Genomic DNA, 55,517 nt, shown 5'->3' with positions numbered 1-55,517 from the left:
ACGATCAGGAGCTGCCAGATGCTGATTCCGCCTAAACCCATGGTGGTGCTCTCCGTAAACGTCAGGATTGGGAACGCGCGGCTTTTTCCGCGTGTCCGGACAGGCCGAAGCGCCGTTCCAGTTCGTCCAGCACCGCCTGGGGATGCTGGCCGAGCGCGGCGAGCATGACCAGGCTGTGGAACCAGAGGTCGGCGGTTTCGTAGATCAGGTCGTCGCACTGGCCACTGGTGGCGGCGTCCTTGGCGGCGAGGATGGTTTCCACCGACTCCTCGCCGACCTTTTCCAGAATCTTGTTCAGGCCCTTGTGGTACAGGCTGGCCACGTAGGACGAGTCCGGCGCGGCGCCCTTGCGTGCCTCCAGCACCTCGGCCAGACGGGCTAGGGTGTCACTCATGGCTGTGCTCCGCATAGATGGCCTTGGGGTCCTTCAGGACCGGCTCGACGGTCTTCCAGCCGCCATTCTCGTAGACGCGGTAGAAGCAGCTCTCGCGCCCGGTGTGGCAGGCGATGCCGCCGATCTGCTCGACCAGCAGGACGACCACGTCGGCGTCGCAGTCGAGCCGCAGCTCGTGCAGCCGCTGCACGTGGCCGGACTCCTCGCCCTTGCGCCACAGCTTGCCACGCGAGCGTGACCAGTAGATGGCACGCTGCTGCTCGACCGTCAACGCCAGGGCCTCGCGGTTCATCCAGGCCATCATCAGGATGCGCCCGGTGCGGTGGTCCTGGGCGATCGCCGGGACCAGGCCGTCGGCGTTCCAGTTGATTTCGTCCAGCCAGCTCATCGTTCTCTCTCCAGTGGCTGCCAAGTGTGCCAGCAGCGTCGGTCGCTGGCTATCGGCGCACGACGATGAACAGGCCGGCCAGCAGCATCACCCAGGCCGGCCAGGCGGTCAGGTCGTGGATCGCCTCGGCGGTGGCGGCCAGGGTCGCGCCGCTGCCGAGCAGCGCCGCGCCGACCAGACGCAGGGTCCAGCCGTCGTGCCGCTCGCGCCAGGGCGGCGGCGGGTTGTCGGCGTGCGGGCGGGCCATGCGCTCGAGCAGCTCGCGGGTCATGTTGGCCAGGTGCGGCAGTTGCTCGACCTGGGCGTGCACGTTCTTGATCAGCTGCCTGGGGCTCATGCGCTCGCGCATCCAGCGCTCCAGGTAGGGCTGGCCGGTGGCCCAGAGGTCCAGCTCCGGGTACAGCTCGCGGCCCAGCCCTTCGATGTTGAGCAGGGTCTTCTGCAGCAGCACCAGCTGCGGCTGGACTTCCATGTTGAAGCGCCGCGCCACCTGGAACAGGCGGATCAGCAGCTGGCCGAAGGAAATGTCCTTCAGCGGCTTCTCGAAGATCGGCTCGCAGACGGTGCGAATCGCCGCCTCGAACTCGTTGACCTTGGTTTCCGCCGGCACCCAGCCGGAGTCGATGTGCAGCTGCGCGACCTTGCGATAGTCGCGCTTGAAGAAGGCCATGAGGTTGCGCGCCAGGTAGTCCTGGTCCTCGGGCGTCAGGCTGCCGATGATCCCGCAATCGACCGCGATGTACTGCGGGTTCCACGGCTGTGCGGTGCTGACGAAGATGTTCCCCGGGTGCATGTCGGCGTGGAAGAAGCTGTCGCGGAACACCTGGGTGAAGAAAATCTCCACGCCGCGCTCGGCGAGCAGCTTCATGTCGGTGCGCTGGGCGGCGAGCGCCGCCATGTCGGTCACCGGGATGCCGTAGATGCGCTCCATCACCAGCACCTTGGGCCGGCAGTAGTCCCAGTACACCTGCGGCACGTAGAGCAGCGTGGAGTCCTGGAAGTTGCGCTTGAGCTGACTGGAGTTGGCCGCCTCGCGCAGCAGGTCGAGTTCGTCGTAGATGGTCCGCGCGTAGTCGTCGACCACCTCGACCAGGTGCAGGCGGCGGGCCTCGGCGGAGGCGCGCTCGGCGGTCTTGGCGAGCAGGAACAGCCAGGCGATGTCCTGGGCGATGATCGGCTTGAGGCCCGGGCGGATCACCTTGACCACCACTTCCTCACCGGTCTTCAGGCGGGCCGCGTGGACCTGGGCGACCGAGGCCGAGGCCAGCGGCTTCTCGTCGAAGCGGGCGAAGATCGCCTCGACGCGGGCGCCGAGCTGCGCCTCGATCAGCGCCTTGGCCTTGTCCGAGCCGAACGGCGGCACGCGATCCTGCAGCAGCGCCAGTTCGTCGGCTATGTCCGGCGGCATCAGGTCGCGGCGGGTGGACAGTAACTGGCCGAACTTGATGAAGATCGGCCCCAGGCCCTCCAGCGCCAGGCGCACGCGCGCGCCGCGGCTCAGCCGCGGGCGTGGCCGGGGAATCCAGCGCCAGGGCAGCAGCAGCCCGCTGGCGCGCAGCCACCAGGGCATCGGCAATTCGTAGACGATGTCATCCAGGCGATAGCGGATCACCACCAGGAGGATGCGGAACAGGCGGCGAGTGGCGGCGAACAGCTTCATTCTGGGTCACGCGGCTCCGGCGCCGCGGCCAGGCGCGCGAGGCGCGCTTCGAGGCGATCGAGGCGGATCTTCAGGTCGTCCAGTTCTTCGAACCGGGCTTCGGCTTCTTCGCGCCCGACCAGCGCGCGGCTTTCCTCGCTGAGGTAGTCGGCCAGGTCCTGGCGCAGGCTGTCGGCGCTCTGTCTGGCCCAGCGCGTCGAGCCGCGCAGGCCGCTGCCGAGCAGCTGGGTGGCGACCGGGCCGAGCCAGCGAGACAGCTCGTATTCCCAATCGAGCTCCAGGTCCTGCAGCACCTCGGCGAGCGTCATCAGCGGCGCGGTGTCGCCCTCGAGCTGCACCTGCGGCTCGTGCAGCACCTCGGTCTTGTTCGCCGCCAGCGCCAGGCGCAACAGGCTCGACGCCGGTGCCCGCAGACGGCAGTCCGGCGCCCCTTCCCAGTGCGCGGCCAGGCGCAGGCCCTGCTCGTCGGCCATGACGAACAGACGCCAGTCCGGCGCGCTGCACTGCACCTCGATGAGCTGGCCGCCGAGGCGGCCGAGCCGCGCCAGGGCGGTAGGGTCGAGCTGCAGCACGCGGTTGATGCCGCGCTCGACAGCGGCGAGCAGCGCGGTGATCAGCATCAGGGCTTGATTCCCCGATGCAGCGCCACCACGCCGCCGGTCATGTTGTGGTAGGTGACGCGATCGAAGCCGGCCTCGACCATCATCCCCTTGAGGGTTTCCTGGTCCGGGTGCATGCGGATCGACTCGGCGAGGTAGCGGTAGCTGTCGGCGTCGTTGGTGATCAGCTTGCCCATCAGCGGCAGCAGGCTGAACGAGTAGGTATCGTAGGCCCTGGAGAACAGCGGGTTGGTCGGCTTGGAGAATTCCAGCACCAGCAGCCGGCCGCCGGGCTTGAGCACCCGCAGCATCGAGCGGATGGCGTCTTCCTTGTGGGTGACGTTGCGCAGGCCGAAGGCGATGGTCACCACGTCGAAGTGGTTGTCCGGAAACGGCAGCTTCTCGGCGTCGGCCTGGACGAACTTGACGTTGCCGGCCACGCCCTTGTCGAGCAGGCGGTCGCGGCCCACCTTGAGCATCGAGGCGTTGATGTCGGCCAGCACCACCTCGCCGGTGGCGCCGACGATGCGCGAGAACTGGCGGGTCAGGTCGCCCGTGCCGCCGGCGATGTCGAGCACCCGGTTGCCCGGGCGGGCGCCGGACAGCTCGATGGTGAAACGCTTCCACAGCCGGTGCACGCCGCCGGACATCAGATCGTTCATCAGGTCGTAGCGGGCGGCCACCGAGTGGAACACCTCGGCCACCTTCTGCGCCTTCTGGCTTTCCGGCACGCTCTGGTAGCCGAAATGGGTGGTCGGTTCTGCGTCACGCTCTTTGCGGGGATCGGTCATGTCACTTTCGCCGGAAGAATGTGGCCGGCATTCTAAACCCAAACGCGCCCGGCAAGCGCCATGCGCAAGGTTGTCGCAGGCCCGGGCGCGGCGCCGCCGGCGGTCGCACGGTGCTATCATCGCACCCCTCTTTTTTCGACTGCAGGATTGCCGATGGCACGTATCGTCGTTGAACGCTCCCATTCGCTCGGTCGCGAGGTCGCACGGCAGCGGGCGGAAAAGCTCGCCGAGAAGCTCGAGCGCGACTTCGCCGTGAGTCATGCCTGGCAGGGCGACGTGCTGGCGATTAGTCGCAGCGGCGCGGATGGCCGCATCGAGGTGGGCGAGGACCGGGTGCGGGTCGAGCTGACCCTCGGCCTGCTGCTGTCGGCGATGAGCGCCGGCATCCAGGCGCAGATCGAGCGCTCGCTGGACAAGGCACTGCAGGCCTAGCTCTCCCTCATCCGGCCCTGCGGGCCACCTTCTCCCGGAGGGAGAAGGGAAAGGCGCGGCGCTGCCTGCGACCATGAGCAGCATGGCCGTGGGCGTTCCGCCCTGAGGCGAATGCGTACGGCATGCTCTTTTCCCGCCCCGACATATTGCATCCCATTGGCTTTGCAGGCCCACTCCGCCACGTCGCAATAGGCCGCCTTGCCAATGGGGGCAGTGCACCGAGGAAGAGCATTCTTGTCATGCGGGCGATCTTTACCGCCGTTTCCTGAGTGCACGCAGTGCTTCGACGTTCCTTGCAATCCTCTTTCCAAGCATGAGTCCTGGCGGCTCATCTTGCGAGATTTTGAAGCTGCGCCAAGGGGCGGTACGTAAATTGCTTAGGCAGCTTTCCGCATCGATCCCTTTAAGGATATGAAATGAAGCATTTGGCAAGAGCGCTGCTTGTCACCGCAGTCATGGCCACCGCCTCGGGCGCGATGGCCCAGGCGCGGGAATCGGTCCCGACGGCTGTCGAGCACTTGACGATTCCCGGCGGCATCACGGCAACAGGCCCCTGGGGCCTGGCCACGAAGGCGGGAGATTTCCTCTACGTCGCCGGTATGCGAGGCATCGATGCACAGACCAACAAGCTGGTCGAGGGTGATGAAGCCCGCATCCGACAGGCTTACATGAACATGAAGCATGTCGTGGAGAGTCAGGGCACGTCACTGCAGAATGCCGTTCGTATCACCGTCTACGTGACAGACATGTTCCGTTTCCGTCCTATCGCGAACAAGATCCAAGAGGAGCTGTGGGGAAAAGGGCCCTATCCTCCGCGATCCATTATTGAGGTCCAGCGGCTGAACCAGGACGACATTCTCGAGGTCGAGGGCACGTTCTACATCCCACCCGAGAAACCCTGACGACAAAGCTCTGCTTGCAAAAAAAAGCCCGCTCAAGCCGAGCGGGCTTCTTCTTGGCAACTGCCCGTTCACACAGATGCCACGGTTTGCCGGCCGAGCGAGCGACCCTGCGGGAACGGTCTCGGCTGCGAGCAGGCTGCCGGGCGCCGGCCCCGCAGCGGTACACCCTCAGAGCATCAGCTTGACCGCCGAAACCTCCGGGTCGCGCGACTTGCCGGCGGCCGCCAGCTCGTCGAGGTAGCGCTGCCACATCGCCTCCTGGTTGCGTGCCAGCTGCTCGAGGTAGTCCCAGGTATAGAGCCCGGTGTCGTGGCCATCACTGAAGGTCAGCTTCAGCGCGTACTGCCCGGCCGGCTCGATGCGCTCCAGCGCCACGTTCAGCTTGCCGGTCTGCAGCACCGGCCGGCCGTGGCCCTGGACCTCGGCGGACGGCGAATGCACGCGGAGGAATTCGGCATCCAGCCGGTAGCGTTCGTCGGGGCCGTATTCCAGCTCCAGGACGCGCGAGGCCTTGTGCAGTTTGACGGCGGTGGGAAGGCGCATGTTAAAAAACCGAAAAGAGGCTGGAAGGCTGGAAGGCTGAACGAGGGACGCTTTTTCGTCCAGCCTTCCAGCCTTCCAGCCGATTTATAGGATATACCGCGACAGGTCTTCGTCCTGCGCCAGTTCGCCGAGGTGGTCGTTGACGTAGCCGGCGTCGATGCGGATCGGCTCGCCGTTGCGTTCCCCGGCCAGGTCGCCGGCACTGAACGAGACCTCTTCCAGCAGGCGCTCGAGCAGCGTATGCAGGCGGCGGGCGCCGATGTTCTCGGTCTTCTCGTTCACTTGCCAGGCGATCTCGGCGATGCGCTTGATGCCGTCCTCGGCGAACTCGATGTGCAGGCCCTCGGTCTTCAGCAGCTCGCGGTACTGTTCGGTCAGCGAGGCGTGCGGCTCGGTGAGGATGCGCTCGAAGTCCTGCGGTGACAGCGCCTTGAGTTCGACGCGGATCGGCAGGCGGCCCTGCAGCTCGGGCACCAGGTCGCTGGGCTTGGACAGGTGGAAGGCGCCGGAGGCGATGAACAGGATGTGGTCGGTCTTGACCATGCCAAGCTTGGTGTTGACCGTGCTGCCCTCGATCAGCGGCAGCAGGTCGCGCTGCACGCCTTCGCGGGAGACGTCGGCGCCGCCGGTGTTGCCGCGCTTTGCGACCTTGTCGATCTCGTCGATGAAGACGATGCCGTTCTGCTCGACCGCCTCCAGCGCCCGCGCCTTGAGCTCTTCCTCGTTGACCAGGCGTGCGGCCTCTTCGTCGCGTACTAGCTTGAGGGCGTCCTTGATCTTCAGCTTGCGGGTCTTCTTCTTGCCCTTGCCCATGTTGGCGAAGAGGTTCTGCAGCTGGCTGGTCATCTCTTCCATGCCGGGCGGCGCCATGATCTCGACCCCGGCCGGATGGTCGGCGACCTCGATATCGATCTCCTTGTCGTCGAGCTGCCCCTCGCGCAGGCGCTTGCGGAACAGCTGGCGGGTGTTGGAGTCGCTGGCCTGCACCGGCTCGTCGGAGAAACCGACCGGCCGCGCGGTTGGCAGCAGGGCGTCGAGGATGCGCTCCTCGGCGGCGTCCTCGGCGCGGTGGCGCACGCGCACCATCTCCTGCTCGCGCAGCATCTTCACTGCGGCATCGGCCAGGTCGCGGATGATCGATTCGACGTCGCGGCCGACGTAGCCGACCTCGGTGAACTTGGTCGCCTCGACCTTGATGAAGGGCGCGTTGGCCAGCTTGGCCAGGCGCCGGGCGATCTCGGTCTTGCCGACCCCGGTCGGGCCGATCATCAGGATGTTCTTCGGCGTCACTTCGGGACGCAGTTCGGCCGGCAGCTGCATGCGCCGCCAGCGGTTGCGCAGGGCGATGGCGACGGCGCGCTTGGCATCGTCCTGGCCGATGATGTGACGGTTGAGTTCGTGGACGATTTCGCGGGGCGTCATGGACATGTAGTAATGCTCCAGGGCTGGACGGCGGCTCAGAGCCTGCTCACGGTCTGCTGCGCGTCGGCGCTGCTGCGTTAAAACAAGTTCGGAAAGCTCATTTACCACTCGTAAACTGCGCTTCCTCACCTGTTTTTGCCTTGCATCGCGCTAGCTCGCGAGATCGTGAGCGGGCTCTCAGACCGCGCTGTCCAGCTCCTCGATGGTCAGGTTCTGATTGGTGAAGACACAGATCGAGCCGGCGATGTTCAACGCGGTCTCGGTCACTTCGCGTGCCGACATCGCCTCGTTGTGCTTGAGCAGCGCCATGGCCGCGGCCTGGGCGAAGCCACCGCCGGAGCCCATGGCGATCAGGCCGTGTTCGGGTTCGACCACGTCGCCGGTGCCGGTGATGATCAGCGAGGCGTCCTTGTTGGCGACCGCCAGCATGGCCTCCAGGCGGCTCAGGGTGCGGTCGGTGCGCCAGTCCTTGGCCAGTTCGACGGCGGCGCGCACCAGGTGTCCCTGGTGCTTCTCCAGCTGGCCTTCGAAGCGTTCGAACAGGGTGAAGGCATCGGCGGTGGCGCCGGCGAAGCCGGCCAGCACCTGGCCGTGGTACAGGCGTCGGACCTTCTTGGCGTTGCCCTTCATGACGGTGTTGCCCAGGGAAACCTGGCCATCGCCGCCCATGACGACCTTGCCGTGGCGGCGAATCGAGACGATGGTGGTCAAGGGGAAATCTCCACGCTACGGGGCCGAGCGGCCCGGGTTTCGGGAGATATGGGGGAGGGGCGGAGGGATTTCAACCGGGGGCGGTCGGAGGCTAGAGGCTAGAGGCTAGAGGCTAGAGGCTAGAGGCTAGAGGCTAGAGGCTAGAGGCTAGAGGCTAGAGGCTAGAGGCTAGAGGCTAGAGGCGGGATGCTCTTGCCTGCCGCCTGCCGCCTGCCACCCGGGGACGGCCTATCCGCCCCTGCGCTGTTGCAGCAGCAGATTCGTATAGCCACCGGCAGCGAGCTTCTTCTGCGCCTGTGCCAGTTGCTCGCGGTCCGCGTAGGGGCCGACCAGCACGCGGTACCAGGTCTCCTCGCGCACCGTGCCGGCCTCGACGCGCACGTCGTGGCCCTGCAGCAGGATCTGCGCGCGCACCCGGTCGGCGTCCTCGCGCTTGCGGAACGAGCCGGCCTGGAGGAAGAACTGGGTGACTGCCGGCGCCTTAGCGATGGTCGGCGGTGGCGGCGGGGTCTCGCCGTTGAGCGCGGCCTGGGCGCGGGCGGCGTCGATCTTCGCCGCTTCCTCCGGCGTCACCGGCTTGCTCGGCGGCGGCGGCAGGGCATCCGGCGGCACGATGACTTCCGATTCCGGCAGCAGGGTATAGAAGTCGTATTTCGGCCGCGGCTGCTCGGCCGGTTTGGCCGGCTGCGGCTTGCTCGCCGGCCTGGCGGCCTGCTCGCTGGGGCGCTTGATCTCTTCGCCGCTGGGGCCGAGATTGAGCAGGAACACGGCAAAGGCGCCGACCACCAGGCCGCAGGCCAGCCAGATCCAGCCCGGCACCGGCTTCTTGCTCGGCACCTGGTAGCGGCTCGCGCCGCGCTTGGGTGTCGCTTTCCTCTTCGCCATGGTGCGTCCGTTACATGCGCTCGAGGGTTTCCAGGCCGAGCAGTTCCAGGCCCTGTTTCAGGGTGCGTCCGGTCAGCGCGGCCAGGCGCAGGCGGCTGTTCTTCTGCGCTTGCTGCTCGGCCGCGAGGATCGGGCAATGCTCGTAGAAGCTGGAGAACAGCCCGGCGAGATCGTACAGGTAGCCGCACAGCAGGTGCGGGACGCCCTTCTCGCCGACGGCATTGAGCACCTCGCCGAACTGCGCCAGCCTGGCGGCCAGCGCCTGCTCCTGCTCGGCCTCCAGCTGGATGTGGCCTTCCACATCGTCCATGCCCCGGCCCAGCTTGCGGAACACGCTGGCCACGCGGGTGTAGGCGTAGAGCAGGTAGGGCGCGGTGTTGCCCTCGAAGCTCAGCATCTGCTCGAAGTTGAAGCTGTAGTCGCTGGTGCGGTGCTTGGACAGGTCGGCGTACTTCACCGCGCCGATGCCGACGGCACGGGCGATCTGGCGCAGCTCGGTCTCGTCCAGTTCGGGGTTCTTGCTCCTGACTAGCGCATAGGCGCGCTGCTCGGCTTCGTCGAGCAGGTCGATGAGCTTCACCGTGCCGCCGTCGCGGGTCTTGAACGGGCGGCCGTCCGGGCCGTTCATGGTGCCGAAGCCCATGTGCTCGAGGCGCATGCCCAGGTGCACGAAGCCGGCGCGGCGGGCGACCTCGAAAGCCATCTGGAAGTGCAGGGCCTGGCGCTGGTCGACGAAGTAGAGCGCGCGGTCGGCGTGCAGCGCCTCGCTGCGATGGCGCATGGCGGCCAGGTCGGTGGTGGCGTAGAGGTAGCCGCCGCCGGCCTTCTGCACGATCACCGGCAGCGGGTTGCCTTCGGCATTGCGGAATTCGTCGAGGAACACGCACTGGGCGCCCTCGCTTTCGCTTAGCAGGCCCTGGTCGCGCAGCGCCGAGACGATGCCGGGGAGCTCGTCGTTGTAGGCGCTCTCGCCCTTGACGTCGGCCGGGGTGAGGCGGACGTTCAGGCGGTCGTAAACCTTCTGGCAGTGCGACAGCGAGATGTCGTTGAAGCGGTGCCACAGGCGCAGGCAGTCGGGGTCGCCGGCCTGCAGCCTGACCACCAGCTGGCGCGCGCGGTCGGCGAACTCGGGCGACTCGTCGAAGCGCTTCTTGGCCGCGCGGTAGAACTGTTCGAGGTCGCTCAGCTCGCTTTCCGCGGCGGCCGGCTGCTCCTCGAGATAGGCCAGCAGCATGCCGAACTGGGTGCCCCAGTCGCCGACGTGGTTCTGCCGGATCACCTCGTCGCCGAGGAACTCCAGCACCCGCGCCACGGCATCGCCGATGATGGTCGAGCGCAGGTGGCCGACGTGCATCTCCTTGGCCAGGTTCGGCGACGACAGGTCGACCACCACGCGCTCGGCGGCGCCCGCCTTGCGCACGCCGAGCCGGTCGTCGGCCAGCGCCGCCTCGAGGCGCTCGGCCAGCGCCTGGCTGTTCTGGAAGAAATTGAGAAAGCCCGGGCCGGCGATCTCCACCTTGCTCACCTGTTCGTCCTGCGGCAGCGCCTCGATGAGCTTCTGCGCCAGGTCGCGCGGCTTCAGGCCGGCCGGCTTGGCGAGCATCAGCGCGATGTTGCTGGCGAAGTCGCCGTGCGCCTTGTCCTTGGTGTTCTCGACCTGGATCGCCGGCGTCAGCCCGGCGGGCAGCACGCCCTCGTCGGTCAGGCGGGTCAGAGCGTGCTGGATCAGCTGGCGAATGGTGTCTTTCATGGTCTGCTCATCGGGCCGCGGCCGGCGCCGCGTGAGGTGAAAACCGGGCATTATCCGCACCGGCCGCAACCTTGCCAACCGCTGCCGGGCCCTGGCAGCTAGAACAGGTCGATCGGGTCGACGTCGATCGACCAGCGTACCGCGCGCGCGCCGGGCAGTTGCTCGACCTCCGGCAGCCAGCGCGTCAGCAGGCGCTGCAGCGGCGGTCGCGCGGAGCCCTGCAACAGCAGTTGCGCGCGGTAGCGCCCGGCGCGCCGTTCCATAGGCGCCGGCACCGGGCCGAGCAGCTCGATGCCGGGCAACCCCAGCTCGGCGGTCAGGCGTTCGGCCTGGCTGCAGGCCTCGTCGAGGAAGGCCTCGGCCTGGCCGGGACGGTGCGCCTCGGCACGTAGCAGGGCGAGATGGGAGAACGGCGGCAGGCCGGCGGCGCGGCGTTCGGACAGCGCCTGCTCGGCGAAGGCGAAGTAGCCGTCCTCGGTCAGCTGGACCAGCAACGGATGGTCGGCCAGGTGCGTCTGGATGATCACCTTGCCCGGCTCCTCGGCGCGCCCGGCACGCCCGGCGACCTGCACGATCAGCTGGGCCATGCGTTCGCTGGCGCGGAAGTCGGCGGAGAACAGCCCGCCGTCGGCGTCGAGTACGGCGACCAGGGTCACGCGCGGGAAGTGGTGGCCCTTGGCGAGCATCTGGGTGCCGACCAGCAGGCAGGGCTCGCCGCGGTTGATGGTGGCGAACAGCTGCTCCATCGCCCCCTTGCGCGAGGTGCTGTCGCGGTCGATGCGCAGCACCGGGTAGTCCGGGAAGAGCAGCGCCAGACGCTCCTCGGCGCGCTCGGTGCCGGCGCCGACCGGGCGCAGATCGACGTGCCGGCACTTCGGGCAGTTGCTCGGCGGTCGCTCGACGTGGCCGCAGTGGTGGCAGCGCAGTTCGTTGGCGCGCTGGTGCAGGGTCATGCGCGCGTCGCAGCGCGAGCACTGGGCGAGCCAGCCGCAGTCGTGGCAGAGCAGGGTGGGGGCGAAGCCGCGCCGGTTGAGGAACACCAGCACCTGCTGGCCGGCGGCGAGCGTCTGGCCGATCGCCTGCTGCAACGGCATGGACAGGCCGGCATCCAGCGGCCGGCTCTTGACGTCCAGGCGCAGGAAGCGCGGCGCGCTGGCGCCGCCGGCGCGCCGGTTCAGCCGCAGCAACGCATAGCGGCCGGCGTGGGCATTGTGCAGGCTCTCCAGCGAGGGCGTGGCCGAGCCGAGCAGTACCGGCACCTTGTCCTGGCGTGCGCGGACCACGGCGAGGTCGCGGGCGTGATAGCGCAATCCTTCCTGCTGTTTATAGGCAGCGTCGTGCTCCTCGTCGACGATGATCAGGCCGGGGTTCTTCAGTGGGGTGAACAGCGCCGAGCGGGTGCCGATGACGATGTCCGCCTCGCCGTCGCGCGCGGCCAGCCAGGCATCCAGCCGTTCGCGGTCGTTGAGCCCCGAGTGCAGCAGGGCGATGCGCGCGTTGAAGCGCCGGGCGAAGCGCTCCAGCGTCTGTGGCCCGAGGTTGATCTCCGGGATCAGCACCAGCGCCTGGCGCCCGGCCTCGAGCGCCTGGTGGATCAGCTGCAGGTAAACCTCGGTCTTGCCGCTGCCGGTGACCCCGGCGAGCAGGAACGCCTGGAAGCCACCGAAGCCGGCGCGCACCGACTCCACCGCCAGGCGCTGCTCGTCGTTCAGCACCAGCTCCGGCTGCAGCAGCCAGCTGCCCTGATGGCGCACGGGCTGGCTGCGGCGCACCTCGATGGTCACCAGGCCCTTGGCCAGCAGCAGGTCGAGGCTGTCCTTGCTCAGCTGCAGCTTGGACAGCAGGGCATGGTGCACGCCGTGCGGATGCTGCGCCAGGGCCCGCAGGGCCTCGCGCTGGCGGGGCGCGCGCGCCAGCCGGGGATCGTCGAGGCGGGCGTCGGGCGCGGCGTGCCAGTAGCGCTCCTGCCGGGCTTCGGCCGGTTCGCCCTGGCGCAGCAGGGTCGGCAGCGCCCAGCTCAGGGTGTCGCCGAGGCTGTGCTGGTAGTACTGCGCGGTCCACTGGCAGAGCGCGAGCACCTCGCCGGGCAGCACCGGCTCGACGTCGAGCAGTTCCAGCGCCGGCTTGAGCTTGTTCTCCGGCACATCGGTGGTCTCGGCCAGCTCGACCAGCACCCCGACCAGTTCGCGCCGGCCGAAGGGGACGCGCAGGCGCACCCCGGGGCGCAGGGCCGACGGCGGCACGCCCATGGGCGCGCGGTAGTCGAACAGCCGGCGCAGCGGCGAGGGCAGGGCGAGACGGAGAATCGGAGAGGGCACGCGGTCGATCCTGATGGGCGAGCGGCGATGTTAGCAGCCGTGCCGGCTGCGGTCGCCCTGGCCGGTCGTCGCCGTTGCCGTCGCCGACTTGCATCGGGACCACGCTTTGGTATAGTTCGCGCCCTTGACCGTGCGGTGCTCGACATAGGGTCGTGTGGCGGCACGCCAGACATGAGGATTCATCATGAAAGCCGATACGCATCCGACGTACGAACAAATCGAAGCCACCTGCAGCTGCGGCAACGTCATCAAGACGCGCTCCACACTGGCCAAGAACATCTCCCTGGACGTGTGCTCCGAATGCCACCCGTTCTACACCGGCAAGCAGAAGGTGCTCGACACCGGCGGCCGTATCGACCGCTTCAAGCAGCGCTTCGGCGTGTTCGGTGGCAAGCAGTAAGCGGCCACCCGGCAGGAAACCCGAGAGGTTGTCCGGCTACCTGAAGAAGGCGTCCCTGGTGGGCGCCTTTTTTATTGCGCTGCTGAGCGGCGCCCAGGCCTTCGCCTTCTGCCCGGTCGTCAAGCCGCCGCGCCAGCTGCCGGTCGCGTCGGTGGTCGACGGCGATACGCTGCGGCTGGCCGACGGGCGCAGCGTCCGGCTGATCGGCGTGAACACGCCCGAGCTCGGGCGCAAGGGCAAGCCCACCGAGCCCTTCGCCGAAGCCGCTCGGCGGCGTCTCGATGCGCTGGTGCAGGCCAACGGCGGTCGTGTCGGCCTGGTTTCCGGGCGCGAGGCCAAGGATCGCTACGGCCGCACGCTCGCCCATGCCTATGACGCCGGCGGCAACAATCTCGAAGCCGTCCTGCTGGCCGAAGGGCTGGGCTATTTTGTCGCAGTCGCGCCGAATACCCGGCTGGTCGACTGCCATCGGGCAGCCGAGCAGAGCGCCCGATCCGCCGGCAAGGGCCTCTGGCGGAGATCGCCGGTGATCGAGGCGCGGGCGCTGTCGCGTGGCGGTTTCGCCGTGCTGCGCGGGCACGTCCGCCAGGTCGAGCGCAACCGTGGTGGCATCTGGCTGGAGCTCGACGGCCCGGTAGTGCTGCAAGTGCCCCCGGACGCCAAGGGCTTCGATCTGCGCCGGCTGCAGGCCCTGGAGGGGCGGCGGATCGAGGCCCGGGGCTGGGTCAGCGAGCGCCGTCGGCGCGACGGTCGGGCGCGCTGGATGATGCGACTGAGCGCCCCGGCCATGCTGCAGCCGGTGCGCCAGTGACGCGACGATCACCGCCGAGCTGAACCCGGTTTGGATAAAACGTTCGAGATCGGTACTGAAAATGAACCTGTGGTCAGTTTGTGTCGCATGCGCCGAAAGTCGTAGTTTCGGGGCTTGACAGCGCTTTTGGGGCCCGCTTGTTCGGGTCGGGCATCTTGCGTATGCTCGACCGCCTGTCTGTCCCAAGAACAAGCGGAAACGAACATGACCGATCTCAAGACTGCCGCGCTCGAATACCACGCCCAGCCCCGTCCCGGAAAACTGAGCGTAGAGCTCACCAAGCCGACCGCCAGCGCCCGCGACCTGTCGCTGGCCTACAGCCCCGGCGTGGCCGAGCCGGTACGCGAGATCGCCCGTGACGCGGAACTCGCCTACCAGTACACCGGCAAGGGCAATCTGGTCGCGGTGATTTCCGACGGCACCGCGATCCTCGGCCTGGGCAACCTCGGCCCGCTGGCCTCCAAGCCGGTGATGGAAGGCAAGGGCGTGCTGTTCAAGCGCTTCGCCGGGGTCGACGTGTTCGACATCGAGATCGACGCCGAGAGCCCCCAGGCCTTCATCGACACCGTCAAGCGCATCTCCATCACCTTCGGCGGCATCAACCTCGAAGACATCAAGGCGCCCGAGTGCTTCGAGATCGAGCGCGCGCTGATCGAGCAGTGCAACATCCCGGTGTTCCATGACGACCAGCACGGTACCGCCATCGTGACCGCAGCCGGCATGCTCAACGCGCTGGAAATCGCCGGCAAGACCCTGGCCGAAGCCAAGATCGTCTGCCTGGGCGCCGGCGCCGCGGCGATCTCCTGCATGAAGCTGCTGGTGAGCATGGGTGCGCAGGTCGAGAACGTCTTCATGATCGACCGCAAGGGCGTGGTCCACGCCGGCCGCGATGACCTGAACCAGTACAAGGCCGTGTTCGCGCACGAGACCGACAAGCGCACCCTGTCCGAGGCGCTCGAAGGCGCCGACGTGTTCGTCGGGCTGTCCGGGGCCAACCTGCTGAGCCCGGAAGACCTCAAGCGGATGGCGCCCAACCCGATCGTCTTCGCCTGCTCCAACCCCGACCCGGAAATCAAGCCGGAGGTCGCGCACGCGACCCGCGATGACGTGATCATGGCGACCGGGCGCTCCGACTACCCCAACCAGGTCAACAACGTGCTGGGCTTCCCCTTCATCTTCCGCGGGGCGCTCGACGTGCGGGCCACCCGCATCAACGAGGAGATGAAGATCGCTGCCGCCGAAGCGCTGCGCGACCTGGCCAAGATGCCGGTGCCCCAGGAAATCTGCGACGCCTACGGCGGCATCAAGCTGGAATTCGGCCGCGAGTACATCATTCCGAAGCCGATGGATCCGCGTCTGCTGACCCTGGTTTCCGATGCCGTGGCGAAAGCCGCGATCGAGACCGGTGTGGCGACCCAGCCCTACCCGGCGAACTATCCGCTGAAGTCGGTGGACGACGTGTTCAAGGGCTGAGCCCGCACCGTCGAGTGACCAGGAGAAACGCCCCGATACGTCGGGGCGTTTTCTTTTGCGCCGCACAAGCACGCCAGCGCTAGCCTGCCGCGGCGCGGGGCGATGCGGGTGGAAAGAGGCGCGCCCCTGCACCGGTGTCCGGGCAGGGGGCGGGCATCAGAACAGGTCGAGCGGGGCGCTTTCCGGTGCCGGCAGCGGGCTGCCCGGGGCCTGGTAGTCCGAGTCGAGCTCGCTCATCGGCGGCGGCGTGTCCTCGCTCTTGAACAGCTCGAAGTAGGCGTTCGGGGTGCCCGGCGAGGCCGCCCGGCCGCTGACCGGGTCGATGCGGATGGTGATCAGCCCGTCCGGCTCGGCCGGCAGGTGTTCGGGTTGGCCCTTCAGCACGGCTCCCATGTACGTCATCCAGATCGGCAGTGCCACGGTGCCGCCGTACTCGTGCCTGCCCAGGCTTTGCGGCTGATCGAAACCCGCCCAGACGGTGGTGACCAGGTCGGCGTTGTAGCCGGAGAACCAGCTGTCGAAGGAGTCGTTGGTGGTGCCGGTCTTGCCCGCCAGGTCGTTGCGCTCCAGCGCCAGTGCGCGACGCCCCGTGCCGCGGCGGATCACGTCCTGCAGCATGCTGGTCATGATGAAGGCAGTGCGCTCGTCGAGAATGCGGTCGGCGGCCACCGGCTCGGCCGGCGCCGGCGTGCCCTCGGCCTCCGTGGTGCCTGGCGCCTGCGTTTCGGCGGCCTGCAGCGGTCGTTCCGGCGCGGCTTCCCCGGCCTCGGCCTCGGCCTTGGCATCGGCGCTCAGAACGCGAGGCGGGTTGGCCTGGTACAGCACCTTGCCGTCACGGTCTTCGATGCGCTCGATCAGGTAGGGCATGACCTTGTGGCCGCCGTTGGCGAAGGCGGTCCAGCCGGTGGCGATTTCCATCGGCGAAAGGGTCGCGGTACCGAGCGCGAGCGACAGGTTGCGCGGCAGGTCCTGGCGGCTGAAGCCGAAGCGGGTGATGTAGTCGAGGGTGTAATCGATGCCGATCGCCTGCAGCAGGCGGATCGATACCAGGTTGCGCGACTTGTACAGCGCCTCGCGCAGGCGGATGGGACCGAGGAAGGTATTGTTGTCGTTCTTCGGGCGCCAGACCCGCTCCAGGTCGTCGACGAAGACGATGGGGGCGTCGTTGACCATGGTGGCGGCGGTGAAGCCGGCGTCCAGCGCGGCGCTGTAGATGAAGGGCTTGAAGCTCGAGCCCGGCTGGCGCTTGGCCTGGATCGCACGGTTGTAGTTGCTCTGCTCGAATGAGAAACCGCCGATCAGCGCCTCGATGGAGCCGTCTTGCGGGTCCAGCGAAACCAGGGCGCTCTGGGCGGCCGGGATCTGGGTGAAGAGGGCGCTGTCCTCGACCCAGCGGATGCGCACCAGGTCGCCCACCTTCGCCACGTCGGCCGGGCCCTGCGGCCTGGGGCCGAGGCTGTTGACGTTCAGCTGCGGGCGTGCCCAGCGCATGCTTTCCCAGGTGACCGGATGCTCCCTGCCGTCGCGGGTCAAGACCATGACGCCGCTCTTCTCCACCTGGGTGACGATCGCCGGCGCCATGCCCGATATCGGCCGGTGCTTGGCCAGTTCGGCCAGCCACTCCTCTCGCGAGCGGTCCGGCAGGCGCGCCTCCGGGCCGCGGTAGCCGTGGCGCTGGTCGTATTCGATCAGGCCGAGGTCGAGCGCCCGGTTGGCCGCCTCCTGGCGTTCGCTGGAGACGGTGGTGTAGACCCGGAAGCCCTCGGTGTAGGCCTCGCTGCCGTACCGGCCGACCAGTTCGGCGCGTGCCATTTCGGCGATGTAGGGCGCATGCAGCTCGGGGCTGGCGACGTGGTAGCGGGCGTTGACCGGCTCGGCCAGGGCCGCCTGGTAGCGGGCCTGGTCGATATGGCCGAGCCGCAGCATGCGCCCGAGGATCCAGTCGCGGCGCTCCTTGCTCCGCTCGGCGTTGGCCAGCGGGTTGTAGGCGGAGGGCGCCTTGGGCAGGCCGGCGATCATGGCGAGCTGTGCCAGGCTCAGTTCGCCGATCGGCTTGCCGTAATAGACCTGCGAGGCAGCCTCGATGCCGTAGGCGCGGTTGCCCAGGTAGATCTTGTTCACGTAGAGCTCGAGGATCTGCTCCTTGGTCAGCTCGCGCTCGATCTGCAGGGCCAGCAGGATCTCGGTGATCTTGCGCGAGAAGCTGCGTTCGTTGGTCAGGAAGAAGTTCTTGGCCACCTGCATGGTGATGGTGCTGCCGCCGGTCTGGATATGCCCCGTCTTCAATAATTGGGTGGCAGCGCGCATCAGGCTCTTCACGTCGACGCCATAATGATTCGCGAAATTGTCGTCCTCCGCGGCGAGCAGCGCGTGAATGAAATCTTCCGGAATCTCTTCATAACGGATCGGCGTGCGGCGCATTTCGCCGAATTCTGCGATGAGCTTCTCGTCCTGGCTGTAGACCCGCAGCGGAATCTGCAGCTGGATGTTGCGCAGCGTATCGACCGAAGGAAGTGTCGGGCTCAGGTAGAGGAAGGCGCCGCTCACGGCGAGCAGCAACCCGCAGAACATCGCGACCAGCGACCAGCAAATGAACTTCAGAAAACGCATCAGATTCGGGGGGTTCCAGGTGGTGTGGGGGATTAAGCCGCAGGAGATGCAGAAAGAGAAAAATCGATCACATTATAGGCGCTTTTTTTGCTAGAGAGGCCTTTGCGCTTCTGTCAAGACTGTTATCTAATGTCGTTAAACATAATTAATCCGTAAGTATCGGATCCAGATAGGAAATCGATCGTGCTAGGGCTCTTCACTAAGAAAGCGAACTCGCTGCTTGGGATCGATATCAGTTCGACTTCGGTCAAGCTCCTGGAATTAAGCCGCTCGGGCAGCAGGTACCGGGTCGAAGCCTATGCCGTCGAGCCCCTGCCGCCGAACGCGGTCGTCGAAAAGAATATCGCCGACATGGAAGGAGTCGGGCAGGCGCTTGGCCGTGTCGTCGCCAAGGCCCGCAGCGGCACCAAGGCGGCGGCCGTGGCGGTCGCGGGCTCGGCGGTGATCACCAAGACCATCGAAATGGACGCTTCGCTGAGCGACGACGAGCTGGAGAACCAGCTGCGCATCGAAGCCGATCAATACATTCCATACCCGCTCGAAGAGGTCGCCCTCGATTTCGAGGTGCAAGGCGTTTCGCCGCGTAACCCGGAGCGGGCCGAGGTGCTTCTGGCGGCGTGCCGCCGGGAGAATGTCGAGGTTCGCGAGGCGGCGCTGGCGCTTGCCGGCCTCAACGCCAAGGTCGTCGACGTGGAGGCCTATGCGCTGGAGCGCGCCTACGGCCTGCTGTCCCCGCAGCTCGCCGGCGGCCATGACGAACTGACGGTCGCGGTGGTGGACATCGGCGCCACCATGACCACGCTGAGTGTGCTGCATAACGGTCGTACCATCTATACGCGCGAGCAGTTGTTCGGAGGGCGCCAGCTGACCGAGGAGATCCAGCGGCGGTACGGGCTGTCCGTGGAAGAGGCCGGTCTCGCCAAGAAGCAGGGAGGCCTCCCGGATGACTACGACAGCGAAGTGTTGCAGCCGTTCCGCGAGGCGGTCGTGCAGCAGGTGTCGCGTTCCCTGCAGTTCTTCTTCGCCGCCGGCCAGTTCAACGATGTCGACTACATCCTGCTGGCGGGCGGCACCGCCTCGATCCCCGGCCTGGATCGGCTGATCCAGCAGAAGATCGGTACCCAGACCCTGGTGGCCAACCCCTTTGCCGACATGGCGTTGAGCAACAGGGTCAATGCCGGCGCGCTGGCCAGTGACGCGCCCGCCCTGATGATTGCCTGCGGGCTGGCCATGAGGAGTTTCGACTGATGGCGCGGATAAACCTACTCCCCTGGCGCGAGCAGCTTCGCGAGGAGCGCAAGCAGCGTTTCCTGGCGACCCTCGGAGCCGTGCTGCTCGGCGGCGCCGCGCTGATCTTTCTGGGCGACCAGTACTTCGAGAGCAGCATCGAACGGCAGAACGCGCGCAACGAGTTCGTGCGCAAGGAGATCGCCGTGCTCGACGCGCGCATCGCCGAGATCAAGGAGCTCAAGGAGCGCCGCCAGCAGTTGCTCGAGCGCATGAAGATCATCCAGGACCTGCAGGGCAACCGGCCGATCATCGGGCGTGTGTTCGACCAGATGGTCCGGACGCTGCCCGACGGCGTGTATTTCACCGGCCTGAAGATGACCGGGAAGAACATCGCCATCGTCGGGGCGGCGGAATCGAACAACCGCGTCTCCAACCTGATGCGCAACCTGGACGGCTCCGACTGGCTGCAGGCGCCGAACCTGACCGAGGTGAAAGCCGTCACGTCCGGCGCGGTCGATCAGGCCAACGTCTTCCAGCTGACCGTTCAGCAAACACAGCCGGGCGCCGCCGAAGGAGCTAAGCCATGAGTCTGGCCGATTCCATGGAAAGCTTGCGCAAGATCGACCTTGCCGAGCTGGATCTGAACAACCTGGGCTCGTGGCCGCTGCCGGTCAGGATCATCTCCTGCATCCTGCTGCTGATTGCCGTCCTCGCTCTCGGATACAACTTCCACCTCAAGGACCTGCAGTCCCGGCTGGAACAGCAGGAAGCGCAGGAAGCGACGCTGAAGCAGCAGTTCTCGACCAAGGCGTTCCAGGCCGCCAACCTGGAGGCCTACAAGGCCCAGATGGTGGAGATGGAAACCTCCTTCGGCGCGATGCTGCGGCAGTTGCCGAGCGACACCGAGGTCCCCGGGCTGCTGGAAGACATCACCCGCACCGGGCTGGGAAGCGGCCTGGAGTTCGAGGAGATCAAGCTGCAGCCCGAGGTCACCCAGCAGTTCTACATCGAACTGCCCATCGAGATCAGGGCGATCGGCACCTACCACGACCTGGCGACCTTCGTCAGCGGTGTGGCCAGCCTGCCGCGGATCGTCACCCTGCATGACTTCGAGATCAAGCCGGTGAGCGCGGAGAGCAACTCCAAGCTGCGCATGAGCATCATCGCGAAAACCTACCGCTACAACGACAAGGGGCTGCAGAAATGAAAGGCGCCCGTTTCTTCACGCTGGCTTTCGCCGTTTCGCTCGCCGCCGGTTGCGGGGGCGGGGCCGAATTCGCCGATCTGCAGGCCTACATGGACGAGGTGCGGGCCAAGCCCAAGGGCACGATCGAGCCGCTGCCGTCGTTCCAGCCCTACGAAGCGTTCACCTACAGCGCCGCGAACATGCGCAGTCCGTTCCAGCCGCCGGTCAAGATCGATCTGGCGCAACGGCAGAAGGGTTCGCAGGACATCCATCCGGATGAAACCCGGGTCAGGCAGTTCCTCGAGGGGTTCAACATCGAGAATTTCACCATGGTGGGCACGCTCGCCAGCCACGGCTCGGTGTTCGGGCTGCTGCACGGCGGTGGCGGCGTGCATCGGGTGAAGGTCGGCGACTACGTCGGCAGGAATCATGGGCGCATCGTCAATATCGACGAGGCGTCCGTCGAGGTGATCGAAATCGTGCCCGATGGCGAAGGTGGCTGGCTGGAGCGCCCGCGCAGCCTGTCGTTGAAGGAGCGCTCCTGATGGACAGGACGACTATGAAAAGACACTTGGGGTCTGCACAACGGAAGCAGTTCATGAACAGTTCCTTTGCTCGTTTGGGTATCTCGCTGCTGGCAGCGCTCGGCTCGCCCGTCCTGCTGGCGGCCAATCTCACCGCGCTGGACGTGGCTTCGCTGCCGGGCGACCGGGTGGAGCTGCGCCTGGCGTTCGACGAACCCGTCGCCGCGCCGCGCGGCTACACCATCGAGCAGCCGGCCCGCATCGCCCTCGATCTTCCGGGCGTATCGAACAAGCTCGGCACCAAGAACCGCGAGTTGGGCATCGGTAATGCGCGGAGCGTGACCGTGGTCGAGGCCAAGGACCGCACGCGGATGATCGTCAACCTGACTTCGCTGGTGCCTTATGCGACGCGCAGCGAGGGCAACAACCTGTTCGTCACCCTTGGCGAAGGCGTGGCGCCGACCCTGGTCAGCGCAGCCCCGCAGGTGAGCGCGCCGGCTCAGCCGGTCAGGGCAGTCAGTGCGCCGAAGGCCATCAGCAACGTGGATTTCCAGCGGGGCGAGGACGGTGCCGGCAACGTGGTCATCAGCCTGTCCGATTCGTCGCTGACGCCGGTGATCGAGGAGCGCGGCGGCAAGATCCAGGTGACCTTCCCCAATGCCTCGCTGCCTGACGCGCTGCGGCTGCGGCTGGACGTGACCGACTTCGCCACGCCGGTGCGGTTCGTCGATTCGCGGGGCGAAAAGGGCGGTTCCGTCATCTCCATCGAGCCGACCGGCAGCTACGACTATCTGGCCTATCAGACCGACGACCGGTTGACGATCAGCGTCAAGCCGCTCAGCGAGGACGATCTGCAGAAGCAGAAGGCCGAACGCTTCGCCTATTCGGGCGAGAAGCTGTCGCTCAACTTCCAGGACATCGACGTGCGCTCGGTGCTGCAGCTGATCGCCGACTTCACCGATCTCAACCTGGTGGCCAGCGATACCGTGCAGGGCAACATCACCCTGCGTCTGCAGAACGTACCCTGGGACCAGGCGCTGGATCTGGTGCTGAAAACCAAGGGGCTGGACAAGCGTCAGGTGGGCAACGTGCTGCTCGTGGCGCCGGCCGAGGAAATCGCCGCGCGTGAGCGCCAGGAGCTGGAAGCCAAGCGGCAACTGTCCGAACTCGCGCCGCTGCGCCGCGAGGTGGTTCAGGTCAACTATGCCAAGGCGGCGGACATCGCACGGCTGTTCCAGTCGGTGACCAACGCCGGCGGTACGCCGGACGATCGTGGCTCGATCGCGGTCGACGACCGGACCAACAACATCATCGCCTACCAGACCCAGGATCGCCTGGACGAGCTGCGCCGCATCGTCGCGCAGCTGGACATCCCGGTGCGCCAGGTGATGATCGAGGCGCGCATCGTCGAAGCGAACGTCGGTTACGAAAAGAGCCTGGGTGTGCGTTGGGGCGGGACCCGCATCGGTGGCGATACCACTATTTATGGCCTTGACGACAATGGTGACGAGGCGGGCAACACTGGCGACGACCTCGGCCCGAACGTTCCGTTCGTCGACCTGGGCGCTCTTGGTGCGACTTCCGGTATCGGCATCGCCTACGTGCGCGACAACCTCCTGCTGGACCTGGAGCTGAGCGCGATGGAGGCCTCCGGCAACGGCGAGATCGTGTCGCAGCCCAAGGTCATGACGTCCGACAAGGAGACCGCGAAGATCCTGCGTGGCTCGGAAATTCCCTACCAGGAAGCCTCGTCCAGCGGTGCGACCAGCACCTCGTTCAAGGAGGCGGCGCTGTCGCTGGAAGTGACGCCGCAGATTACGCCGGACAACCGCATCATCATGGAGGTGAAGGTCACCAAGGACGCGCCCGACTACCAGAACCAGCTCAACGGGGTGCCGCCGATCACCAAGAATGAGGTGAACGCCAAGGTCCTGGTCAACGATGGTGAGACGGTGGTCATCGGTGGCGTGTTCTCCAACACCCAGAGCAAGTCGACCGCCAAGGTGCCCTTCCTCGGTGACCTGCCCTATCTGGGCCGGCTGTTCCGCCAGGATACGGTCACCGACGAGAAGACCGAGCTGTTGATTTTCCTCACCCCCTCTATAATCAGCCACCAAGCCATTGCGGTGAGCCGCTGATTAGGTGCGAAACATGATACTGGTGGGTCCGATGGGCGCTGGCAAAAGCACCATCGGACGCCTGCTCGCCAAGGAACTGCGACTGCCGTTCAAGGATTCCGACAAGGAAATCGAACAGCGGACCGGGGCCAACATTCCCTGGATCTTCGATGTCGAGGGCGAGCAGGGCTTTCGAGAGCGCGAGCACGCGGTGATCGCCGAGCTGTGCCGGCAACGCGGTATCGTGCTTGCGACCGGCGGCGGCGCCGTTCTGCGCGAGGACAATCGCGAGGCGCTTAAGGGCGGTGGCTGCGTGGTCTACCTGCGCACCTCCGTCGAGCAGCAGCTCGAACGCACCAGTCGTGATCGCAATCGCCCGCTGCTGCAGAAGCCGAATCCCGGCCAGGTGCTGGCCGAGCTGATGGCCATCCGGGATCCGCTTTACCGTGCCATCGCCGATATCACCGTCGAGACGGACGAACGTCCACCTCGACTGGTGGTGCTGGAAATCCTCGACCGGCTCAAGGTCTTGAGTGCCGGTGAAAGCCCCGATCGATCTGCGCTATCCTAGCGCTCTTTGTCACGGGGGCCCCATGCAGACGCTTACGGTCGAACTCGGCGAGCGGAGTTATCCCATCCATATAGGCCACGGGCTGCTGGCTCGGGCCGGTGTGCTGTTGCGGGAGCGCATTGCAGGGCGGCAGGTGGCCGTGGTGACCAACGAGACGGTCGCACCGCTCTACCTGGAAACGCTGGTCGCCGCGCTCGAAGGGTTCTCCGTGACCCCAATCGTCCTGCCCGACGGCGAAGCCTACAAGAACTGGCAGACGCTCCAGCGGATCTTCGATGGCCTCCTGCAGGCGCGCCATGACCGGCGCACCACGGTCGTCGCCCTCGGCGGCGGCGTCATCGGTGACATGGCCGGGTTCGCGGCGGCCTGCTACCAGCGCGGTGTCGACTTCATTCAGGTGCCCACCACGCTGCTTTCCCAGGTCGATTCGTCGGTTGGCGGCAAGACCGGCATCAATCATCCGCTCGGCAAGAACATGGTTGGCGCGTTCTACCAGCCGCGCGCCGTGCTGATCGATACCGCCACGCTGGCGACGCTCCCGCGCCGCGAACTGTCCGCCGGGCTGGCCGAGGTCATCAAGTACGGCCTGATTTGCGACGCCCCCTTCCTCTCCTGGCTGGAGAGCCGCCTGGATGACCTGCTCGCGCTCGATGGATCGGCTTTGACCGAAGCGATCTACCGCTCCTGCGAGGCCAAGGCCCGGGTGGTCGCCGCCGATGAACGGGAAACCGGCGTTCGCGCCACGCTGAACCTCGGCCATACGTTCGGACACGCGATCGAGACCCACCAGGGCTATGGCCGCTGGCTGCATGGCGAGGCAGTGGGTACCGGCACCGTGATGGCGCTGGAGATGTCCTGCCGGCTTGGCTGGATCGATCCTGCTGCGCGCGATCGCGGCATTCGCCTCCTCGCCCGGGCGGGGCTGCCGACGGTTCCGCCGGCCGACATGACGCCCGCCGACTTCATCGAGCGCATGGCGGTGGACAAGAAAGTGCTCGATGGCCGGTTGCGCCTGGTGCTGCTCAAGACGATGGGTGAGGCCGTGGTGACCGGTGACTTCCCCCGCGAGGTGCTGGACGCCACGCTGGCGACCGACTACGCCGCGTTGAGCGAGCAAGCCGGGGTGCGCCGATGAGCGAGCTGAGCGCCGACGAACTCTACCTGGAGCATTTCCAGTTCAGTCACGATCCCTTCGCGGCCCGCGTGCCCGGCTTCAAGTTCTACCCGGCGCAGCGCAAGCCGGTGCTCGGGCAATTGCACCATCTGGCGCGCTACAGCCAGCTGCTGCTGGTGGTCACCGGCCCGGAGGGCAGCGGCAAGACGCTGCTGCGCCAGGCGTTGGTGGCCAGCACGAACAAGCAGTCGGTGCAGAGCGTGGTGGTTGCCGCGCAGTCGACCAGCACGCCGGAGCACCTGCTGCAGCAGGTCGCTCAGGCGCTCGGCGTCAGCGTGCCTGGGCTCGAGGCGGTGCTGGCCCAGGTCGTCCAGCTCGGTCTCACCGGGCAGGAAATCTATCTGCTGGTCGACGATGCCGAGCGCCTGAGCGATTCGGGACTGCAGCTGCTGCTGCGCCTGGCCGAAGGCAGCCCGGAAGGCCGGCCCCACGTGTTCCTGTTCGGCCAGCCAGCCCTGGCGTCACGGCTCGAAGCGCTCGCCGGTGACGAGGAGCGCTATCACGTCATCGAGCTGCAGCCCTACACCCTCGAGGAGACCGAGGGCTACCTCGCGGCGCGGCTGGAAGGGGCGGGGCGCGACGTCGACTGCCTCAGCGACGAGCAGGTCGAAGAAATTCACGAGCTTTCCGGCGGCTGGCCGGGCCCAATCAACGAGGCCGCGCGAGACGTACTGATCGACAGCATGCACGCCGACCGCGCGCGTGGGCGAAAGGGCGCCGGGCGCCGGATCGCGCTTCCTGCCTGGCTGCCGCTCAAGCATCTGGCGGCGGTCGGGCTGGTCGCCCTGGTGGTGATCGCGGCGCTGCTCATGCTGGGCGGTGACGATGAAGAAATCGTCGAGCAGGACGCGGTGGTGTCCCTGCCGTTGCCGGCCGGTTCGCCTTCTTCGGCCGAGGCGCCGGCGATCGAGTTCGACGGCGGCGATCGCCCGACGCCGCTGCCGTTGGCCGGCGATGCCCAGCCGGTGATTCGCGAGCCGCTCGCCGCGGCCGCGGCTGATGATGGTGATGAAGTCGAGCAGAGGCTGCCGGAGCCGAGCACTGCGCCGCGTCCCGTGGAAACGGCGCCCGCCGGCGAGGCGCGCACCGGGGCAGCGCCCCGTCCGGCGCCTGCCGTCCGGCCCGAAGAGCCGGTGGAAAGCACACAGCCTGCGCCGCCTGCTCGGCCGGCCGCTTCTACACCGCCTGCCGCTCCGGCGTCGACAACGCCGCGCCCGGCGCAGGAGGCTCGCGCCGCCGACGGCATGGCCTGGTATCGCGCGCAGCCGGCTGGCAACTACCTGGTGCAGGTGCTCGGCACTTCGAACGAGGACCGGGCGAAGGCCATCGTGCGCGAGCAGGGTAGCGGCTACCGCTATTACACCAAACAGCACCAGGGCAAGCCGCTGTACGTGGTGACCTACGGCAACTTCACCGATCGCGCCAGTGCGCAGAAGGCCGTTTCCGCCTTGCCTGCGGCGTTGCAGACGGGCAAGCCCTGGGTGCGCAGCTTCGGCAGCATTCAGCAGGAAGCCGGCACCGCCCGCTGATGGCAAATCGTCGCACCCCCGCCGTTCCCAGGCGGGGCAGCCGCCCTGCGGCTCCTGAAAAGGATTGTTTTATCGTCGAGCCGCTATGTAAACTGCTCCCCCTTTTGCCTGCGCAAAAGACGGGCAAAGACTCGTCCGCTTGGTAAAGGATTGATATATAACGAGTTACTGGTGGAGCGCCTATGAGAGCAGGTTTGTATCGTCCTGAAGAGTTCAAGGATAACTGCGGCTTCGGTCTGATTGCCCACATGGAGGGGCAGGCCAGCCATCACCTGCTACAGACGGCCATCCAGTCGCTCACCTGCATGACGCACCGGGGCGGCATCAATGCCGACGGCAAGACCGGTGACGGCTGCGGTCTGCTGATGCAGAAGCCGGATGCCTTCCTGCGCGCTGTCGCCCAGGAGCAGTTCGCCGCCGAACTCCCCGAACAGTACGCGGTGGGCATGATCTTCCTCGCGCAGGACTCGGCCAGGGCCGATGCCGCCCGCGCGCGCCTCAACGAGGAAATCGCCGCGCAGGGTCTGACCCTGGTGGGCTGGCGCGAGGTGCCGGTCGATACCTCGGTGCTCGGCCGGCTCGCGCTCGATCGCCTGCCGCGCATCGAGCAGGTGTTCGTCAGCGGCCCGGAGCTGACCGCCCAGCAGTTCGCGGTCAAGCTGTTCTTCGCCCGCCGCCGCGCCGAAGTGGCGCTCAAGGGCGACGAAGCGTTCTACGTATGCAGCCTCTCGGCCAAGGACATCGTCTACAAGGGCCTGATGATGCCCGCCGATCTGGCGCAGTTCTATCCGGATCTCGGCGACGAACGTCTCGCCACCGCCATTTGCGTCTTCCACCAGCGTTTCTCCACCAACACGCTGCCGAAGTGGCCGCTCGCCCAGCCCTTCCGCTTCCTCGCCCACAACGGCGAGATCAACACCATCACCGGCAACCGCAACTGGGCCCAGGCCCGGCGCACCAAGTTCGTCAACGACCTGCTGCCCGATCTGGAAAGCCTGGACCCGCTGGTCAACCGGACCGGTTCCGACTCCTCGAGCATGGACAACATGCTCGAACTGCTGGTCACCGGCGGCATGGACCTGTTCCGCGGCCTGCGCATGATCATTCCGCCGGCGTGGCAGAACGTCGAGACCATGGATCCTGACCTGCGCGCCTTCTACGAGTTCAACTCCATGCACATGGAGCCGTGGGACGGCCCCGCCGGCGTGGTGCTGACCGACGGCCGCCACGCGGTCTGCCTGCTCGACCGCAACGGCCTGCGCCCGGCGCGCTGGGTGACCACCAGGAACGGCTACATCACCCTGGCCTCGGAAATCGGCGTGTGGGACTACAAGCCCGAGGACGTGATCGCCAAGGGCCGTGTCGGCCCGGGGCAGATCCTCGCGGTCGACACCCAGACCGGCCAGGTGCTGCACACCAGCGACATCGACAACCGCTTGAAGTCGCAGCAGCCCTACAAGAAGTGGCTGCGGCAGAATGCCCTGCGCATTCAGGCGACGCTGGAGGATCACGATCACGGCTCGCCGTTCTACGACCCGGACCAGCTCAAGCAGTACATGAAGATGTTCCAGGTCACCTTCGAGGAGCGTGACCAGGTGCTGCGACCGCTGGCCGAGCAGGGCCAGGAAGCGGTCGGCTCGATGGGCGACGACACGCCCATGGCCGTGCTGTCGCGGCGCGTCCGCTCGCCCTACGACTACTTCCGCCAGCAGTTCGCGCAGGTCACCAACCCGCCGATCGACCCGCTGCGCGAAGCCATCGTCATGTCGCTGGAGACCTGCCTCGGCGCCGAGCGCAACGTCTTCGAGGAAACCGCCGACCACGCCAACCGCGCGATCCTCACCAGCCCGGTGATTTCGCCGGCCAAGTGGCGCTCGATCATGAGCCTCGAACGCCCCGGCTTCGAGCGTCAGTTGATCGACCTGAACTACGACGAGCAGATCGGCCTCGAGGCGGCGATCCGCAACATCGCCGACCAGGCCGAGGAAGCGGTGCGCAGCGGCAAGGTCCTGCTGGTACTGAGCGACCGCCACATCGCCCCCGGCAAGCTGCCGGTGCACGCCTCCATGGCGGTCGGCGCGGTGCACCACCGCCTGGTCGAGAAGGGGCTGCGCTGCGACTGCAACATCCTGGTCGAGACCGCCACCGCGCGCGATCCGCATCATTTCGCCGTGCTGATCGGCTTCGGCGCGACCGCGGTCTATCCGTTCCTCGCCTACGAGGTGCTCGGTGACCTGATCCGCACCGGCGAAGTGCTGGGCGACCTCTACGAGGTGTTCAAGCACTACCGCAAGGGCATTTCCAAGGGCCTGCTGAAGATCCTCTCGAAGATGGGGATCTCCACCGTCGCTTCCTACCGTGGCGCGCAGCTGTTCGAAGCCGTCGGCCTGTCCGACGAGGTCGTCGAGCTCTGCTACCGCGGCGTGGCCAGCCGCATCAAGGGCGCGCGTTTCGCCGACCTCGAGGCCGAGCAGAAGGCGCTCGCGGTGGAGGCCTGGAACAACCGCCGGCCGATCCAGCAGGGCGGCCTGCTGAAGTTCGTCTACGGCGGCGAATACCACGCCTACAACCCCGACGTGGTCAGCGCCCTGCAGGTCGCCGTGCAGCACGGCGACTACCATCGCTTCAAGGAATACACCGCACTGGTCGACCAGCGTCCGGTGGCGATGATCCGCGACCTGCTGAAGGTCAGGCTGGCGGACAAGCCGCTGTCCCTGGAAGAGGTCGAGCCGCTGGAGCAGATCCTCAAGCGCTTCGACTCGGCCGGCATCTCCCTCGGCGCGCTGTCGCCCGAGGCGCACGAGGCCATCGCCGAGGCGATGAACCGCATCGGCGCGCGCTCCAACTCCGGCGAGGGCGGCGAAGACCCGGCCCGCTACGGCACGGTGCGCAGTTCGAAGATCAAGCAGGTGGCCACCGGCCGCTTCGGCGTGACCCCGGAATACCTGGTCAACGCCGAGGTGCTGCAGATCAAGGTTGCGCAGGGCGCCAAGCCCGGCGAGGGTGGTCAGCTGCCCGGCGGCAAGGTCAACGGCCTGATCGCCCGGCTGCGCTACGCCGTTCCGGGAGTGACGCTGATCTCTCCGCCGCCGCACCACGACATCTACTCGATCGAGGACCTGGCGCAGCTGATCTACGACCTCAAGCAGGTCAACCCGGCTGCGCTCGTCTCGGTGAAGCTGGTCGCCGAGCCCGGTGTCGGCACCATCGCCGCCGGCGTGGCCAAGGCCTACGCCGACCTGATCACCATCTCCGGCTACGATGGCGGTACCGGCGCCTCGCCGCTGACCTCGATCCGCTACGCCGGCTCGCCCTGGGAACTGGGCCTGGCCGAGACGCACCAGACGCTGCGCGGCAACGACCTGCGCGGCAAGGTCCGGGTGCAGACCGACGGCGGCCTGAAGACCGGCCTGGATGTGATCAAGGCGGCCATCCTCGGCGCCGAGAGCTTCGGCTTCGGTACCGCGCCGATGATCGCCCTGGGCTGCAAGTACCTGCGCATCTGTCACCTGAACAACTGCGCCACCGGCGTGGCGACCCAGAACGACCGCCTGCGCAAGGAACACTTCATCGGCACGGTGGACATGGTGGTGAACTTCTTCACCTTCGTCGCCACCGAGACCCGCGAGTGGCTGGCCCGCCTGGGCGTGCGCAGCCTCGCCGAGCTGATCGGCCGCACCGACCTGCTCGAGATGCTGCCGGGCGAGACCGCCAAGCAGGGCCACCTGGACCTGTCGCCGCTGCTCGGCAGCGACCACATCCCGGCCGACAAGCCGCAGTTCTGCCTGGTGGAGAAGAACCCGCCGTTCGACCAGGGCCTGCTCGCCGAGGAAATGGTCAAGCTGGCCAAGCCGGCGATCGAAGCCCGGCAGGGCGGTGAGTTCTCGCTGGAGATCTGCAACTGCGACCGCTCCATCGGTGCCCGCGTCTCCGGCGAGATCGCCCGCCTGCACGGCAACCAGGGCATGGCCGACGCGCCCGTCACCTTCAACTTCAAGGGAACCGCCGGGCAGAGCTTCGGCGTGTGGAACGCTGGCGGCCTGGTGCTGCGCCTGGAGGGCGATGCCAACGACTATGTCGGCAAGGGCATGACCGGCGGCAAGCTGGTGATCACCCCGCCCAAGGGCAGCCATTTCGAGTCGCGCGACTCGGCGATCATCGGCAACACCTGCCTGTACGGCGCGACCGGCGGCAAGCTGTTCGCCGCCGGCACCGCCGGCGAGCGCTTCGGGGTGCGCAACTCGGGCGCCCACGCGGTCGTGGAAGGGACCGGCGATCACTGCTGCGAATACATGACCGGCGGCTTCGTCTGCGTGCTCGGCAAGACCGGACACAACTTCGGTTCCGGCATGACCGGTGGCTTCGCCTACGTGCTCGACCTGGACAACACCTTCGTCGATCGCCTGAACAACGAACTGGTGGCCATCCAGCGCATCACCGGCGAGGCCATGGAGGCCTATCGCAGCCACCTGCAGGAGGTCCTTCGCGAGTACGTCGCCGAGACCGGCAGCGAGTGGGGCAGCGAGCTGCTGGAGAACCTGGACGACTACCTGCGTCGCTTCTGGCTGGTCAAGCCGAAGGCCGCGAGCCTGGCCTCGCTGCTGTCGACCACCCGCGCCAACCCACAATAAACGCAGCTTCGAGCGGCCGGACGCGCCTGTGCGCGCCGGCCGCTCACCGTGATTGACCTGCAGCCAGGGCCCGGCTCATGGCTGCTGTAACGAGGTTTTGCTATGACTGAACGTCTGAACAACGACTTCCAGTTCATCGAGGTCGGCCGCAAGGACCCCAAGAAGAAGCTGCTGCGCCAGCGCAAGAAGGAGTTCGTGGAGATCTACGAGCCCTTCAAGCCGCAGCAGGCCGCCGACCAGGCGCACCGCTGCCTGGGCTGCGGCAACCCCTACTGCGAGTGGAAGTGTCCGGTCCACAACTACATTCCGAACTGGCTCAAGCTGGTTTCCGAAGGCAACATCCTGGCCGCCGCCGAACTGGCGCACCAGACCAACACCCTGCCGGAAGTCTGCGGCCGCGTGTGCCCGCAGGACCGTCTCTGCGAAGGCGCCTGCACGCTGAACGACGGCTTCGGCGCGGTCACCATCGGCTCGGTGGAGAAGTACATCGCCGACACCGCCTTCGCCATGGGCTGGCGCCCGGACATGTCGAAGGTCAAGCCGACCGGCAAGAAGGTCGCGATCATCGGCGCCGGTCCGGCCGGCCTCGGCTGCGCCGACATCCTGGTGCGCAACGGGGTGACCCCGGTGGTGTTCGACCGCAACCCGGAGATCGGCGGCCTGCTGACCTTCGGCATTCCCGAATTCAAGCTGGAAAAGACCGTGATGAGCCGTCGTCGCGAGGTCTTCACCGGCATGGGCATCGAATTCCGCCTCAACACCGAGGTCGGCAAGGACGTGACCATGGAGCAGCTGATCGAGGAATACGACGCCATCTTCATGGGCATGGGCACCTACACCTACATGAAGGGCGGCTTCCCCGGCGAGGACCTGCCGGGCGTGCACGACGCGCTGGACTTCCTCATCGCAAACGTCAACCGCAACCTCGGTTTCGAGAAGTCGCCGGAGGACTTCGTCGACATGAAGGGCAAGCGCGTGGTGGTGCTCGGCGGCGGCGACACGGCGATGGACTGCAACCGCACATCCATCCGCCAGGGCGCCAAGAGCGTGACCTGCGCCTACCGCCGCGACGCCGCCAACATGCCGGGCTCGCGCCGCGAGGTGAAGAACGCCAAGGAAGAGGGCGTGAAGTTCCTCTTCAACCGCCAGCCGATCGAGATCGTCGGCAACGGCAAGGTCGAGGGCGTGAAGGTGGTCGAGACCCGTCTCGGCGAGCCGGACGCGCGCGGGCGCCGCAGCCCCGAGCCGATTCCCGGCTCCGAGGAAATCCTGCCGGCCGAGGCGGTGGTCATCGCCTTCGGCTTCCGCCCGAGCCCGGCGCCCTGGTTCGAGCAGTTCGGCATCCGGATGGACAACCAGGGCCGCGTGGTCGCGCCGGAGATCGGCGAGTTCAAGCACCAGACCAGCAACCCGAAGGTCTTCGCCGGCGGCGACATGGTGCGCGGCTCGGACCTGGTGGTCACCGCGGTGTTCGAAGGCCGCCAGGCGGCCAACGGCATCCTCGACTACCTGGGCGTCTAAGGCAGCGCAGCAGGCCACAGGCCACAGGAAAAGCTTCACGAGAGCTCGGCACCAGCCTGAACACTGATTCGCCTGCCGCCTGCCGCCTGCCGCCTGCCGCCTGCCGCCTCTGATCTGAATCAAGGCTTGGATGAAAGGCACGGCGCCCGCCGTGCCTTTTGTTTTTGGCTTTGCGACAATGCCGGCACTTTTTTACCCGGAACACTGCCCATGACCGCCCCCCTGAAGAACGACCGCTTCCTGCGCGCCCTGCTCAAGCAACCCGTCGACGTCACGCCGGTGTGGATGATGCGTCAGGCCGGCCGCTACCTGCCGGAATACCGCGCCAGTCGCGAGCGGGCCGGCGATTTCATGGGCCTGTGCATGAACCCGGAGATGGCCTGCGAGGTGACCTTGCAGCCGCTGGAGCGCTATCCACTGGATGCCGCCATCCTGTTCTCCGACATCCTGACGATACCGGACGCCATGGGCCTGGGCCTGTACTTCGAGACCGGCGAAGGGCCGCGCTTCCGCAAGGCGGTGCGCAGCGCCGCCGACATCGAAGCGCTGCCGGTGCCGGATCCGGACAAGGACCTCGGCTACGTGATGGATGCGGTGCGCACCATCCGCCGCGAACTCAACGGCCGGGTACCGCTGATCGGCTTCTCCGGCAGCCCCTGGACGCTGGCGACCTACATGGTCGAGGGCGGCTCGTCGAAGGACTTCCGCCTGTCCAAGGCCATGCTCTACGACGACCCGCAGGCCATGCACGCGCTGCTCGGCAAGCTCGCCGACGCGGTGACCGCCTACCTCAACGGGCAGATCCGCGCCGGCGCCCAGGCCGTGCAGATCTTCGACACCTGGGGTGGCAACCTGTCGGCAGCGGCCTATCAGGAGTTCTCTCTGGTCTACATGCAGCGCATCGTCGCCGGGCTGATCCGCGAGCAGGACGGCCGACGCATCCCGGTGATCCTGTTCACCAAGAATGGTGGTCTATGGCTGGAGCGAATGGCCGAGGCCGGTGCCGACGCGCTGGGGCTGGACTGGATGTGCGACATCGGCGAGGCCCGTCGTCGGGTCGGCGACAAGGTGGCGCTGCAGGGCAACATGGACCCCTCGGTGCTCTATGCCAAGCCGGAGGCGATCCGCGCCGAGGTGGCGCGCATCCTCGCCGCCTACGGCAGCGGAACCGGCCACGTGTTCAACCTCGGCCATGGCATCACGCCGCAGGTCGATCCGGCCCACGCCGGCGCCTTCATCGAGGCGGTACACGAGCTGTCGGCGCGCTACCACGGCTGAGCCCGTCGCCTGGACGGGACGCTCAGGGCTGCTGGTAGTGCCCGGGCGTCTCGCCGTCCGGATGGGCGTGTACCTTGGACACGCGAATGTCGTGGATCTGGTTGGCTTCGGCGAAGTGCAGGATGTCCTCGGGCCTGGCATCCGCCGTCGGCATCGCGCCGGCATCCGGCAGGTCGCCACGATGTACCTGCAGCAGGTGATAGGCCGCCAGGTGCTGCGGAAGGGTCTCGTCTTCGGCGTCGATGACCGAAGCCATCGGATCGTTGCGGAAGATGTAGTTGATCTCGAACTTGTGCTCGCGCGTGGTCATGCCGGTCTCCCGTGTCTCGTCGCCGCTGGCCGGAAACGGCCAGGGCCGCCGTGTGCGGCCTGGGCCTGCTTCAGCAATTGACTGACCGGCGGACGAGACGTTCCGGCCACCGGTACCCGCGCGCGGATACCGGCGGGGGCGTTACTTGACGATAGCCAGGTTGCCCTTGAGCGCGACGCCAGCCATCACTGCGCCGGCATGGCACTCGTACTTCTGCGGATCCTTGTACTCGACGTGCTTGTAGTTGCTCGCCAGGTCGACCACGGCATTGGCGCCAGCGGCTTTCGCCTCTTTCTGCATGGCGATCAGCGCCGACTGCAGGACCCAACTGCAGGCCTCCTCGTCGGACTTGTTGAAGGCGTTGGTCTTCTTGCTGGTGGTGACGCCGGAACGCACGACGCTCACCTTGCCGGCGGGCTGGTTGCCGGCCAGGTAGAACTTGACGCTGCCGTCCAGCCGGCCGGCGTTGACGGCCTCGGTCACCACCTGGTCGAACGGCAGGTAGTGGGTGGTATCGCGTGCCTGGCTCAGCGAGGGCAGGGCGCTCAACAGCAATGCGGCGCCGATCCATGTTGCTTTCTTCATTGCGATCTCCTTGCGTGCGTGTGTTGCCGTGGAATTCACGTCCAGCGCCGGAACACCAGCGAGGTGTTCACGCCGCCGAACGCGAAGTTGTTGTTCATCACGTATTCGTGCTGCATCGCCCGCGGGTTGCCGGTCACGTAGTCGAGTTCGCCGCAGCGCGGGTCGACGTTGTCGAGGTTGAGCGTCGGCACGTAGCGGTCGCGGTTGAGCATCTCGATGGTGAACCAGGATTCCAGCGCGCCGCAGGCGCCGAGCGTGTGGCCGAGGAAGCTCTTCTGCGAGCTGATCGGCATGCCGCGGCCGAACAGGGCCTCGGTGGCCAGCGTCTCGGCGATGTCGCCCTGCTCGGTGGCGGTGCCATGGCCGTTGACGTAGCCGATCGCCTGCGGGGCGAGGCCGGCGTCCTCGAGGGCCAGTTCCATCGCCCGGCGCATGGTCGCCTGTTCCGGCTTGGTGGCGTGCTGGCCGTCGGCGTTGCTGCCGAAGCCGACCAGTTCGGCGTGGATGGTGGCGCCGCGCGCCAGGGCGTGTTCCAGCTCCTCGAGCACCAGCATGCCGGCGCCCTCGCCGATCACCAGGCCGTCGCGGTCGCGGTCGTAGGGACGCGGCGAGCGCTGCGGCGCGTCGTTCATCAGGCTGGTGGCGTAGAGCGCGTCGAATACCATGGCCTCGGTGGCGCACAGCTCCTCGGCGCCGCCGGCGAGCATCAGCGGCAGGCGGCCGAACTTGATCGCCTCGTAGGCGTAGCCGATGCCCTGGCTGCCGCTGGTGCAGGCGCTCGACGTGGGAATCACCCGCCCGGTGAGGCCGAAGAAGATGCTGACGTTGGCGGCGGTGGTGTGCGGCATCATGCGGATGTAGGAGTTGGCGTTCAGGCCGTCGGCCACCGAGTTCAGCAGCATGTTGCCGAACGCCTTGATCTCTTCCGTGCTGCCGGTGGAGGAGCCGCAGGCCACGCCCATGCGCCCATCGCGGATGCTGGGGTCGTCCAGCAGTCCCGCATCGGCCAGCGCCCGCTCGGCCGCCGCCACCGCCAGGCGCGAGACGCGGCCCATGCTGCGCAGTTGCTTGCGGGTCCAGTGGCCGGGCACGGCGAAGTCGTCGACCGGGCCGGCCAGGCGCGTGTTCAGCTCGGTGTAGCGATCCCACTCGGGCATCCGGCGGATGCCGCTGCGGCCGGCGGAGAAGGCCGCTTCGATGCCGGCCCAGTCGTTGCCGAGGGAGGTGAGCCCGGCCATGCCGGTGACGACCACACGCTTCATCAGCACAGCCCGCCGTTGACCGCCAGCACCTGGCGGGTGATGTAGCCGGCATCCGCGGACATCAGGAAATCGACCGCGGCGGCCACTTCCTCCGGGGTGCCCAGGCGCTGGGCGGGGATCATCTTCAGCATCTCCTCAAGGGGCAGGCCGGCATCCAGCATGTCGGTGTCGATCAGCCCGGGCGCCACGCAGTTGACCGTGATGCGGCGCTTGCCCAGTTCGATCGCCAGGGCCTTGGCGGCCCCGATCACGCCGGCTTTGGAGGCGCTGTAGTTGACCTGGCCGCGGTTGCCGATGAGGCCGGAGACCGAGGTGATGCAGACGATCCGCCCGGGCTTGCGGCGTCGCACCATGGGCATGGTCACGGGGTGCAGCACATTGTAAAAGCCGTCCAGGTTGGTGCGCAGGACCTGGTCCCAGTCGTCCTCGCTGAGGGCCGGAAAGGCGCCGTCGCGGGTCAGGCCGGCATTGCAGACCACGCCGTAGTAGGCGCCGTGGGTCTCGATGTCGGCTTCCAGGGCCTGGCGGCAGGCGTCGCGGTCGGCCACGTCGAACTGCAGCACGCGGGCCTGCCGCCCCAGGGCGAGGATCTCGGCCTGCACGGCCTGCGCCTCGTCGCGGCGCGAGCGGCAATGCAGGGCGATGTCATGGCCGCTGCGGGCCAGGCGCAGGGCGATGGCGCGGCCGATGCCGCGGCTGGAGCCGGTGACCAGGATGCTGTCAGTCATGGACGGTTCTTTCTTCTTCTCACACATGGGGTTCCTGCAGGTAGCGCGCCACCTCGGGCGGGCGGAACACGTTCAGGCGGGCCTCGGCGTGCAGCCCGGGGCCGTCGAGGTGGCATTCGAACACGCCCATGCCGTTGTCGTCCTGCAGCGAGCGCAGGGCGCGCACGCTGAGCCGGGCGCCGGCCGGGAAACGCTCGACGTCGCACTGGTAGTGGCGGGTGCCGAGCAGGAAGCCGGGCTCCACCGGCTGGCCGACCAGGCGGGCCTGGCAGCCGGCGTAGGCGGCGACGCACTGGGCCATGATCTCGACGCCGACCCAGGCCGGCAGGCTGCCGTCCGGGAGGTTGAACAGGCCGCCCGGAACGACCGTCAGGCTGGCCTCGATGCTATCGGCGTCGAAGCGCTCCACGGCGTCGAGCAGCACCATGTCGCCGGCGTGCGGCAGCAGTTCGGCGACCGGCCAGGCAATCATGCGTCGCTCCCGAGGATCAGGCAGCTGTTGTTGCCGCCGAAGGCGAAGGAATTGGTCATCATCCGGTATCTCGAGCGTTCTGGCAGGCGGCTGTCGGTGCCGGTCAGGGCCAGCGGCGGCAGCGCCGGATCGGCTTCGCCGTCCCAGCGGTGAGGCGGCAGCCGCCGGGCGGGATTGTGCGCCGACAGCGCCAGCCAGCAGAAGGCGGCTTCCAGCGCACCGGCGGCGCCCAGGGTGTGTCCGGCCAGCGGCTTGCTCGACGAGCAGGGCACGCCCGCGGGGAACACCGCGTCGACCGCCAGGCTTTCCATCGCGTCGTTGTGCCGGGTCGCCGTGCCGTGCAGGTTCAGGTAGTCGATGTCGGCCGGCGCCAGCCCGGCGTCGGCGAGCGCCTGGCGCATCGCCGCAATGGCGCCGCGCCCGCGCGGATCGGGCGCGGAGATGTGGTGCGCGTCGGAGCTGGCGCCGGCCCCGAGCAGGGCGACGGGCGCGGGTTCGCGGGTCATCAGGAACAGCGCCGCGCCCTCGCCGATGTTGATCCCGGCACGGTTGCGCGAGAACGGATTGCACAGTGCGGGGCTGGTCGCTTCCAGCGCGGTGAAGCCCTGCAGGGTGAGGTCGCACAGGGTGTCCACGCCGCCGCACAGCACGGCGTCGCAGACGCCCGCGCGCAGCAGGCGACGGGCGCTGATCAGCGCGCGGGCGCTCGAGGTGCAGGCGGTGGACAGGCTGTAGCTCGGGCCGCCCAGGCCGAGGCGGTCGGCCAGCAGGCGCGCCGGGGCGACCAGCTCCTGCTGCGCATAGTGATAGTCGGCCGGCAGCGCGCCCTGGCGGATCTCGCCGGCGATGCCCGCGGCGGCTTCGAGGATGCCGGTGGTACTGGTGCCGATCACCACGCCGATGCGCGCGCGGCCGTAGTGGGCGATGGCCGCCTGCACGTCGGCATCGATTTCCTCCAGCGCCGCCAGCAGCAGACGGTTGTTGCGGGTGTCCTCGCCCGGCGCCGGATCGGCCAGCGCCGGCAGCGCGCCGCTCACCGCGCCCACCGGCAGGCTCATCCCGGCGACCGGCGTGGGGTAGGGCCGCATGCCGGAGGTGTCGCCCGCCAGCAGGCGCGCGCAGACCTCGGCCTGGCCGCGACCGAGCGCACAGATCACCCCGAGGGCGTTCAGATAGGCGGTCATGGCGTGGCGGCTCCGGCGAGGGGGGCGACACCATAGGTCAAGCCGCCGCCGACGTCGAGTTCGAATCCGTCCGCGGCGGAGCGCACCTGCCAGAGGCGCTCGCCGTCGACCGACAGCGTGCGCCCGCCGGGCGCGACCCGTGCCTGCGGGTAGGCGTCGGCCAGCTGCCGCTCCGGCGTCAGCGCGAACAGCAGGGCGGCGAACAGTTCGCGGGCCTCGGCGTTCGGCGGCAGCAGGCCGTCGGCATGCCAGCGGCCGTGCGCCAGGCGCTGCCGCGCCAGCGGAATGCCCAGCGGATCGAGCAGCGTCCAGCGCAGCCCGTCGGCCTCGGCCTGGATCACCAGCAGGCGGTCCGTCCGGCTGGCGCCGTCGTCCCGCTGCAGGTGCAGCTGCAACGGCGTCTGCAGCGCGACCGGCACGGCCGGCAGCGGCAGGCGCCCGGCGCAGGCGGCCAGCAGCAGGGCCGGCAGCAGGCAGAGCAGGACGGAAAGGGGCGCGCGAACGGTCATCGGGTCAGGCCGGGGCGCAGAGTTCGGCGAGCACGCGCAGGCGCCGCTTCGGGTCGGCGACGTAGGGGTTGTTCTCGTCCCAGGCGTAGCCGGCGAGAATCGAGCAGATCATGCGGCGAATCTCCGGCTGGGCGTGCTCGTAGTAGATGACGTTCTGGAAGGTGCAATCGTACCAACCCTCGACGTAGGCCCGGAAGGTATCGACGCCGCGCTTGAGCGGCGCGGCGAACTCGCCCGCCCAGTCCACCGGTTCGCCGTTCAGCTGCCGGTCGAGCAGGCCGGCGGCCAGCCCCGCCGAATGCATGGCGATGGTCACCCCGGAGGAGAACACCGGGTCGAGGAATTCCGCGGCGTTGCCCAGCAGCGCATAGCCCGGGCCGTGCAGTTGCTTGACGTTGGCCGAGTAGCCGCCGATCAGCCGTGCCGGGGTGTCCCACAGCGCATTGGCGAGGATGCGGCGCAGGTTCGGCGCCTCGCCGACGAACTCGCGCAGGCAGGCGTCCAGGTCCAGCGGGCGACCCTCGTAACGCTCGGCCGCAGCCACCACGCCCAGCGAGCAGCGGCCGTTGCTGAAGGGGATGGTCCAGTACCAGACGTCGCGCAGTTCCGGATGGGTGGTGATGAGGATCTTGTCGCGATCGAAGCGCGGGTCGTCGATGCGGTCCTCGATATGGGTGAACACAGCGCGGCGCACCGGGAAGCTGGACGGCGCCTCCAGGTCCAGCAGGCGCGGCAGGACCCGGCCATAGCCGCTGGCGTCGAGGACGAAGCGCGCCTCCACGCGGTACCCGCTTCCATCGGCGCGTTGCACCTGCAGCCACGGCTGCGGGCCGTCGAAGTCGGCGGCGACGATCTCTTCCTCGTAGCGGATCTCCACGCCCTGCTTCTCGGCCTCGTCGGCGAGCAGCTTGTCGAAATCGGCACGCACCACCTGGTAGGTGCTGCCGTGGCCCGGGGTGAACTTGTCGCGGAAGTCGAACTCGGTGTAGCGCTCGCCCCAGCCGAAGGCGGCGCCGTGCTTGGTCTGGAAGCCGGCGGCGCGCACCGCCTCGAGCATGCCGGCCTGCTCGATGAAGTCCAGGCAGTGCGACAGCAGGCTCTCGCCGATGGAGAAGCGCGGGAAGCGCTGGCGTTCGATGACCAGCACGTCATGCCCCCGTCGCTTGAGCAGCGCAGCGGCGATTGCGCCGGACGGGCCGGCTCCGATGACCACGACAGTACGGTGTTGCAGCTCAAGCGGTGCCATGTCGGCTCCTTGCCAGGGGGGATGGAGAAAGGGACGGGCTGGCCCAGGGGGCGAGCAGGAAACTGAATAGCAGGCCGATGCTCACCGCCAGGCCGAAGTTCGCCACCGCCGGGGTGGCGGAGAGCAGCAGCAGGCCGAACGACAGCCAGGTAGTGACGGCGGCCAGCGCCGTGCCGAGCAGGCTGACCGCCGGGCCGCCGACCGCCTGGCGCATGAGGATCGCGTAGTCGACGCCGATGGCGGTCACCAGCAGCAGGCCGAACAGGCCGAACAGGGTCAGCGGCTGGCCCAGCCAGCCCAGGGTCGCCAGGCTGCCGGCCGCGGCCAGCAGCGGAATCGCCAGGCAGCGCAACGCGCCGTACCAGCCGAACGGTCGCCACAGCAGCAGCACGATCAGCACGCAGGCCAATGCCTTGAGCAGCGCCGCCTGCCGCTGGGTCTGGCCGAACAGGGCGTTCAGCTGCGCCGGGCGGTCGATCAGGCGCACGCCATCGAGGCCCTCGTCCAGACCGCCGAGGGCGCGCAGGTCGCGCAGGCCCTGCAGCCGCACCATGCCGGCCGCCCCGCCGTCCTGGCTGCCGAGCCAGAGCGCGCGCCAGGGCTCACCCAGCGGGCCGGCCAGGACCTCTTCGAGGGAAATCGGGCCGCGCTCGGCGAGGGCATCCAGCTCCGCACGCAGGGCCTCGGGCGTGACGCCCAGTTCGAGCAACGGGCCGGCTGCGGCGAGCAGCGCCGGAAGCGCCCGCAGGGTCGCACGCTGCTGCTGCAGCGGTGCGGCGAACTGGCTCAGGGCCTGGTAGCCGCCGAGTCGGCCTGCCCCCACCAGCGCCTCGAGGCGTTCGGCGAGCTGCGCCTGGCGCTCCAGCAGCTCATCGGCGTTACGCGCGCGGACGAGGAAGTACTGGCTGGTCGGCTGAAGGCCGGTGAGCGTCGCCACGCGCTGCGCTTCCTGGTCGAGGGCGGGCGCGCGCTCGACCCACTGGCGCATGTCGTCGTCGAAATCGACGCGTCCGATGCCCAGCAGGACGAACACCAGGAACCCGGCCAGCAGCCAGGGCGTACGGATCGCGGCGAGCAGCCGGGTACGGCCCTCGAGCAGCGTGGCGGTCCAGGCCAGCGGCTGCGGCCAGGGCCGCAGCGGGCGGCGGAACAGCAGCGGCAGCAGGCAGGTGGAGCAGAGGAAGGCGCCGAGCAGCCCGGCCACCGAGAACACCGCCACCTGGGTCAGCCCCGGGAAGGCGGTGAAGGCCAGCGCCAGGTAGCCGATCAGGTTGCTCAGCAGCGCCAGGGCCAGCCCCGGGAGCGTGCGGCGCAGCGCCTGCGTGCTGCGCCAGGGGCTGAGCGTCCAGCTCTTGGACAGGTAGTGCAGCGGGAAATCGAGGCTGACGCCGATCAGGCTGGCGCCGAGCACCAGCGTCAGCACGTGGATCTGCCCGAACAGCGCCACGCAGGCCGCGCTGCCGGCCAGCGCACCGACCGCCACCGGCAGCGCCACCAGCCAGATCCGCGGCGTGCGGAACAGCCAGAGCAGCAGGCCGAGCGCGCCGATCAGCGAAAGTCCGCCGATCAGGCTCATCTCGCGGCGAGCCTGGGCCTGCGCGTGTGCCGAATAGAGCACGCCGCCGGCCGCCAGGGCCTCGCCGCCGCGAGTTGCGACCTGTGCCTTCGCCGCCTCGATCTCGGCCGCCACCCGCTCGGGCAGAAGGTCGTCGAAGGCATCGCCGGCCAGCGTCAGCCGCAGCGCGTACCAGCGTCGGCCACTTTCTTCGCTCAGCATCCGGCCATCGGCGTCGATCTGCAGGCGGCCGGTCTGCGGCAGATGCGCCTGGGCCCGTTCGGCGAGGCCGAACCAGTCCTGTTCCGCCGGCACCAGCGGCTGCCCTTGCAGCGGGTCGTAGAGCCGGGCCAGACGCTGCTCGACGAAGGCCACCGGCTGCTCGGCGAGCAGGCGGCGATCGTCGGCGTGCAGCAGGGCCAGGCGCTGCTCCAGCAACTGCCGGCGCAGGTCCGCGAGGTTGCCCGTCAGGCGCGTGCGCACCTCGGAGAACAGGCCGCTGTCGTCCAGCCGGTCGGCGATCTCGTCCGCCAGTTGCGTGCCCCGGACGGCCTCCGGGTGGGTGACCAGCAGGACCAGCTCGCGGTTCAGCGGCGCCTGCATGCGCGCCTCGGCCTGGCGCGTGAGCGCATCCGAGGCCTGCTCCGGCAGCAGTTGCAGGAGATTGGCGCTGATCGGCGCGCCGCCGCGCCATTGCCAGGCCGTGACGGCGAGCAGCGCCAGCAGGCCGAGGAGAAACAGGCCGGGTGCTGCGTAGCGGCGCCGGGACGCTCGGTCAGTCGGCGAAGGCATGGCGTTCGTCGTCGCTCAGCCGCTCACCCGGCTGGCTGTCCTCGAGACGCAGCAGGGTGCGATCGCCCTGGGTTTCGTTCAGTTCGATGCGCTCGACCGTGGCGCCACCCTCGATGCGGATGCCTTCGAAGATTTCCGCCAGCAGGCGCGAGCGGGGCGTCATCTGCAATTGCCAGTCGGCGGCATCGCCGGACAGCGCCAGTTCGAAATCCTCGGCCAGCGCCTCGGTATCGCCGCTCAGCACCGCGAGGAACAGGCGGTTCTGCCGTCCCGCGTCCTGCTGGCCCGTCGGTTGCCAGCCAGCGGGCGTGTACTGGGCGATGCCCGCCGCGGTGATGCGGTAGCGCTGGGCGAACGGCTTGTCCAGAAACCACAGCAGGCCCCGGTCGCGGGTGAGCACGAAGCTGCCGCGGCTGACCAGCGGATTGGGCAGCGCGCGCAGGTGCTTTTCCTGGACGAACTCGCCACGCACCACGGCCGGGGCGCTGAGCTGGCGGGTCAGCTCGGGGAGGCCGAAGGCCCAGGCGGGTTGGGTCGCCAGCAGGAGGATGAGGGGGGCGAGGAGTTTGGTCAGGGGGCTTCTGGATGCTTTACGACGAGAAAGTATTCCAAGCAGACGGGAGCGTGCACCGGCGCCTTTCCGAGACGCTGTGGCAGGAGCCCCGTATCCACGGCATTCGCGAGCGAGCTCGCTCCTACAACAGGATTCGGCGTCCGGCTCAGCGCGCATCGCCCGGCTCCCGGCCGATCGCCCGCTCCACCGCCTCGACGAACACCGCCGGCGAGGCCAGCTGCATCTCCCGGCTGGCGATCTCCACCGCCACCTGCACGGTGCTGCCGCGGGTCAGCCGCTCGCCGGTGGCCGGGTCGCTGATCAGGTAGTTGATCTTCAGCCGGTGCTCCCATTCGACGAGGTCGGCACGCACGCGCACCCACTGGTTGAAGCGTGCAGGGCGTACATACCGCAGCTGCAGATCAATGATCGGCCAGCCGTAACCGGCCGCGCGCATCTGCTGGTAGTTGTGGCCGATGCGCTCGAGCAGGGCGCAGCGCGCAACTTCCAGGTATTTCACGTAGTGCCCGTGCCAGACGATGTCCATCGAGTCGACGTCGAAGAAGGGCACGAGGATGTCGACCTCCGCCCGCAACACCCCGTCCTTACGCATAGAGCCTCCAGGCACGGGCGCGGATGCGCGCCAGGCACAGGCGCAGCTCGCCTTCCAGGGCACGGTCCTCGACCACCGGCGGGAAGTCTGCGGCCAGCTGCGCGCGCATGGCGGCCAGCGGTTCCGGCAGCGGCCGCGCGCCGGCCTCGCGCTGGCGCAGCCAGACGCCCTGGTTGGCCGCCAGCAGCGTGGCGGCGGCGACCTGTTCGGCCAGCTCCAGGCTGCGCAGGGCATCGCGCGCGGCGATGGTGCCCATGCTCACCTTGTCCTGGTTGTGGCATTCGGTAGAGCGCGAGAACACGCTCGCCGGCAGGGTGTTCTTCAGCGCCTCGGCGGTCCAGGCGCTGGCGCCGATCTGCACGGCCTTGAAGCCGTGGTTGATCATGGCGGTCTCGGCCGGCGCGCCGGACAGATTGCTCGGCAGGCCGTGGTTGTAGCGCTGGTCGACCAGCAGCGCGAGCTGGCGGTCGAGCAGGTCGGCGAGGTTGCCGACCAGATTCTTCAAGCTGTCCATGGCGAAGGCGATGTGCCCACCGTAGAAATGTCCGCCATGCAGCACGCGCTCGTTTTCCGCGTCGATGATCGGGTTGTCGTTGGCGCTGTTGAGTTCGGTCTCGATGAACTGACGCAGCAGCCCCAGGCTGTCGGCCAGCACGCCGAGTACGTGCGGGGCGCAGCGCAGCGAATAGCGATCCTGCAGGCGGTGCAGCGGCGGCGTCGGGCCGTCGATCGCCAGGTCCTGGCGCAGCCAGGCGGCGACCTGGGCCTGGCCAGGGTGCGGCTTGGCGGCGAACAGACGCTCGTCGAAATGCTCGGGGTTGCCCTCCAGCGCCACCAGGTTCAGTGCGCTGATGCGGGTCGCCAGCTGCAGGAGGTAGTCGGCGCGCGCGTAGGCCAGGCAGGCCAGGCCGGTCATGACGGCGGTGCCGTTCATCAGCGCCAGCGCTTCCTTCGGGCGCAGCACCAGCGGTTCCCAGCCGAGCTCGCGGTGCACCTCGGCGGCGCTGCGGCGCTCGCCGCGGAACAGCACCTCGCGCTCGCCGGACAGGGTCGCGGCCACGTAGGACAGCGGCGTCAGGTCGCCGCTGGCGCCGACCGAGCCTTCCTCCGGTATCAGCGGCAGCAGGTCGTGGGCGAGGAACTGCTGCAGCCGCTCGACCAGTTCAAAGCGCACGCCGGACACGCCGTGGGTGAGCGAGCGCAGGCGCGCGGCGAGCACCGCGCGGGTGGCCTCGGGTTCGAGCAGGCGCCCGAGCCCGCAGCCGTGGAAGGTGTAGAGGTGCCGCGGCAGTGCCTCGACCTGCTGCAGTGGCACGGCCACCACGCAGGAATCGCCGTAGCCGGTGGTGACCCCGTAGATGACCCCCTCGCGGTCGAGCAACGTGTCGAGGAATTCCGCGCCGCGGGCGATGCGGGTACGGAACGCCGGGTCGCCGGGCAGGCGCGCCGGCCGGCGCTGCTCGGCCACCGCCAGCACGTCCTCGATGCGCAGGTGGTTGTCGCCGAAGATCACGGGGTCAGGGTTGTTCATGGTCCATCCAGAACGGGTAGAAGTTGAACCATTGCCGCGGTGCCTCCAGGCAGCGCGCGGCAAGGCGGTCGGCATAACGCTGGGCCCACTGCCGGATCACCGCCTCGCGCTCGGCGCGGCGCCAGCCGATGCGTTCGGCGAAGGGTTCCATGTGCACGTGGTACCGCTCGCCCTGCTTGAGGCAGAACAGCAGATTGACGCCGCACTGCAGCAACCCGGCGAGCAGCCAGGGCCCCTGCGGGAAGGCCGCCGGGTGACCGAGGAAGCTGGCCTCTGTGACGCGCCCGCCGTGCAACGGGACACGGTCGCCGGCGATCGCCAGCCATTCGCCGTCGTCCAGGCGCTGGGACAGCTGCAGCATCACCGCCGGATCCAGCTCGCTGACCTGGATCAGGCGCAGGTGGCTGGCGCCGGCTTCGCCGAGCAGGCGGTTGAAGCGTTCGGCGTGGCGGGTGTGCACCAGCACGTTCATCCGTACCTGGCGCCCCAGTTCGCCCAGCGCGCGGCAGACTTCCAGGTTGCCCAGGTGCGAGCCGACCAGCAGTTGGCCGCGGCCCTGGTTCAGCCGTGCGTGCACCTGCTCGGGATGATGGATCACCAGCCGCTCGCGGCCGAGGCGGCCGTTCCACACGTCGAGCTTGTCCAGCAGCGCGTCGGCGAAGGCGCGGAACTGGCCGAACACCGAGGCTCGGGTCGGCTGCAGTTCGGCGCGGCCGCTCCAGGCGGCCAGGCGCGCCTGGTACTGCCAGGCGCTGCGCCGCGCCTGGCGGCCGAACAGGAAGAAGTAGGCGACGATGCCATGGATCAGCGGGGCCATGGCGCGGCGCCCGAGCCGACGGACCAGCCAGGCGGTCAGGCGCATGAGCGCGAAGCTGCCGCGCTCGCGCTGATCGGCCCAGTGCGGGCTGGTCGCCGGGCCTTGGCTCATCCCTGCAGACGGCGCCAGATCAGGCCCGGGGCGCGCACCAGCATGCCGAAGAACAGCCGCGCGTGCATCGCCGAGATCAGCAGGTTGTCCTGCCACAGGCGGAAATGGGACACGCCATCGGCCGGATAACGCACGCGGGTCGGCAGCCAGACCATCGGCTGGTCCTGCCAGTGCATGCGCACCAGGATCTCGCTGTCGAAATCCATCCGCGAGCCCATCTGCACCGAATCGGTCAGCGCCAGGGTGGTGGCCAGCGGGTAGACGCGGAAGCCGCACATGGAGTCGCGGATCGAGATCGACAGCGTGTTGATCCAGACCCAGGCCTGGGTCAGGTAGCGGCCGTAGCGGCGGCTGGCCGGGATGCTCGCGTCGAACTGCGGATAGCCGCAGACCACGGCGTCGGGCGCCTGGCTGGCGCGGTCGAGGAAGCGGCCCACGGCGCTCAGGTCGTGCTGGCCGTCGGCGTCCACCTGCAGGGCATGGGAAAAGCCCAGCCGTGCGGCTTCGCGCAGGCCGCTGACTACGGCGCCGCCCTTGCCCCGGTTATGGGCATGGCGCACCAGGTGCACCGAAGGCTGCGCGGCAAGCGCGTCGATCACCTTGGCGGCGACCGGGTGCGAGCCGTCGTCGACCAGGATGCACGGCAGGTCCTCGGCGAGCAGCACCGCGACCACCTCGGGCAGCGTGCGTTCGTGGTTGTAGACCGGGATCACCGCGCACGGCTTGAACCAGTCCTCTTCATGGGCCGCCGGTACCCTGGCGTGCGAAGCCGACAGGTCGGCATCGGTCTTCGAACCATCCGTGGCTGGCGCAAGCGCCGTTTCGTTGTACTCGGTCATTACTACTCCCCCAGTAAAATGCGCCCTGAAGAACAGGGCGTTTCGCCATTGCGGTAGGCGAAATAGAGCTTGCCGCGCGCCTGGTCGTAGCGCAGGGCAAGCGCCAGCCGGTCGCCGGGGCGGGCGAGCTGCTGGAACTTCAGCACCTCCATGCCCCGGAAACGCGACGGCAAATCCATCAATTCACGTGCCAGGCCCAGCGCCCAGTCGATCTGGACGACACCCGGCAGTACCGGCGTGGCCGGAAAGTGCCCGCCGAAATGCGCGAGGTCCGGCGGCACGCGCAGCTCCAGCAGCCAGCCGCCGGCGTCGTCGGGATGCCGCTTCAGGCAGTCCGGGCCGAGCGTGCGTGGCGCCTGCAGCAGGGCGTCGACCTCGGTCTGCGGCAGCTTGCCCTGGGCGTTGCCGGGCAGTTCGAGCAGCAGCCGCCAGCGGCGCGGCAGCGCCAGCGCCTCGCAGTAGCGGCCGAGGTGCTGGCGCAGCGCCTGGATCAGTGCCCGGCGGCCGCCGTTGCGCAGCGCGTGCAAGCCCTCGGCACTGAGCGCCACCAGCGCGCCGAGGTAGGCGCGGTTGTCCTGGATGACGCCGAGCCGCGCTTCGCTGACGAAGGCATGGCCGGCCAGCGCCTGCTCCAGCATCGGCAGCGAGATGCGCTTTTCTTCCAGCTTGACGATGCGGTCGAGGCGGCCGAGCAGGCGGAAGCGGCCATCACTCTGCAGCTCGGCGGCATCGGCGGTCTGTTCGACATGGCCGTTGGGCAGGCAGGGCGAGGCGATGCGCAGCGCGCCCTCGGCATCCTGGCTCAGCTCGACGCCGGCGAAGGGCTGCCAGTAGTCGTCGGCCTGGCGCCAGGCCACGCCGCCGGTCTCCGAGCTGCCGTAGATCTGTGTCGGCGCCTGGCCGAGACGCCGCTCGAGCTGTCGCGCGGCGTCATCCGGCAACGGGCCGCCGGAGGAGAACACCCGGCGCACGGCGCTCAGCGCCGGCCAGTCGAGGTTGTCGCCCATGCGCTTGAGCAGCGCCGGGCTGGCCACCCAGCAGAACGCCGGCCGGACCAGGCTCGCCTGCTGCAGGTCCTCGGGGAACGGCTGTGCCTGGCGCAGGAACGGGCGCCCGGCGCAGAGCGGCCAGAGCACGCGGAACAGCAGGCCGTAGATGTGTTGCGCCGAGACGCTGCCGATCACGCAGGCGCTGCCCAGTTCGGCGCCCCAGAGCGCTTCCAGGGTGGCCACCTCGTTGGCCAGCTGGCGCAGCTGCTTGGCGATCAGCTTGGGCGCCCCGGTGGAGCCCGAGGTGCAGAGCACCAGGCCCTCGAAGTCGAGATCGAGCGCGGCGGCTGGCAGCGGATTTCCTTGCAGATCGGTGATTCGCAGGTCGCCGGCGGCATCGCTGAGCCAGGCGTCGACGTGCTGCGCCAGGCGCTGCCGGCTGGCTGGCCGCAGATCCGCCGGCAGCAGCACGCGCACGCCCGCCCGCCAGGCGCCGAGCAGGGCGATGGCCAGGTCGCCGGCATCGTCCAGGTGCACCGCCAGCCGTGTGATGCGGCGGGCCTGGAGCGCACCGGCGAGCGCCAGGGCGCGTTCGCGCAGCCGGTCGCGGGTCAGTTCGGGCAGGGCCGCGAGCGCGTCGGCGGGCGCTTCGAGCAGCAGCTCCTGCAGCGGCGTCCAGTTCATGCGCGGGCCCTCACGCGCTGGCGCACCAGCCACTCGCCGGCGAACAGCAGGCCCATCAGCAGGTAGGCGATCAGCCCGGTGTAGAGCGTCCACCAGGCCAGCGGCGCCCAGAGCGCGAGGGCGCCGGCGACCACGGCGTTGAAGGCGAAGAAGCCGACCCAGAGCCAGGTCACCTTGCGCGTGTAGCGCACCGCTGCGGGGGACAGCTCCGGCTCCTGCAGGCGCGCCAGGCGCTCGACCACCGGCGTCCCGCTGACCAGGCTGGCAGCGAACAGGCCGAGCAGCGCCAGGCTGATCGCCACCGGATAGCCGCGCAGCAGCGTCGGGTCGTCGGCCAGGCCGAGTGCCAGGCAGAAGCCGAGCGCCGCCAGTGCCGCCCAGCGCCCGCCCGGCGAGCGCACGCCGAGCAGCGCGCGGGCGAGCCAGAGCGCGCCGAGCAGCAGCGCGAATACGCGCGGCGACAGCGCGGCGGCGCCGAAGTAGACGGCGAAGGGGTAGGCGAGGCCGGCGGCCAGCAAGGCCGCGCCGGTCAGGCGGCGCCAGGGCGTCCTGGCCCCGGGGTGGGTTGCGTTCATCTCGGTTCCACGCAGGGCGCCTGCCGACCGGTCCATGCGCCGGGCGGCGGCGGGGCTGCCGGGTTATCGGCGGCTCAGGCCGTTTCTGGATGGGTCAGCCGATGGACGGCTTCGACCACGTCGGACACGGTGCGCACCGACTTGAAATCCTCGGCGGCGATCTTCTTGCCGGTCTGGCGCTTGAGGTGGTCGATCAGGTCGACCGCGTCGATGCTGTCGATCTCCAGGTCTTCGTAGAGGTTGGCGTCCAGGCTGATGCGCTCGGGCTCCAGCTCGAACAGCTCGACCAGCGCCTCGCGCAGGGTCTCGAAAATCTCGTTGCGGCTGTCCATGTTCCCTCCTCAGGCGACCGCGGGCCGGTTGGCCTCGACGAAGGCGGTCAGGCTGTCGACGTTGGCGAAATGCTTGCGGGTGTCCTTGGCCTCGGCGTCGATTCTGATGCCGAAGCGCTTCTGGATCGCCAGGCCGAGCTCCAGCGCGTCCACCGAGTCGAGCCCGAGGCCGTCGCCGAACAGCGGCTCGTCGGCCACGATGTCCTCCGGTGCGATGTCTTCCAGCCCCAGCGCGTCGATGATCAGTTGCTTGATTTCAAGCTGCAGTCGGCTCATCCAGTGCGAGCTCCTTTATGAAGTGTCGGTGCAAATGTTCGTTCAGCTGCCGCGAGGCGATCGGTGCCGTTCCGCGGGCGGCGAAGGCCTGCGGGTCGATGTCTTCGCCGACCCGCAGGTGGAAGTGGAAGCGTCGCGACGGAATGCGGTACCAGGGCTCGGCCTTGGTCAGGGTGGTCGGCGTCACGCTGATCACCACCGGCGTCACCACCTGCGCGCCGCGCAGGGCGATGGCCGCGGCGCCGCGGTGAAAGCGCGGGGGCTCGCCGGGCGTGGTGCGCGTCCCCTCGGGGAAGACGATCAGCGTCTGGCCTTCACGCAGCGCCGCGGCGGCCTCGTCGAGCATGTCGGCGCTGCCGCTGTTGCTGATGTACCGGGCGCCGCGGATCGGGCCGCGGGTGAAGGGGTTGTCCCACAGGCTCTGCTTGACCACGCAGTTGGCGTCGCGGATCAGGCCGATCAGCACCACCACGTCGATCAGCGAGGGATGGTTGGCGATCACCAACTGCCCGGGGCGGCCCAGACGCTCGGCGTGTTCCACCTGATAGGTCATTACGCCGGCGCGGTACATGAACTGCACGAAGCACCAGAACAGACGGCTGACCGTGGCGCGGGCACGCCGGCGGCGGGTCGTGGCGTCGCCGGGCAGCAGCGCCAGCAGCGGGAAGATCAGCAGGCGCAGGCACAGGCCGCCGAGCCCGAACAGCAGGAACGACAGGCCGGTGGCGACCAGGCGCCAGAGCCAGGGGGGGCCGGGGCGGGAATTCAGTGCGTCCGTTGCCAGTTCCATTGGCGGCTCTTCCACGAGTGACGAATCTGAGGATGTTCGAGCGCCAGCGCGCGCACCAGCTCCAGGGCATGCGGCCTGGCGCTCGGCTCGGCGTCTGCGCTGGGTGGCTCCAGGGCCAGCCGCCAGTCCTGCCCCGGGGTCAGCAACAGGGCGACCGCGTAGGGGCAGGGCACGTCGTCGATCCAGGGACCATAGATGGCCGGCGGCTGGTCCTCGGCGACCACCAGCAGCACCGCCGGGGCGCCCTCGGCCAGCAGCATCGCGGCTTCCAGCACCGCATGCTCGAGGCCGTCGCCTTCGCCGGCGAGCGCGGTCATCTCGCTGGGGTCGCCGCGCAGGATCGACCAGAGGCCGATGAAGGCGTTGTGCACCGAGAGGCTGAACTGGGTCGGGGAGAGCGGCTCCTCGCGCGCCAGTTCGGCGAGCAGCGCGTAGTTGCGAGGGGTTTCGCCGTGCCGCGAGACGTACACCAGCGGCATCGGCGGGCGGCCGTCGGCCAGCGGGGCCGCCACGGCGAAGGCCATGCGCGCCAGGCGGCTCAGGCGGCGGCGCTGCATGGCCGGCAGGAAGTCGACGGCGGGCTGGGCGTCGGCCGGCTCCAGCGGCCAGGGGGCCGCGGCCCAGCGTGACCAGGATGCGGGACACTCCAGTCCCGGTGCCCATGCCTGCCACCGCTCGATGTTGAATTCAACCATGCTTGACTCTCAGCGCTCCGGATGAGCCATTCTCAACGGGCGTGACGACGTCCTTGCCCCACAAGCATCCGGCCTGCTGCCAGAAGGTGCCGGCATTATCTAGGCGGTTCTGACGCCAGGCAAACGTTGCCTGAAAAATCCGGACAAGAGGTCATGGCTTTTTGATGGCACTTTTTGTGTAAAGGGTTGTCGAAGTCGGCTTTTTCTTCGGTGGAGGCGGCATGCCTCTGCCGAGAGCCGTAACGCTTTTCGGCACTGGACCAGTGGGGGGCCGACCGGGGGAATGCTTTCAGTCCTTGGCAGGCCTGCCGGCCTGCATCGCCGCGAGGGCGCCTCCCACGGGGTTCGGCATGCACCGGCTGCTGTTGTGGAAGGCCCGCCCCGGGCGACGCTTTTCAGTCCTTGACAGCAGTAGGGTGGGCTTCAGCCCACCAAGAGTGCATCCCTGGCCTGGATTCCGTTCCCCGTCGTGACGGCCCCCGGACCCAGATGCCGGGAGTCGTTCTCTTGGTTACTTTCTCTTGGGCCGGGCGGCGATCCGCAGCTGCACCCATCGTAGGGTGGATAACGCCGCGCAGCGGCTTATCCACGCGTTTGTCTTTCGGAATCGAACCTGGCCATTTGCACCGGCGACCTCTCCCGCGTGGGAAAGGCTTCGCCGTTTCCCCACCCTGCGGCCCATGCCGCCCTCAGGCCGCGATGCCCTGCTGCGCCAGCCAGGCGAGCAGTTGCGGCAGGGGCAGAGCGCCGCTCTGCCGGCCGATTTCCACCCCGTTGCGGAACAGCAGCAGGCTGGGAATCGAGCGGATGCCCAGGCGCGTCGCCAGCTGCGGGTTGGCTTCGCTGTCGAGCTTGGCCAGCCGGCAGCGGCCCTGCAGGCGCGCGGCGGCCTGTTCGAATGTCGGGGCGAACGCGCGGCAGGGGCCGCACCAGCTGGCCCAGACGTCTACCAGCAGGGGCAGGTCGCCCTTGAGCTGGGCGCTGAAGGCCGACTGCTCGAGGGCGAAGGGATGCGCCGGCAGCACTTCGCCCTTGCAGCGCCCGCAGCGCGGGCGATCCTGCAGGCGCTCGGCCGGGATACGGTTGAGGCCCGCGCACTGGGCGCAGGGGACGAGCAGCGGGTCGGTCATGGTCGGGACTCCGTGGGACGACTTTCCCGCAATCTGGCCGTCCGCCCGGCGGATATCAAGCCCGCCCGGTCAGACCGGCGTCAGCGGCCAGAACAGCGGCAGCACCAGGGTGGCCACCAGCCACAGCAGCAGGTTCAGCGGGATGCCGACCTTGAGGAAGTCGGCGAAGCGGTAGCCGCCGGCGTTGTAGACGAAGGTGTTGGTCTGGTAGCCGATCGGCGTGGCGAAGCTGGCGCTGGCGGCGAACATCACCGCGACCACGAAGGCGCGCGGGTCGACGCCGAGCTGCTGGGCCAGGCCGATGGCGATCGGCGTGACCAGCACGGCCACCGCGTTGTTCGACAGCAGCTCGGTCAGCACCGAGGTGAACAGGTAGATGAACGACAGCATGAGCAGCGGCCCGGCCCAGGGCAGCGCGCCCATCGTCTGCTCGACGATCAGCCGGACCAGCCCGACCCGGTCCATGGCGATGCTGATCGCCAGCATGCCGAAGATCAGCGTGAGGATCTTCCAGTCCACCGCCTTGTAGGCGTCCTCGACGTCGAGGCAGCGGGTGGCCAGCACCACTACAGCGCCGATGATCGCCAGGCCCTCGATGGGCATCAGGCCGATTGCCGCCAGCAGCATCACCGCCGCCGCGGAGATCAGGGCGATCGGTGCCTTGTCGCGGCGGTAGGCGCGCTCCTGCACGGTATTCAGGCTGATCAGCTCGCCGTTGTCGGCGAAGCGCTTGATCTGCGCCGGGGTGCCTTCCACCAGCATGACGTCGCCGAACTGCAGCTCGAAGTCGTCGAGGTTGCCCTGGATGCTTTCGTCCTGGCGGTGCACGGCGAGCACGGCGATGCCGTAGCGCGCGGTCAGGTCGAGGTCGCGCATGGGACGGTGGCAGTAACGGGAGTTCCGCCCGACGATGGCCTCGACCAGGATCACGTCGTGGCTGGAGATGGTCTCGAAGGCCTCGTTGCGGTTGAAGGTCAGGTAGCCGCTCTCGCGCAGCTCGACCACGTCCTTGACCTGCCCGTGCAGCACCAGCAGGTCGCCGGCGGCCAGGGTGGTGTCGTGCGCCGGCGCGCTGAACTGGCGGTCCTCGCGAAACAGCTTGAGCACCTGCAGGCCGCTGCCGCCGTTGAGGTTGGCCTCGGCCAGGGTCTTGCCGATCACCGGCGAGTCGTGCGGCACCAGCAGCTCGGTCATGAAAGTGCGGCCCAGGTCCGGGCGCAGCTGCTTGGACAGGGTGTCGCGCTCGGGCAGCAGGCGCTTGCCGACGGTGAGCATGTAGGCCATGCCGGCGGCGGCGAGGATCAGCCCGGCGCCGGTGATCTCGAAGATGCCGAAGGGCGCCAGCCCGGCCTTGCGTGCCACCCCGTCGACGAGGATGTTGGTGGAAGTGCCGATGACGGTGAGTGTGCCGCCGAGGATGGTCGCGTAGGACAGCGGGATCAGCAGCTTGGACGGCTGCGTGCCGGCGCGTTTGGCCAGCGAAATGGCCACCGGCGTGAGGATCGCCACCACCGGTGTGTTGTTGAGGAAGGCCGAGATCGCCAGCGCGGTGACGGTCAGCCCGACCAGCACGCGGGTCGGGCTGGTGCCGACCAGGCCTCCGAGCCAGTTGCCGAGCGCATCGATGCAGCCGGTGCGCTCCAGCGCCGCGGAGATGACGAACATGCAGGCGATGGTGACCGGCGCCGAGTTCGACAGCACGCCGAGCACGTCGGCCGGCTCGAGCAGCTGGGTCGCCAGCAGCACCGCGACGGCGATGCCCGCTACCACGTCGGGGCTCCACTTTTCCCGTACGAAGGAGGCGAGTACCCAGACCAGCAAGGCCGAAAGGAACAGCAAGGGCAGCAGATCGCCGGTCATGGAGCATCCTGATGAGGCAGGCGGTGGAAAATCAGCGAGGCACGATAGTGAGGGCCTCTTAGAGAGTCCAGAATCGTTTAATGCGGTTTCTATTCCAAACGGTTATTAGGCGGACTGTACCGCCAAGCCTGTCCCTGACTGTACTGCGTCATCCGCGTCCGTCCGGGCCAGGCTGTGGTCTGGCGAAACGGGAGGCGGCAATGAGAACACTGGGCATACTCGGCGGCATGAGCTGGGAGTCGACGGCGCTCTACTACCGGCTGCTCAACGAAGGCATCAGACAGCGTTGCGGTGGCCTGCATTCCGCACCGCTGGTCCTGCATTCGGTGGATTTCGCCGCAATCGCCGCGCAGCAGCGGGCGGGCGAGTGGGACGCGGCCGGTCGGCAACTGGCCGCGGCCGCCGGCGGGCTCGAGCGGGCCGGGGCCGGCGCGCTGCTGCTGGCCACCAACACCATGCACAAGGTCGCGCCGACGATCGCCGCCGGCACGCGCATTCCGCTGCTGCACATCGGCGACGCGATCGGTCGGGCGCTGGCCGCCGACGGCTGGCGCCGCGCGCTGCTGCTCGGCACCGGCTTCACCATGCGCGAGGCCTTCCTGCGCGATTACCTGCACCGGCGCCACGGCATCGAGGTCCTGGTGCCGGAGACGAAGGCGCGGGCGGAAATCGACAGGGTGATCTTCCAGGAACTGTGCCTCGGGCGCTTCACCGAGGCGGCGCGCGCCTTCTATCTCGAGGTGCTCGCTCGCGGCCGGAAGGCCGGCGCCGAGGCGGCGATTCTCGGCTGTACCGAGATCGGCCTGCTGCTGGACGGAGCGTCCAGCCCGCTGCCGCTGGTCGACAGCGCCGCCGAGCACGTGCGCATGGGGCTCGACTGGATGCTGGAAGCGGCCGGGGGAAGCTGATCAGGACGAGCAGCTGATTTCCAGGTGCTTGCCCCATTCCGGCGGGCGTTCGGCATAGCGCTGCATGCCCGGCTGTTCGTCGAAGGGGTGCGCCAGCACCCGGTGCAGCTCGCGCACCGGGCCGAAGTTGTCCTGTTCGGCGGCCTCGATCGCCTGCTGGGCGAGGTAGTTGCGCAGGATGTACTTCGGGTTGACCGCATGCATCCGCGCGCGCCGCCCGGCCGGGTCGCCGCCTTCAAGCGCCAGGCGCGCCCGGTAGTCGGCGGCCCAGGCATCGAAGCCGGGAAGATTGACGAAGTCCTCGCGTAGCCGGCGAAGCGC

General features: G+C 68.3%; 53 protein-coding genes (2 of these 53 cut by a window edge). 17 read left to right on the top strand and 36 right to left on the bottom strand.

What is annotated here, in order from left to right; all coding sequences use genetic code 11:
* The 6 genes in view from tatA to ubiE are tightly spaced (at most 49 nt apart) and all read right to left on the bottom strand, a layout consistent with a single transcriptional unit that may run on beyond the window.
* Window positions 1-41 carry the 5' portion of a twin-arginine translocase TatA/TatE family subunit gene (tatA, locus tag H610_RS0102540; protein WP_028238220.1) on the bottom strand. It extends 190 nt beyond the left edge of the window, so only the first 41 of its 231 coding nucleotides appear in the window; the start codon lies at window positions 39-41; its stop codon lies beyond the left edge, outside the window.
* A gap of 20 nt (window positions 42-61) precedes the next feature.
* Entirely contained in the window at window positions 62-394 is a 333-nt protein-coding gene (locus tag H610_RS0102535; RefSeq protein ID WP_028238219.1) for a phosphoribosyl-ATP diphosphatase, read from the bottom strand.
* The gene (gene hisI, locus H610_RS0102530) at window positions 387-782 is read right to left on the bottom strand and encodes a phosphoribosyl-AMP cyclohydrolase (protein ID WP_028238218.1); all 396 of its coding nucleotides are present in this window, start codon (window positions 780-782) and stop codon (window positions 387-389) included. The genes H610_RS0102535 and hisI overlap by 8 nt, the downstream gene beginning before the upstream one ends.
* Window positions 783-831: 49 nt before the next feature.
* The gene (gene ubiB, locus H610_RS0102525; protein ID WP_028238217.1) at window positions 832-2,442 is read right to left on the bottom strand and encodes a ubiquinone biosynthesis regulatory protein kinase UbiB; all 1,611 of its coding nucleotides are present in this window, start codon (window positions 2,440-2,442) and stop codon (window positions 832-834) included.
* Window positions 2,439-3,062 carry a ubiquinone biosynthesis accessory factor UbiJ gene (locus H610_RS0102520; RefSeq protein WP_028238216.1) on the bottom strand — a complete coding sequence of 208 codons (624 nt, stop codon included), beginning with the start codon at window positions 3,060-3,062 and terminating at the stop codon, window positions 2,439-2,441. The genes ubiB and H610_RS0102520 overlap by 4 nt, the downstream gene beginning before the upstream one ends.
* A complete protein-coding gene (gene ubiE / locus H610_RS0102515) occupies window positions 3,062-3,832 on the bottom strand; it encodes a bifunctional demethylmenaquinone methyltransferase/2-methoxy-6-polyprenyl-1,4-benzoquinol methylase UbiE (protein WP_028238215.1) in 771 nt (256 codons plus the stop codon). Before ubiE ends, H610_RS0102520 begins: the two co-directional genes overlap by 1 nt.
* Window positions 3,833-3,985: 153 nt before the next feature.
* On the opposite strand from ubiE, the gene H610_RS0102510 reads away from it, so the two are divergent.
* Both H610_RS0102510 and H610_RS0102505 read left to right on the top strand, forming a co-directional pair.
* The gene (locus tag H610_RS0102510; RefSeq protein ID WP_028238214.1) at window positions 3,986-4,264 is read left to right on the top strand and encodes a polyhydroxyalkanoic acid system family protein; all 279 of its coding nucleotides are present in this window, start codon (window positions 3,986-3,988) and stop codon (window positions 4,262-4,264) included.
* A 416-nt stretch (window positions 4,265-4,680) separates the two neighbouring features.
* Window positions 4,681-5,166, top strand: coding sequence for a RidA family protein (locus tag H610_RS0102505; protein ID WP_028238213.1), 486 nt, complete (start codon window positions 4,681-4,683; stop codon window positions 5,164-5,166).
* A 168-nt stretch (window positions 5,167-5,334) separates the two neighbouring features.
* Here the strand turns inward: H610_RS0102505 and H610_RS0102500 are convergent, their stop codons facing one another.
* The 6 genes from H610_RS0102500 to H610_RS0102475 all read right to left on the bottom strand — a co-directional run bounded on the left by H610_RS0102500 (window position 5,335) and on the right by H610_RS0102475 (window position 12,795).
* On the bottom strand, window positions 5,335-5,709 hold the full coding sequence (locus H610_RS0102500) for a gamma-butyrobetaine hydroxylase-like domain-containing protein (protein WP_028238212.1): 375 nt from the start codon (window positions 5,707-5,709) through the stop codon (window positions 5,335-5,337).
* An 84-nt stretch (window positions 5,710-5,793) separates the two neighbouring features.
* Window positions 5,794-7,137: an ATP-dependent protease ATPase subunit HslU gene (hslU, locus tag H610_RS0102495; protein ID WP_028238211.1), complete on the bottom strand. Its 1,344-nt coding sequence runs from the start codon at window positions 7,135-7,137 to the stop codon at window positions 5,794-5,796.
* Between the two features lie 171 nt (window positions 7,138-7,308).
* Window positions 7,309-7,842, bottom strand: a complete 534-nt coding sequence (gene hslV, locus H610_RS0102490) for an ATP-dependent protease subunit HslV (protein WP_028238210.1) — start codon at window positions 7,840-7,842, stop codon at window positions 7,309-7,311.
* 228 nt (window positions 7,843-8,070) lie between these two features.
* Window positions 8,071-8,727 carry an SPOR domain-containing protein gene (locus H610_RS0102485; RefSeq protein ID WP_028238209.1) on the bottom strand — a complete coding sequence of 219 codons (657 nt, stop codon included), beginning with the start codon at window positions 8,725-8,727 and terminating at the stop codon, window positions 8,071-8,073.
* 10 nt (window positions 8,728-8,737) lie between these two features.
* Entirely contained in the window at window positions 8,738-10,477 is a 1,740-nt protein-coding gene (gene argS / locus H610_RS0102480; RefSeq protein WP_028238208.1) for an arginine--tRNA ligase, read from the bottom strand.
* A 98-nt stretch (window positions 10,478-10,575) separates the two neighbouring features.
* A complete protein-coding gene (locus H610_RS0102475) occupies window positions 10,576-12,795 on the bottom strand; it encodes a primosomal protein N' (protein ID WP_028238207.1) in 2,220 nt (739 codons plus the stop codon).
* A 184-nt stretch (window positions 12,796-12,979) separates the two neighbouring features.
* Here H610_RS0102475 and rpmE point away from each other — a divergent pair, with 184 nt between their 5' ends.
* The 3 genes from rpmE to H610_RS0102460 all read left to right on the top strand — a co-directional run bounded on the left by rpmE (window position 12,980) and on the right by H610_RS0102460 (window position 15,479).
* Entirely contained in the window at window positions 12,980-13,195 is a 216-nt protein-coding gene (rpmE, locus tag H610_RS0102470; RefSeq protein WP_028238206.1) for a 50S ribosomal protein L31, read from the top strand.
* A 28-nt stretch (window positions 13,196-13,223) separates the two neighbouring features.
* Window positions 13,224-14,006 (top strand): thermonuclease family protein, encoded by a 783-nt coding sequence (locus H610_RS0102465; RefSeq protein WP_236614257.1) that lies wholly within the window; start codon window positions 13,224-13,226, stop codon window positions 14,004-14,006.
* 204 nt (window positions 14,007-14,210) lie between these two features.
* Entirely contained in the window at window positions 14,211-15,479 is a 1,269-nt protein-coding gene (locus H610_RS0102460; protein WP_028238204.1) for a malic enzyme-like NAD(P)-binding protein, read from the top strand.
* A gap of 156 nt (window positions 15,480-15,635) precedes the next feature.
* Here H610_RS0102460 and H610_RS0102455 read toward each other — a convergent pair whose 3' ends face one another.
* Entirely contained in the window at window positions 15,636-18,089 is a 2,454-nt protein-coding gene (locus tag H610_RS0102455; protein ID WP_028238203.1) for a penicillin-binding protein 1A, read from the bottom strand.
* 183 nt (window positions 18,090-18,272) lie between these two features.
* Here H610_RS0102455 and H610_RS0102450 point away from each other — a divergent pair, with 183 nt between their 5' ends.
* The 11 genes from H610_RS0102450 to hemE all read left to right on the top strand — a co-directional run bounded on the left by H610_RS0102450 (window position 18,273) and on the right by hemE (window position 33,850).
* Window positions 18,273-19,337 (top strand): pilus assembly protein PilM, encoded by a 1,065-nt coding sequence (locus H610_RS0102450; protein WP_028238202.1) that lies wholly within the window; start codon window positions 18,273-18,275, stop codon window positions 19,335-19,337.
* Window positions 19,337-19,906 (top strand): PilN domain-containing protein, encoded by a 570-nt coding sequence (locus H610_RS0102445; protein WP_028238201.1) that lies wholly within the window; start codon window positions 19,337-19,339, stop codon window positions 19,904-19,906. The genes H610_RS0102450 and H610_RS0102445 overlap by 1 nt, the downstream gene beginning before the upstream one ends.
* The gene (pilO, locus tag H610_RS0102440) at window positions 19,903-20,526 is read left to right on the top strand and encodes a type 4a pilus biogenesis protein PilO (protein WP_028238200.1); all 624 of its coding nucleotides are present in this window, start codon (window positions 19,903-19,905) and stop codon (window positions 20,524-20,526) included. The genes H610_RS0102445 and pilO overlap by 4 nt, the downstream gene beginning before the upstream one ends.
* Complete coding sequence (pilP, locus tag H610_RS0102435; protein ID WP_028238199.1) at window positions 20,523-21,050, top strand: type 4a pilus biogenesis lipoprotein PilP; 528 nt, start codon at window positions 20,523-20,525, stop codon at window positions 21,048-21,050. Before pilO ends, pilP begins: the two co-directional genes overlap by 4 nt.
* Window positions 21,051-21,103: 53 nt before the next feature.
* Complete coding sequence (gene pilQ / locus H610_RS0102430) at window positions 21,104-23,167, top strand: type IV pilus secretin PilQ (protein WP_028238198.1); 2,064 nt, start codon at window positions 21,104-21,106, stop codon at window positions 23,165-23,167.
* 4 nt (window positions 23,168-23,171) lie between these two features.
* Window positions 23,172-23,717 carry a shikimate kinase AroK gene (aroK, locus tag H610_RS0102425; RefSeq protein ID WP_028238197.1) on the top strand — a complete coding sequence of 182 codons (546 nt, stop codon included), beginning with the start codon at window positions 23,172-23,174 and terminating at the stop codon, window positions 23,715-23,717.
* Window positions 23,718-23,739: 22 nt separating this feature from the next.
* Window positions 23,740-24,852 (top strand): 3-dehydroquinate synthase, encoded by a 1,113-nt coding sequence (gene aroB, locus H610_RS0102420; RefSeq protein WP_028238196.1) that lies wholly within the window; start codon window positions 23,740-23,742, stop codon window positions 24,850-24,852.
* Window positions 24,849-26,420 carry an AAA family ATPase gene (locus H610_RS0102415; protein WP_028238195.1) on the top strand — a complete coding sequence of 524 codons (1,572 nt, stop codon included), beginning with the start codon at window positions 24,849-24,851 and terminating at the stop codon, window positions 26,418-26,420. Before aroB ends, H610_RS0102415 begins: the two co-directional genes overlap by 4 nt.
* A gap of 182 nt (window positions 26,421-26,602) precedes the next feature.
* The gene (gene gltB / locus H610_RS0102410) at window positions 26,603-31,051 is read left to right on the top strand and encodes a glutamate synthase large subunit (protein ID WP_028238194.1); all 4,449 of its coding nucleotides are present in this window, start codon (window positions 26,603-26,605) and stop codon (window positions 31,049-31,051) included.
* A gap of 102 nt (window positions 31,052-31,153) precedes the next feature.
* On the top strand, window positions 31,154-32,572 hold the full coding sequence (locus H610_RS0102405) for an FAD-dependent oxidoreductase (RefSeq protein WP_028238193.1): 1,419 nt from the start codon (window positions 31,154-31,156) through the stop codon (window positions 32,570-32,572).
* Between the two features lie 210 nt (window positions 32,573-32,782).
* A complete protein-coding gene (hemE, locus tag H610_RS0102400) occupies window positions 32,783-33,850 on the top strand; it encodes a uroporphyrinogen decarboxylase (RefSeq protein WP_028238192.1) in 1,068 nt (355 codons plus the stop codon).
* Window positions 33,851-33,872: 22 nt separating this feature from the next.
* Here hemE and H610_RS0102395 read toward each other — a convergent pair whose 3' ends face one another.
* The 22 genes from H610_RS0102395 to H610_RS0102290 all read right to left on the bottom strand — a co-directional run bounded on the left by H610_RS0102395 (window position 33,873) and on the right by H610_RS0102290 (window position 54,288).
* A complete protein-coding gene (locus H610_RS0102395) occupies window positions 33,873-34,160 on the bottom strand; it encodes a hypothetical protein (RefSeq protein ID WP_028238191.1) in 288 nt (95 codons plus the stop codon).
* 141 nt (window positions 34,161-34,301) lie between these two features.
* The gene (locus H610_RS0102390) at window positions 34,302-34,745 is read right to left on the bottom strand and encodes an excinuclease (protein WP_028238190.1); all 444 of its coding nucleotides are present in this window, start codon (window positions 34,743-34,745) and stop codon (window positions 34,302-34,304) included.
* Between the two features lie 35 nt (window positions 34,746-34,780).
* On the bottom strand, window positions 34,781-36,007 hold the full coding sequence (locus tag H610_RS0102385; protein ID WP_028238189.1) for a beta-ketoacyl-ACP synthase: 1,227 nt from the start codon (window positions 36,005-36,007) through the stop codon (window positions 34,781-34,783).
* Window positions 36,007-36,735: a 3-oxoacyl-ACP reductase FabG gene (fabG, locus tag H610_RS0102380; protein WP_028238188.1), complete on the bottom strand. Its 729-nt coding sequence runs from the start codon at window positions 36,733-36,735 to the stop codon at window positions 36,007-36,009. Before fabG ends, H610_RS0102385 begins: the two co-directional genes overlap by 1 nt.
* A gap of 19 nt (window positions 36,736-36,754) precedes the next feature.
* Window positions 36,755-37,207 (bottom strand): hotdog family protein, encoded by a 453-nt coding sequence (locus tag H610_RS0102375; RefSeq protein WP_028238187.1) that lies wholly within the window; start codon window positions 37,205-37,207, stop codon window positions 36,755-36,757.
* Window positions 37,204-38,391 (bottom strand): beta-ketoacyl-[acyl-carrier-protein] synthase family protein, encoded by a 1,188-nt coding sequence (locus tag H610_RS0102370; RefSeq protein ID WP_028238186.1) that lies wholly within the window; start codon window positions 38,389-38,391, stop codon window positions 37,204-37,206. Before H610_RS0102370 ends, H610_RS0102375 begins: the two co-directional genes overlap by 4 nt.
* Window positions 38,388-38,900, bottom strand: a complete 513-nt coding sequence (locus H610_RS0102365; RefSeq protein ID WP_043237414.1) for a DUF3261 domain-containing protein — start codon at window positions 38,898-38,900, stop codon at window positions 38,388-38,390. The genes H610_RS0102370 and H610_RS0102365 overlap by 4 nt, the downstream gene beginning before the upstream one ends.
* A 4-nt stretch (window positions 38,901-38,904) precedes the next feature.
* Entirely contained in the window at window positions 38,905-40,146 is a 1,242-nt protein-coding gene (locus H610_RS0102360) for an NAD(P)/FAD-dependent oxidoreductase (protein ID WP_028238184.1), read from the bottom strand.
* Window positions 40,133-42,493 carry an MMPL family transporter gene (locus tag H610_RS0102355; protein WP_028238183.1) on the bottom strand — a complete coding sequence of 787 codons (2,361 nt, stop codon included), beginning with the start codon at window positions 42,491-42,493 and terminating at the stop codon, window positions 40,133-40,135. Before H610_RS0102355 ends, H610_RS0102360 begins: the two co-directional genes overlap by 14 nt.
* A complete protein-coding gene (locus H610_RS0102350; protein ID WP_028238182.1) occupies window positions 42,477-43,067 on the bottom strand; it encodes an outer membrane lipoprotein carrier protein LolA in 591 nt (196 codons plus the stop codon). The genes H610_RS0102355 and H610_RS0102350 overlap by 17 nt, the downstream gene beginning before the upstream one ends.
* A gap of 145 nt (window positions 43,068-43,212) precedes the next feature.
* On the bottom strand, window positions 43,213-43,659 hold the full coding sequence (locus H610_RS0102345; protein WP_028238181.1) for an acyl-CoA thioesterase: 447 nt from the start codon (window positions 43,657-43,659) through the stop codon (window positions 43,213-43,215).
* A complete protein-coding gene (locus tag H610_RS0102340) occupies window positions 43,652-45,190 on the bottom strand; it encodes an HAL/PAL/TAL family ammonia-lyase (RefSeq protein WP_028238180.1) in 1,539 nt (512 codons plus the stop codon). Before H610_RS0102340 ends, H610_RS0102345 begins: the two co-directional genes overlap by 8 nt.
* Entirely contained in the window at window positions 45,177-46,118 is a 942-nt protein-coding gene (locus tag H610_RS0102335) for an LpxL/LpxP family acyltransferase (RefSeq protein ID WP_028238179.1), read from the bottom strand. Before H610_RS0102335 ends, H610_RS0102340 begins: the two co-directional genes overlap by 14 nt.
* Window positions 46,115-46,957 carry a glycosyltransferase family 2 protein gene (locus H610_RS0102330; protein WP_084166353.1) on the bottom strand — a complete coding sequence of 281 codons (843 nt, stop codon included), beginning with the start codon at window positions 46,955-46,957 and terminating at the stop codon, window positions 46,115-46,117. The genes H610_RS0102335 and H610_RS0102330 overlap by 4 nt, the downstream gene beginning before the upstream one ends.
* A gap of 2 nt (window positions 46,958-46,959) precedes the next feature.
* Complete coding sequence (locus tag H610_RS0102325; RefSeq protein WP_028238177.1) at window positions 46,960-48,630, bottom strand: AMP-binding protein; 1,671 nt, start codon at window positions 48,628-48,630, stop codon at window positions 46,960-46,962.
* Window positions 48,627-49,205, bottom strand: a complete 579-nt coding sequence (locus H610_RS0102320) for a COG4648 family protein (RefSeq protein ID WP_051231438.1) — start codon at window positions 49,203-49,205, stop codon at window positions 48,627-48,629. The genes H610_RS0102325 and H610_RS0102320 overlap by 4 nt, the downstream gene beginning before the upstream one ends.
* 74 nt (window positions 49,206-49,279) lie before the next feature.
* Window positions 49,280-49,537: an acyl carrier protein gene (locus tag H610_RS0102315; protein ID WP_028238175.1), complete on the bottom strand. Its 258-nt coding sequence runs from the start codon at window positions 49,535-49,537 to the stop codon at window positions 49,280-49,282.
* Window positions 49,538-49,546: 9 nt separating this feature from the next.
* The gene (locus tag H610_RS0102310; RefSeq protein ID WP_028238174.1) at window positions 49,547-49,813 is read right to left on the bottom strand and encodes a phosphopantetheine-binding protein; all 267 of its coding nucleotides are present in this window, start codon (window positions 49,811-49,813) and stop codon (window positions 49,547-49,549) included.
* The gene (locus tag H610_RS0102305) at window positions 49,794-50,603 is read right to left on the bottom strand and encodes a lysophospholipid acyltransferase family protein (protein ID WP_028238173.1); all 810 of its coding nucleotides are present in this window, start codon (window positions 50,601-50,603) and stop codon (window positions 49,794-49,796) included. Before H610_RS0102305 ends, H610_RS0102310 begins: the two co-directional genes overlap by 20 nt.
* Window positions 50,579-51,298, bottom strand: coding sequence for a beta-ketoacyl synthase chain length factor (locus tag H610_RS0102300; protein WP_028238172.1), 720 nt, complete (start codon window positions 51,296-51,298; stop codon window positions 50,579-50,581). The genes H610_RS0102305 and H610_RS0102300 overlap by 25 nt, the downstream gene beginning before the upstream one ends.
* A 689-nt stretch (window positions 51,299-51,987) precedes the next feature.
* A complete protein-coding gene (gene trxC / locus H610_RS0102295) occupies window positions 51,988-52,428 on the bottom strand; it encodes a thioredoxin TrxC (protein WP_028238171.1) in 441 nt (146 codons plus the stop codon).
* Window positions 52,429-52,497: 69 nt separating this feature from the next.
* Window positions 52,498-54,288 (bottom strand): SLC13 family permease, encoded by a 1,791-nt coding sequence (locus H610_RS0102290; protein WP_028238170.1) that lies wholly within the window; start codon window positions 54,286-54,288, stop codon window positions 52,498-52,500.
* 200 nt (window positions 54,289-54,488) lie between these two features.
* On the opposite strand from H610_RS0102290, the gene H610_RS0102285 reads away from it, so the two are divergent.
* On the top strand, window positions 54,489-55,196 hold the full coding sequence (locus tag H610_RS0102285) for an aspartate/glutamate racemase family protein (RefSeq protein ID WP_028238169.1): 708 nt from the start codon (window positions 54,489-54,491) through the stop codon (window positions 55,194-55,196).
* On the opposite strand, the gene selO is transcribed toward H610_RS0102285, so the two are convergent.
* Window positions 55,197-55,517 carry the end of a protein adenylyltransferase SelO gene (gene selO, locus H610_RS0102280; RefSeq protein ID WP_028238168.1) on the bottom strand. It continues 1,140 nt past the right edge of the window, so the window shows 321 of its 1,461 coding nt (coding positions 1,141-1,461); its start codon lies off the right edge, out of view; the stop codon is at window positions 55,197-55,199.

Origin of the sequence: Stutzerimonas azotifigens DSM 17556 (assembly GCF_000425625.1) — a bacterium.
Taxonomy (GTDB): Bacteria; Pseudomonadota; Gammaproteobacteria; order Pseudomonadales; family Pseudomonadaceae; genus Stutzerimonas; species Stutzerimonas azotifigens.
The sequence above is the reverse complement of the archived record's forward strand: the minus strand, read 5'-3'. Positions and strand labels throughout refer to the sequence as shown.

What these genes read in the sequence shown, in the direction of transcription:
- H610_RS0102535 (WP_028238219.1), bottom strand. Translation starts at nt 394, where the DNA reads ATGAGTGACACCCTAGCCCGTCTGGCCGAGGTGCTGGAGGCACGCAAG.
- hisI (WP_028238218.1), bottom strand. Translation starts at nt 782, where the DNA reads ATGAGCTGGCTGGACGAAATCAACTGGAACGCCGACGGCCTGGTCCCG.
- ubiB (WP_028238217.1), bottom strand. Translation starts at nt 2,442, where the DNA reads ATGAAGCTGTTCGCCGCCACTCGCCGCCTGTTCCGCATCCTCCTGGTG.
- H610_RS0102520 (WP_028238216.1), bottom strand. Translation starts at nt 3,062, where the DNA reads ATGCTGATCACCGCGCTGCTCGCCGCTGTCGAGCGCGGCATCAACCGC.
- ubiE (WP_028238215.1), bottom strand. Translation starts at nt 3,832, where the DNA reads ATGACCGATCCCCGCAAAGAGCGTGACGCAGAACCGACCACCCATTTC.
- H610_RS0102510 (WP_028238214.1), top strand. Translation starts at nt 3,986, where the DNA reads ATGGCACGTATCGTCGTTGAACGCTCCCATTCGCTCGGTCGCGAGGTC.
- H610_RS0102505 (WP_028238213.1), top strand. Translation starts at nt 4,681, where the DNA reads ATGAAGCATTTGGCAAGAGCGCTGCTTGTCACCGCAGTCATGGCCACC.
- H610_RS0102500 (WP_028238212.1), bottom strand. Translation starts at nt 5,709, where the DNA reads ATGCGCCTTCCCACCGCCGTCAAACTGCACAAGGCCTCGCGCGTCCTG.
- hslU (WP_028238211.1), bottom strand. Translation starts at nt 7,137, where the DNA reads ATGTCCATGACGCCCCGCGAAATCGTCCACGAACTCAACCGTCACATC.
- H610_RS0102485 (WP_028238209.1), bottom strand. Translation starts at nt 8,727, where the DNA reads ATGGCGAAGAGGAAAGCGACACCCAAGCGCGGCGCGAGCCGCTACCAG.
- argS (WP_028238208.1), bottom strand. Translation starts at nt 10,477, where the DNA reads ATGAAAGACACCATTCGCCAGCTGATCCAGCACGCTCTGACCCGCCTG.
- rpmE (WP_028238206.1), top strand. Translation starts at nt 12,980, where the DNA reads ATGAAAGCCGATACGCATCCGACGTACGAACAAATCGAAGCCACCTGC.
- H610_RS0102460 (WP_028238204.1), top strand. Translation starts at nt 14,211, where the DNA reads ATGACCGATCTCAAGACTGCCGCGCTCGAATACCACGCCCAGCCCCGT.
- H610_RS0102455 (WP_028238203.1), bottom strand. Translation starts at nt 18,089, where the DNA reads ATGCGTTTTCTGAAGTTCATTTGCTGGTCGCTGGTCGCGATGTTCTGC.
- H610_RS0102445 (WP_028238201.1), top strand. Translation starts at nt 19,337, where the DNA reads ATGGCGCGGATAAACCTACTCCCCTGGCGCGAGCAGCTTCGCGAGGAG.
- pilO (WP_028238200.1), top strand. Translation starts at nt 19,903, where the DNA reads ATGAGTCTGGCCGATTCCATGGAAAGCTTGCGCAAGATCGACCTTGCC.
- pilP (WP_028238199.1), top strand. Translation starts at nt 20,523, where the DNA reads ATGAAAGGCGCCCGTTTCTTCACGCTGGCTTTCGCCGTTTCGCTCGCC.
- pilQ (WP_028238198.1), top strand. Translation starts at nt 21,104, where the DNA reads ATGAACAGTTCCTTTGCTCGTTTGGGTATCTCGCTGCTGGCAGCGCTC.
- aroB (WP_028238196.1), top strand. Translation starts at nt 23,740, where the DNA reads ATGCAGACGCTTACGGTCGAACTCGGCGAGCGGAGTTATCCCATCCAT.
- H610_RS0102415 (WP_028238195.1), top strand. Translation starts at nt 24,849, where the DNA reads ATGAGCGAGCTGAGCGCCGACGAACTCTACCTGGAGCATTTCCAGTTC.
- gltB (WP_028238194.1), top strand. Translation starts at nt 26,603, where the DNA reads ATGAGAGCAGGTTTGTATCGTCCTGAAGAGTTCAAGGATAACTGCGGC.
- H610_RS0102405 (WP_028238193.1), top strand. Translation starts at nt 31,154, where the DNA reads ATGACTGAACGTCTGAACAACGACTTCCAGTTCATCGAGGTCGGCCGC.
- hemE (WP_028238192.1), top strand. Translation starts at nt 32,783, where the DNA reads ATGACCGCCCCCCTGAAGAACGACCGCTTCCTGCGCGCCCTGCTCAAG.
- H610_RS0102395 (WP_028238191.1), bottom strand. Translation starts at nt 34,160, where the DNA reads ATGACCACGCGCGAGCACAAGTTCGAGATCAACTACATCTTCCGCAAC.
- H610_RS0102390 (WP_028238190.1), bottom strand. Translation starts at nt 34,745, where the DNA reads ATGAAGAAAGCAACATGGATCGGCGCCGCATTGCTGTTGAGCGCCCTG.
- H610_RS0102385 (WP_028238189.1), bottom strand. Translation starts at nt 36,007, where the DNA reads ATGAAGCGTGTGGTCGTCACCGGCATGGCCGGGCTCACCTCCCTCGGC.
- fabG (WP_028238188.1), bottom strand. Translation starts at nt 36,735, where the DNA reads ATGACTGACAGCATCCTGGTCACCGGCTCCAGCCGCGGCATCGGCCGC.
- H610_RS0102375 (WP_028238187.1), bottom strand. Translation starts at nt 37,207, where the DNA reads ATGATTGCCTGGCCGGTCGCCGAACTGCTGCCGCACGCCGGCGACATG.
- H610_RS0102370 (WP_028238186.1), bottom strand. Translation starts at nt 38,391, where the DNA reads ATGACCGCCTATCTGAACGCCCTCGGGGTGATCTGTGCGCTCGGTCGC.
- H610_RS0102365 (WP_043237414.1), bottom strand. Translation starts at nt 38,900, where the DNA reads ATGACCGTTCGCGCGCCCCTTTCCGTCCTGCTCTGCCTGCTGCCGGCC.
- H610_RS0102360 (WP_028238184.1), bottom strand. Translation starts at nt 40,146, where the DNA reads ATGGCACCGCTTGAGCTGCAACACCGTACTGTCGTGGTCATCGGAGCC.
- H610_RS0102355 (WP_028238183.1), bottom strand. Translation starts at nt 42,493, where the DNA reads ATGCCTTCGCCGACTGACCGAGCGTCCCGGCGCCGCTACGCAGCACCC.
- H610_RS0102345 (WP_028238181.1), bottom strand. Translation starts at nt 43,659, where the DNA reads ATGCGTAAGGACGGGGTGTTGCGGGCGGAGGTCGACATCCTCGTGCCC.
- H610_RS0102340 (WP_028238180.1), bottom strand. Translation starts at nt 45,190, where the DNA reads ATGAACAACCCTGACCCCGTGATCTTCGGCGACAACCACCTGCGCATC.
- H610_RS0102335 (WP_028238179.1), bottom strand. Translation starts at nt 46,118, where the DNA reads ATGAGCCAAGGCCCGGCGACCAGCCCGCACTGGGCCGATCAGCGCGAG.
- H610_RS0102330 (WP_084166353.1), bottom strand. Translation starts at nt 46,957, where the DNA reads ATGACCGAGTACAACGAAACGGCGCTTGCGCCAGCCACGGATGGTTCG.
- H610_RS0102325 (WP_028238177.1), bottom strand. Translation starts at nt 48,630, where the DNA reads ATGAACTGGACGCCGCTGCAGGAGCTGCTGCTCGAAGCGCCCGCCGAC.
- H610_RS0102320 (WP_051231438.1), bottom strand. Translation starts at nt 49,205, where the DNA reads ATGAACGCAACCCACCCCGGGGCCAGGACGCCCTGGCGCCGCCTGACC.
- H610_RS0102315 (WP_028238175.1), bottom strand. Translation starts at nt 49,537, where the DNA reads ATGGACAGCCGCAACGAGATTTTCGAGACCCTGCGCGAGGCGCTGGTC.
- H610_RS0102310 (WP_028238174.1), bottom strand. Translation starts at nt 49,813, where the DNA reads ATGAGCCGACTGCAGCTTGAAATCAAGCAACTGATCATCGACGCGCTG.
- H610_RS0102305 (WP_028238173.1), bottom strand. Translation starts at nt 50,603, where the DNA reads ATGGAACTGGCAACGGACGCACTGAATTCCCGCCCCGGCCCCCCCTGG.
- H610_RS0102300 (WP_028238172.1), bottom strand. Translation starts at nt 51,298, where the DNA reads ATGGTTGAATTCAACATCGAGCGGTGGCAGGCATGGGCACCGGGACTG.
- trxC (WP_028238171.1), bottom strand. Translation starts at nt 52,428, where the DNA reads ATGACCGACCCGCTGCTCGTCCCCTGCGCCCAGTGCGCGGGCCTCAAC.
- H610_RS0102290 (WP_028238170.1), bottom strand. Translation starts at nt 54,288, where the DNA reads ATGACCGGCGATCTGCTGCCCTTGCTGTTCCTTTCGGCCTTGCTGGTC.
- H610_RS0102285 (WP_028238169.1), top strand. Translation starts at nt 54,489, where the DNA reads ATGAGAACACTGGGCATACTCGGCGGCATGAGCTGGGAGTCGACGGCG.